The organism is Leptolyngbya subtilissima AS-A7, from assembly GCF_039962255.1.
GTDB lineage: Bacteria > Cyanobacteriota > Cyanobacteriia > Phormidesmidales > Phormidesmidaceae > Nodosilinea.
In genome coordinates this window covers 57,672-115,342 of record NZ_JAMPKY010000010.1, presented here as the reverse complement: position 1 = coordinate 115,342, position 57,671 = coordinate 57,672, and the positions used below count along the sequence as shown (strand labels likewise).

The 57,671-nt window shown below is 55.5% G+C and carries 48 protein-coding genes, 2 pseudogenes and 1 riboswitch (2 of these 51 cut by a window edge); of the genes and pseudogenes, 27 read left to right on the top strand and 23 right to left on the bottom strand.

Translation table 11 applies throughout. The features are described from left to right. The 3 genes from NC979_RS20435 to NC979_RS20425 form a co-directional block, all read right to left on the bottom strand. Positions 1-4,288, bottom strand: partial view of an EAL domain-containing protein gene (locus NC979_RS20435; RefSeq protein WP_206755265.1) — the 5' portion only. The gene continues 1,616 nt to the left of window position 1, outside the view; the window shows 4,288 of its 5,904 coding nt (coding positions 1-4,288); the start codon lies at positions 4,286-4,288; the stop codon falls past the left edge of the window. 408 nt (positions 4,289-4,696) lie between these two features. Then, complete coding sequence (locus NC979_RS20430) at positions 4,697-8,590, bottom strand: GAF domain-containing protein (protein WP_190521147.1); 3,894 nt, start codon at positions 8,588-8,590, stop codon at positions 4,697-4,699. A 65-nt stretch (positions 8,591-8,655) separates the two neighbouring features. After that, positions 8,656-11,784 (bottom strand): ATP-binding protein, encoded by a 3,129-nt coding sequence (locus NC979_RS20425; RefSeq protein ID WP_190521141.1) that lies wholly within the window; start codon positions 11,782-11,784, stop codon positions 8,656-8,658. A gap of 169 nt (positions 11,785-11,953) precedes the next feature. On the opposite strand from NC979_RS20425, the gene NC979_RS20420 reads away from it, so the two are divergent. From NC979_RS20420 to NC979_RS20405, 4 genes are all read left to right on the top strand, one after another. After that, a complete protein-coding gene (locus NC979_RS20420) occupies positions 11,954-12,880 on the top strand; it encodes a transglutaminase domain-containing protein (RefSeq protein ID WP_242024096.1) in 927 nt (308 codons plus the stop codon). A gap of 282 nt (positions 12,881-13,162) precedes the next feature. Next, the gene (locus NC979_RS20415; RefSeq protein WP_190521140.1) at positions 13,163-13,834 is read left to right on the top strand and encodes a glutathione S-transferase; all 672 of its coding nucleotides are present in this window, start codon (positions 13,163-13,165) and stop codon (positions 13,832-13,834) included. Between the two features lie 42 nt (positions 13,835-13,876). Then, a complete protein-coding gene (locus tag NC979_RS20410) occupies positions 13,877-14,602 on the top strand; it encodes a hypothetical protein (protein ID WP_199308921.1) in 726 nt (241 codons plus the stop codon). 150 nt (positions 14,603-14,752) lie between these two features. Continuing rightward, on the top strand, positions 14,753-15,289 hold the full coding sequence (locus NC979_RS20405; protein WP_190521139.1) for a GAF domain-containing protein: 537 nt from the start codon (positions 14,753-14,755) through the stop codon (positions 15,287-15,289). Positions 15,290-15,365: 76 nt separating this feature from the next. On the opposite strand, the gene NC979_RS20400 is transcribed toward NC979_RS20405, so the two are convergent. Both NC979_RS20400 and NC979_RS20395 read right to left on the bottom strand, forming a co-directional pair. Beyond that, positions 15,366-16,544: a glycosyltransferase family 4 protein gene (locus tag NC979_RS20400; RefSeq protein WP_190521138.1), complete on the bottom strand. Its 1,179-nt coding sequence runs from the start codon at positions 16,542-16,544 to the stop codon at positions 15,366-15,368. Between the two features lie 459 nt (positions 16,545-17,003). Then, positions 17,004-17,903 (bottom strand): cation diffusion facilitator family transporter, encoded by a 900-nt coding sequence (locus NC979_RS20395; protein ID WP_190521137.1) that lies wholly within the window; start codon positions 17,901-17,903, stop codon positions 17,004-17,006. Positions 17,904-18,292: 389 nt separating this feature from the next. Here NC979_RS20395 and NC979_RS20390 point away from each other — a divergent pair, with 389 nt between their 5' ends. Beyond that, the gene (locus NC979_RS20390) at positions 18,293-18,952 is read left to right on the top strand and encodes a hypothetical protein (RefSeq protein ID WP_190521136.1); all 660 of its coding nucleotides are present in this window, start codon (positions 18,293-18,295) and stop codon (positions 18,950-18,952) included. Then, complete coding sequence (locus tag NC979_RS20385) at positions 18,949-20,868, top strand: GUN4 domain-containing protein (protein WP_190521135.1); 1,920 nt, start codon at positions 18,949-18,951, stop codon at positions 20,866-20,868. Before NC979_RS20390 ends, NC979_RS20385 begins: the two co-directional genes overlap by 4 nt. A gap of 160 nt (positions 20,869-21,028) precedes the next feature. On the opposite strand, the gene NC979_RS20380 is transcribed toward NC979_RS20385, so the two are convergent. The 3 genes from NC979_RS20380 to NC979_RS20370 all read right to left on the bottom strand — a co-directional run bounded on the left by NC979_RS20380 (position 21,029) and on the right by NC979_RS20370 (position 23,859). Further along, positions 21,029-21,742, bottom strand: coding sequence for a fatty acid desaturase (locus NC979_RS20380; protein WP_190521134.1), 714 nt, complete (start codon positions 21,740-21,742; stop codon positions 21,029-21,031). 62 nt (positions 21,743-21,804) lie between these two features. Further along, positions 21,805-22,530, bottom strand: coding sequence for a sterol desaturase family protein (locus NC979_RS20375; protein ID WP_199308920.1), 726 nt, complete (start codon positions 22,528-22,530; stop codon positions 21,805-21,807). 1,047 nt (positions 22,531-23,577) lie between these two features. Then, positions 23,578-23,859, bottom strand: a complete 282-nt coding sequence (locus NC979_RS20370; RefSeq protein ID WP_190521131.1) for a hypothetical protein — start codon at positions 23,857-23,859, stop codon at positions 23,578-23,580. A gap of 173 nt (positions 23,860-24,032) precedes the next feature. Here NC979_RS20370 and NC979_RS20365 point away from each other — a divergent pair, with 173 nt between their 5' ends. The 3 genes from NC979_RS20365 to NC979_RS20355 all read left to right on the top strand — a co-directional run bounded on the left by NC979_RS20365 (position 24,033) and on the right by NC979_RS20355 (position 27,390). Next, positions 24,033-25,031, top strand: coding sequence for an alpha/beta fold hydrolase (locus NC979_RS20365; protein ID WP_190521129.1), 999 nt, complete (start codon positions 24,033-24,035; stop codon positions 25,029-25,031). A 221-nt stretch (positions 25,032-25,252) separates the two neighbouring features. Further along, on the top strand, positions 25,253-26,377 hold the full coding sequence (locus NC979_RS20360; protein WP_190521127.1) for a WG repeat-containing protein: 1,125 nt from the start codon (positions 25,253-25,255) through the stop codon (positions 26,375-26,377). 215 nt (positions 26,378-26,592) lie between these two features. After that, entirely contained in the window at positions 26,593-27,390 is a 798-nt protein-coding gene (locus tag NC979_RS20355) for an MOSC domain-containing protein (protein WP_190521124.1), read from the top strand. A gap of 125 nt (positions 27,391-27,515) precedes the next feature. Here the strand turns inward: NC979_RS20355 and NC979_RS20350 are convergent, their stop codons facing one another. Next, positions 27,516-28,925, bottom strand: coding sequence for a WG repeat-containing protein (locus NC979_RS20350; RefSeq protein WP_242024095.1), 1,410 nt, complete (start codon positions 28,923-28,925; stop codon positions 27,516-27,518). A gap of 18 nt (positions 28,926-28,943) precedes the next feature. Beyond that, positions 28,944-29,144 (bottom strand): annotated as a pseudogene (locus NC979_RS25420) (S-layer homology domain-containing protein); the annotation flags it as partial. 198 nt (positions 29,145-29,342) lie between these two features. Here NC979_RS25420 and NC979_RS20345 point away from each other — a divergent pair. The 6 genes from NC979_RS20345 (at position 29,343) to NC979_RS20320 (ending at position 33,633) form a co-directional block, all read left to right on the top strand. Then, a complete protein-coding gene (locus tag NC979_RS20345; protein ID WP_190521120.1) occupies positions 29,343-29,726 on the top strand; it encodes a nuclear transport factor 2 family protein in 384 nt (127 codons plus the stop codon). 97 nt (positions 29,727-29,823) lie between these two features. Beyond that, entirely contained in the window at positions 29,824-30,282 is a 459-nt protein-coding gene (locus NC979_RS20340) for a TspO/MBR family protein (RefSeq protein ID WP_190521423.1), read from the top strand. Between the two features lie 420 nt (positions 30,283-30,702). Next, positions 30,703-30,894, top strand: coding sequence for a hypothetical protein (locus NC979_RS20335; protein WP_190521119.1), 192 nt, complete (start codon positions 30,703-30,705; stop codon positions 30,892-30,894). Between the two features lie 276 nt (positions 30,895-31,170). Beyond that, on the top strand, positions 31,171-32,070 hold the full coding sequence (locus NC979_RS20330; protein ID WP_190521117.1) for a YihY/virulence factor BrkB family protein: 900 nt from the start codon (positions 31,171-31,173) through the stop codon (positions 32,068-32,070). A gap of 208 nt (positions 32,071-32,278) precedes the next feature. Then, positions 32,279-32,704: a DUF6335 family protein gene (locus NC979_RS20325; RefSeq protein ID WP_348253805.1), complete on the top strand. Its 426-nt coding sequence runs from the start codon at positions 32,279-32,281 to the stop codon at positions 32,702-32,704. Positions 32,705-32,715: 11 nt separating this feature from the next. Further along, the gene (locus NC979_RS20320) at positions 32,716-33,633 is read left to right on the top strand and encodes a CHAD domain-containing protein (protein ID WP_190521113.1); all 918 of its coding nucleotides are present in this window, start codon (positions 32,716-32,718) and stop codon (positions 33,631-33,633) included. A 159-nt stretch (positions 33,634-33,792) separates the two neighbouring features. Here NC979_RS20320 and NC979_RS20315 read toward each other — a convergent pair whose 3' ends face one another. Continuing rightward, positions 33,793-34,884: a DUF3616 domain-containing protein gene (locus NC979_RS20315; protein WP_190521112.1), complete on the bottom strand. Its 1,092-nt coding sequence runs from the start codon at positions 34,882-34,884 to the stop codon at positions 33,793-33,795. 348 nt (positions 34,885-35,232) lie between these two features. Between NC979_RS20315 and NC979_RS20310 the strand changes: the two genes are divergently transcribed. Then, entirely contained in the window at positions 35,233-35,841 is a 609-nt protein-coding gene (locus NC979_RS20310; protein ID WP_190521109.1) for a DedA family protein, read from the top strand. Positions 35,842-36,124: 283 nt separating this feature from the next. On the opposite strand, the gene NC979_RS20305 is transcribed toward NC979_RS20310, so the two are convergent. The 3 genes from NC979_RS20305 to NC979_RS20295 all read right to left on the bottom strand — a co-directional run bounded on the left by NC979_RS20305 (position 36,125) and on the right by NC979_RS20295 (position 38,686). Continuing rightward, entirely contained in the window at positions 36,125-37,195 is a 1,071-nt protein-coding gene (locus tag NC979_RS20305; RefSeq protein ID WP_190521108.1) for a M14 family metallopeptidase, read from the bottom strand. Positions 37,196-37,245: 50 nt separating this feature from the next. Next, entirely contained in the window at positions 37,246-37,683 is a 438-nt protein-coding gene (locus tag NC979_RS20300; protein WP_347403956.1) for a Na+/H+ antiporter NhaC family protein, read from the bottom strand. A gap of 199 nt (positions 37,684-37,882) precedes the next feature. Then, complete coding sequence (locus NC979_RS20295; protein ID WP_190521104.1) at positions 37,883-38,686, bottom strand: cyanophycinase; 804 nt, start codon at positions 38,684-38,686, stop codon at positions 37,883-37,885. A 225-nt stretch (positions 38,687-38,911) separates the two neighbouring features. Here NC979_RS20295 and NC979_RS20290 point away from each other — a divergent pair, with 225 nt between their 5' ends. Next, positions 38,912-39,283, top strand: coding sequence for a Lin0512 family protein (locus NC979_RS20290; RefSeq protein ID WP_190521102.1), 372 nt, complete (start codon positions 38,912-38,914; stop codon positions 39,281-39,283). A 61-nt stretch (positions 39,284-39,344) separates the two neighbouring features. Here NC979_RS20290 and NC979_RS20285 read toward each other — a convergent pair whose 3' ends face one another. Further along, the gene (locus NC979_RS20285; RefSeq protein ID WP_190521100.1) at positions 39,345-40,406 is read right to left on the bottom strand and encodes a potassium channel family protein; all 1,062 of its coding nucleotides are present in this window, start codon (positions 40,404-40,406) and stop codon (positions 39,345-39,347) included. Positions 40,407-40,673: 267 nt separating this feature from the next. Between NC979_RS20285 and NC979_RS20280 the strand changes: the two genes are divergently transcribed. Further along, positions 40,674-42,758, top strand: a complete 2,085-nt coding sequence (locus NC979_RS20280; RefSeq protein ID WP_190521098.1) for a M3 family metallopeptidase — start codon at positions 40,674-40,676, stop codon at positions 42,756-42,758. 70 nt (positions 42,759-42,828) lie between these two features. On the opposite strand, the gene NC979_RS20275 is transcribed toward NC979_RS20280, so the two are convergent. Next, on the bottom strand, positions 42,829-44,502 hold the full coding sequence (locus NC979_RS20275; protein ID WP_242024094.1) for a SulP family inorganic anion transporter: 1,674 nt from the start codon (positions 44,500-44,502) through the stop codon (positions 42,829-42,831). A gap of 446 nt (positions 44,503-44,948) precedes the next feature. Here NC979_RS20275 and NC979_RS20270 point away from each other — a divergent pair, with 446 nt between their 5' ends. After that, on the top strand, positions 44,949-45,944 hold the full coding sequence (locus NC979_RS20270) for a DUF2382 domain-containing protein (protein WP_190521095.1): 996 nt from the start codon (positions 44,949-44,951) through the stop codon (positions 45,942-45,944). 118 nt (positions 45,945-46,062) lie between these two features. Continuing rightward, complete coding sequence (locus NC979_RS20265) at positions 46,063-46,830, top strand: YsnF/AvaK domain-containing protein (protein WP_190521093.1); 768 nt, start codon at positions 46,063-46,065, stop codon at positions 46,828-46,830. 36 nt (positions 46,831-46,866) lie between these two features. Here the strand turns inward: NC979_RS20265 and pth are convergent, their stop codons facing one another. The 3 genes from pth to psbH form a co-directional block, all read right to left on the bottom strand. Continuing rightward, on the bottom strand, positions 46,867-47,484 hold the full coding sequence (gene pth / locus NC979_RS20260; RefSeq protein ID WP_190521091.1) for an aminoacyl-tRNA hydrolase: 618 nt from the start codon (positions 47,482-47,484) through the stop codon (positions 46,867-46,869). Between the two features lie 17 nt (positions 47,485-47,501). Beyond that, positions 47,502-47,852, bottom strand: a complete 351-nt coding sequence (locus NC979_RS20255; protein ID WP_190521089.1) for a TatA/E family twin arginine-targeting protein translocase — start codon at positions 47,850-47,852, stop codon at positions 47,502-47,504. Between the two features lie 193 nt (positions 47,853-48,045). After that, positions 48,046-48,249, bottom strand: a complete 204-nt coding sequence (gene psbH, locus NC979_RS20250) for a photosystem II reaction center phosphoprotein PsbH (RefSeq protein WP_073607619.1) — start codon at positions 48,247-48,249, stop codon at positions 48,046-48,048. Positions 48,250-48,323: 74 nt separating this feature from the next. Between psbH and psbN the strand changes: the two genes are divergently transcribed. The 4 genes from psbN to NC979_RS20230 all read left to right on the top strand — a co-directional run bounded on the left by psbN (position 48,324) and on the right by NC979_RS20230 (position 50,330). Then, positions 48,324-48,455 (top strand): photosystem II reaction center protein PsbN, encoded by a 132-nt coding sequence (gene psbN, locus NC979_RS20245; RefSeq protein WP_073607618.1) that lies wholly within the window; start codon positions 48,324-48,326, stop codon positions 48,453-48,455. 185 nt (positions 48,456-48,640) lie between these two features. After that, positions 48,641-48,919, top strand: a complete 279-nt coding sequence (gene rpsP / locus NC979_RS20240; RefSeq protein WP_190521087.1) for a 30S ribosomal protein S16 — start codon at positions 48,641-48,643, stop codon at positions 48,917-48,919. 32 nt (positions 48,920-48,951) lie between these two features. Beyond that, on the top strand, positions 48,952-49,299 hold the full coding sequence (locus NC979_RS20235; protein WP_190521084.1) for a KH domain-containing protein: 348 nt from the start codon (positions 48,952-48,954) through the stop codon (positions 49,297-49,299). Between the two features lie 50 nt (positions 49,300-49,349). Next, the gene (locus NC979_RS20230) at positions 49,350-50,330 is read left to right on the top strand and encodes a PhoH family protein (RefSeq protein ID WP_190521082.1); all 981 of its coding nucleotides are present in this window, start codon (positions 49,350-49,352) and stop codon (positions 50,328-50,330) included. A gap of 195 nt (positions 50,331-50,525) precedes the next feature. Here NC979_RS20230 and NC979_RS20225 read toward each other — a convergent pair whose 3' ends face one another. Then, the gene (locus NC979_RS20225; protein ID WP_190521080.1) at positions 50,526-51,392 is read right to left on the bottom strand and encodes a 6-carboxytetrahydropterin synthase; all 867 of its coding nucleotides are present in this window, start codon (positions 51,390-51,392) and stop codon (positions 50,526-50,528) included. Between the two features lie 268 nt (positions 51,393-51,660). Continuing rightward, positions 51,661-51,742, top strand: a riboswitch (Glutamine riboswitch). A gap of 45 nt (positions 51,743-51,787) precedes the next feature. On the opposite strand from NC979_RS20225, the pseudogene NC979_RS20220 reads away from it, so the two are divergent. Continuing rightward, a pseudogene (locus tag NC979_RS20220) lies at positions 51,788-51,946 on the top strand (DUF4278 domain-containing protein); the annotation flags it as partial. Positions 51,947-51,994: 48 nt separating this feature from the next. Continuing rightward, positions 51,995-52,204 (top strand): arginine synthesis PII-interacting regulator PirA, encoded by a 210-nt coding sequence (gene pirA / locus NC979_RS20215; RefSeq protein WP_347403958.1) that lies wholly within the window; start codon positions 51,995-51,997, stop codon positions 52,202-52,204. A gap of 213 nt (positions 52,205-52,417) precedes the next feature. On the opposite strand, the gene ybaK is transcribed toward pirA, so the two are convergent. Together ybaK and NC979_RS20205 are read right to left on the bottom strand one after the other, a co-directional pair. Next, positions 52,418-52,900: a Cys-tRNA(Pro) deacylase gene (gene ybaK, locus NC979_RS20210; protein ID WP_190521076.1), complete on the bottom strand. Its 483-nt coding sequence runs from the start codon at positions 52,898-52,900 to the stop codon at positions 52,418-52,420. A 124-nt stretch (positions 52,901-53,024) separates the two neighbouring features. Then, positions 53,025-55,196, bottom strand: coding sequence for a glutamine synthetase III family protein (locus NC979_RS20205; RefSeq protein ID WP_190521074.1), 2,172 nt, complete (start codon positions 55,194-55,196; stop codon positions 53,025-53,027). 865 nt (positions 55,197-56,061) lie between these two features. Here NC979_RS20205 and asnS point away from each other — a divergent pair. After that, on the top strand, positions 56,062-57,447 hold the full coding sequence (gene asnS, locus NC979_RS20200; protein WP_190521072.1) for an asparagine--tRNA ligase: 1,386 nt from the start codon (positions 56,062-56,064) through the stop codon (positions 57,445-57,447). A gap of 57 nt (positions 57,448-57,504) precedes the next feature. On the opposite strand, the gene NC979_RS20195 is transcribed toward asnS, so the two are convergent. Next, positions 57,505-57,671: the final stretch of a recombinase family protein gene (locus tag NC979_RS20195; RefSeq protein ID WP_190521069.1), read on the bottom strand. It continues 1,147 nt past the right edge of the window; only the last 167 of its 1,314 coding nucleotides appear in the window; the start codon falls outside the window, past its right edge; it ends in the stop codon at positions 57,505-57,507.

The following is a 57,671-nucleotide window of genomic DNA, read 5'->3' as shown; positions in this document are numbered from 1 at the left end:
CGACGCGCATATCGTCAATCACTAGAGGGGCGGCAGTGCGATCGACAAAGTGAATCAGGCTCACCGGCAGGTGGCGGCTGATTTGCAGCGGCACCAGATCCACCCGGCAGGTTTCGCCGCTGAGGCAGTGGGCCACCACCACGAGTTGGTCGGCCTGGCGCAAAACTAAGGCCCCGCGTTCGGCCCCGGCATTTTCTAGCACCAGCTGCATCAGGGTGACGATCAGCTGATCGGGGCGCAGCTCTTGGGAAATGGCCAGGGACGCCTGGACGACAGCGGCCAAATCGAGGGCGGCGGTGTCGCTAGTGCAGCTGCTGATCTCATCGCTGGTGCTGAGCACCCCTGGCGCTGCTAGCGTCGACATGGCCAACACCTCGGGGTAGAGAGCTTCGAGCTGTCGGGTTTTGGCCTTTGCCCCCCAGTGAGCATAGGCGTGGTAGGCGGCATGGAGGTAGGGCTGGGCCAATTTGTCTCGCCCCCAGGCGAGATAGAACCGAGCCGCTAGTTCGTTCGCCAGCCCCTCATCTTGAATGAAGCCGTGGGTTTTGGCGGAGGCGATCGCCCCATCGTAAGCTTCCATCGCCTCTAGATATCGTCCTTCGACCCGGGCAATTTCGGCTTCAACCAGCTGCCAGCGGTGGCGGTGGTTGCTGGGCGCAGAGTCGGCCCACTGGGCCAGCTTTTCCTGCTGCTGCTGAATGCGCTGCCACCAGGCGGGCTGGTCAGCGGGCTGATCCCAGAGCGCCAGCTGAATCAGAGCATCGTAGAAGGCGTAGAGAGCAAAGGAAAACTGGGCTCGCCCCCCATCTAAATAGGTGGCCACCTGATCGGATTGCTGGGCCGCCTGCTCAATCTGCCCAAACAGGTAGTAGAGCACCGTCTGGTTGAAGTGGTAATGGAAAAGGGAGGTGCGATCGCTGTGCTCCAGGTGAAACCGCACCGACGTTTCCGCCTCATACACCGACCCGCTCAAGCACCAGGGACTTTCCCCTTCCCCCAGCAGGTTAAGCACCGTCTGCTGCACGATTTCTAAACACTTCAGCGACACCTGCTTGAGCTGACGCAGGGTCTGGCGGTAGGCAGCCATCTCCGCCGCCAAATCCTCCAGGGGCTGCCCGGCAAAATAGGCATAGTGGCCATAGGCCTGGGCGTTGAGCACCACACATTCCAAATCGCCCGTCGCTAGCCCGCTTTGGTAGGCCTGCACAAAGGCGGGCAGGCTCTGCCGCAGAGGGTCGCGCCAGTGGCAGATGAAGTTGTGTACCAGATACCCGGCCCGGCTCTCGCTGGTGGTGGCCCCCAGCTGCTCTAGCAGCCGCAGCGCCAGCTGGCCAAACCCATAGCCCAGATCGATTTCGCCCATGGTACACAGCGCCATGCCATAGCCCGCGTAGGCAAAAATTGAGATCGGGCTGTTGCCATAGCGGATGGAAAACTCGACCTGCTTGGCCATCAGCAGGGGCATCAGGGCCGGTAGCGCCCGATAGGTGGGAGCAGTGAGCTTGGTCATAATCTGCATGGCCGCCAGCCGCTGCCCTGCCGCCATCTTGGGCAGGGCCAGCAGGCTAAGGGGGTCTTGCCCAGCCCAGAGCTGGCGCGTATCGGCTAGGGCCTGCTGCACCTCAGCCGGAGTGGGCTGTTCTGCAAAGTCAACCCCCAAGATGCGCAGCACCTGCAGCCCGGTGCGCACCGCAGCCAGGTAATTACCCTGGGCGCGATCGGCCAGCAGCCGCATCTCATAAACGGGCAGCTGATCGAGCAGGTTATAGGCGTGGCGGACGGTGAGGCCAGCCCAATACTCCACCTGCTCAAAGTCGGTGCAGAGGTAGGCGACTTCGGTAATCTCTTGGTGCAGGGCCAGGGTCAAGTCATACTGCTGCCCCCAGGTGTTAGCCGGCAGTAGGGCGATGCCCTGACGCAGATAGTCCAGCGCTGCCGAGTAGGCTGTGGCCGTTTTAGCCCTGCGGCCCGCCTGCAAATTGAGCTGAGCTAGCTGTTCCCGTTCGGCGGCGGCGATCAGCAGCGCCTGCCCCTCGTTGAGGTGGTTGACGATGGTAAACAGCTGCTCCTCGCGCTGGGCCGGGGACGATTTGTGCCACAGCAGCTGGCCGATGGTGAGGTGGGTCTGGGAGCGCTGGTCGGTTGGAATCAGCGAATAGGCAGCCTGCTGAATGCGATCGTGCAGAAACCGGTAGCTTAGCTCTGGTCTGTCTAAGGGCAGCAGGGCCGGCTCTAGGCTACCTTCTGGCTCTAGCAGGGTGTAGATCTCGCTTTGGGGCAGCACTAGCCCCAGTTCTAAAGCGCTCCAGAGGGCGATCGCCACGTCGGTTTCGGGCAGCTCCGACACCAGCGCCAGCGTACCCAAATTAAACGGGTTGCCAATGCAGGCTGCCAGCTTCAGCATTTCCTGGGTAGAAGGCCCCAGCTTTTGCAGCTGCTGGGCCATAAACGCCACCACATCCTCGCTTATGGCCGCGCGGCGGGCCTGCCCCAGATCGCACTGCCAGGCCCCCTGCACCGGGTCAAAAACAATGGTGCCCTCCTGGTGCAGGACCTGCAAAAATTGGGTGGCAAAAAACGGGTTACCGCCGGTCTTTTGGTAGACCAAATCGGCCAGGGGCTGGGCCAAAAGCACTGGGCAGACCAGGGTGTCAGCCACCAGCTGATTGACGCTGGCGGCCGATAACGGCTCCAGGGTAATGGTATTGATGGTGGTCCCGCTCTGGCGCAGGGTGTCTAGGGTTAGCATCAGTGGGTGGGCCGGGCTCACCTCGTTGTCGCGGTAAGCCCCAATCAGCAGCAGGTGAGGGCACTGGAGGTCGCCGAGCAGCAGGTTCATCAGCTGGAGCGAGGCCAGATCGGCCCACTGCAAATCGTCTAAAAACATCACCAGGGGATGCTGGGGCGCGGCGAACACCTGAACAAAGTTTTGAAATAGCTGGTTAAAGCGATGCTGTGCCGACTGGCCGGAGAGCTCTACCACGGGCGGCTGGGGTCCGATGATTTGCTCTAGCCCAGGAATGACGTCAATCAGCAGCTGGCCGTTGGCACCTAGGGCGGCCAAAATGCCGGTGCGCCAAGCCTGAAGCTGGGCCTCAGGTTCGCTGAGCAACTGCTGCATCAGCCCTTGCAGGGCGGTCAAGAAGCCCGCAAAGGGGGTGTTGCGCTTAAACTGATCGAACTTGCCCTGAATGAAGTAGCCCTGCTGGCGGGCGATCGGCCGCTGCACTTCATTGACCACCGCCGTTTTGCCCACCCCCGAGTAGCCCGCGACCAGCACCAGCTCGCTGCCGGTCGCTTCAGCCGTACTGACACGCTCAAAGGTGGCCAGCACCGCCGCCACTGCTTCCTCCCGGCCGTAGAGCTTCTCAGAAATTAGAAAACGACGGCTGCGATCGCGCTGCCCGAGCACAAAAGCGACAATGTGCCCCGTCTGCTCTAGCTGGTGGCGGCACCGTGTGAGGTCGTGGTGTAGGCCCGCTGCACTCTGATAACGATCCTCCGGATTTTTTGCCATCAGCCGGCTAACTATGGCCGCCACCACCGCCGGTACGCTCGGGTTCACGCTAGCGATCGGCGGCGGTGCCTTAGCGATGTGGCAATACACCAGGCCTATCAGAGTATCGGCGGTAAAGGGCACGCGTCCGGTCAGCAGTTCGTAGAGGGTGATGCCGAGGGAGTAGTAGTCGGTGCGGTAGTCGACGCCGCGATTGATGCGCCCAGTCTGCTCAGGCGAAATGTAGGCCAGGGTGCCCTCTAACATGCTGTGGCGCTGCCCCAAAATCGCCTCGCGCGGCAGGCGCGAAGCGAGACTAAAGTCGGTCAGCTTCACCTGGCGGGTTTCGGGATGGATCAGCAGATTGCTGGGTTTGATGTCTTTGTGAATGATGCCCTGGTCGTTCAGATGCTTCAGGATATCGGTGAGCTGCTGGGCAATTTCGAGACACTCCAGCAGCTCCAGTTTGCCCTTGCCCTCGTCCCGGCGTTGCCCCATCCACTGCTTGAGGGAAATGCCGCCGAAATCTTCTAAAATCAGCGCGTAGCTCTGGCGGTAGGGCAGCAGCTCGTAGGGCCGCACAACGTTGGGTGTATGCAGGCTGCGGGCGATCGCAAACTGATGCCGAAACTGCATCAGCTCATCCGGCGTTGGCCGCTCGCTGCGCAAGACCTTGATCACTACCATTTGGCCATCGGCCAGACAGCGCCCACGGTAGACTAGACTCTTAACCCCGACGTATAGCTGATCTAAGAGTCGGTATCCAGGCAGCTCAATCATCGGATGAGTCAAATTGAATGCTCTTCCTAGTCTTCCCGGACTTATCTACCGTGAGGCGGTACCGGGCAGGGCGGAGCTTAACCCGCCTCCTGATCTAAGCTCACAACCAAGGCTATCGCTCTTGAGTCACACCAGCTAGATAAAACCTGTAATGTTGACTACTCGTTGGAAACTCTGCTCGTCATCAGGCCATCGACAACGAAAAATGGTCTTTTCAGATAACCTCCGGCGAAGGTCATTAGAAATAAAAGAGCGCGATCGCAAGTGATATCAAGTCCTATCTGTGTACCCCGTAGAAACATTGCACTGCAATGCCCCCACGGGGTATCGGTCATAAACCGGGGTTTCTAGAGTCGGTGTGAAACCTGGGTGAGACAGCCCCAAATGCGATGATTTGAACCTATTCCTAGGCACAGTTCGTCAATCGATCAGGCTCGCGATCGCCGCCACCAGTTCAGCGGGCTCAACCGGCTTACTAAAGTGGCGCTGAAATCCGACCGCTAGGGCTTTTTGCTGATTGATTTCCCCAGCATAAGCCGTCAGAGCGATCGCCTTGGGAAGGGAGTAGGCCGCGACCCGCCCCGGCTCGGCAAACTGAGCGGCCATGTGCTGTAGCAGCATATAGCCATCCATGCCGGGCATGCCAATGTCGCTGATCACTACGTCAAAGGGCGATTGGTTGAGGGCTTGCAGCGCTTCTACCGCAGAGCCTGCGGCCGTCACCCTCGCCCCGGCCTGCTCCAAAATAAACGCCAACATCTCGCGAGAATCGGCTTCATCGTCCACAGCCAACACTCGAAAACCCGCGAGGGGCATAGCGCTACTCCCCAGAGCCTCAGGCCGAGGGGTATCCGCTGGCCCAAGACCCGCTGCTGACAGCAGCGGCAGTTTGACCCTAAAGGTAGAGCCCTGCCCGTCGCCAGCGCTCTCGGCTTGCACAGTGCCGCCGTGCAGCTCAACTAGCTGACGCACGATCGCCAGCCCCAACCCTAGCCCACCAAACTGGCGGGTCGTTGTGCTGTCGGCCTGACGAAAGCGATCGAAAATGTAGGGCAGCACCTCGTCGGTCAGGCCCTTGCCGGTGTCAGTGACCGTAATTTGCGCGTAGCCCTGAAGCGGTTGAGACTGGGGGGTTGAGATTTGCATCGGGTCGGCAACTTCAGAACTCGTACTCGCCTCCCCCTGCTCCAAAGACACCGCAACTCGGCCACCGTGGTCGGTAAACTTCACCGCGTTGGAGAGCAAGTTCCACACCACCTGCTGGAGACGACCAGCATCCCCTGAGACATATCCCACCGGAGCACAGTTGACCTGAATGGCGATCGCCTTGGCTTCAGCCGCTAGCCGCACCGTTTCTAGAGCGGCTTCAATAACGGATTGAAGATTTATCGGCGCGGCCTCAAGGCTGAGTTTGCCCTGCAAAATTTTTGACATGTCGAGCAGGTCGTCAATTAGCTGGGTTTGTAGCCTGGCGTTGCGCTCAATGGTTTGAAGGCCACGGGTTTGGGTAGCCGGATCGTGCTGCTGTTTTTGCAGAATTTGTGACCAGCCCAAGATCGGGTTCAGGGGCGACCGGAGCTCATGGGAGAGCACCGCCAAAAACTCGTCTTTGATCTGGTTTGCCTGTTCGGCCTCGGCGCGGGCCTGGCGCTCGGCCTCATAGAGCTGCGATCGCGAAATGGCCTGGGCGCACTGACGGCTCAGGGTCAGCATAAACTCGCGATCGTCCTGGCTGAGCTGCTTAAACTGCTTAAACGACAGCGACAGTCCCCCCACCGCCTTGCCTTCCACCATGAGAGGCAGCGAGATCCAGGCCTCGAAGGGCTGTTTTTTGTAAGCATCGGCCAGATGGGGGTAGCGGGCCAACCGTTCCGCCATTGGCTCTGACCAGGCAGGCTGGCCACTTTTGACCGCCTCTGAAAGCGGCAAGGGCGCATCAATGGAAAATCGCGGCTGAATCTCCTTTGGATCAACGCTATAGCCAGTAGACTGCACAATTTCAAGGGTGGTGCCATCCGAGCTGAGCAGGGCCATGAGGGCGGCATCGGCCTCCAGGGCCGCCACGCTCTGCTCGACAATCACCGCCGCCACTTGAACGGGCGTGAGCGACTCAGAGAGCGCCGCGGTCACCGTCTGTAACCGAGCGGTGCGATCGGCGGCGGTTTCGGCGGCCTGCTGGGCCTGCTGGGCCGCTTGATACAGGCGGGCGTTGTCGATGGCGATCGCGGCGCGACGGCCCAGGTCTTCGGCCAGGGCCAGGTCGGAGGGGTCGTAGTGCCGCTCCGACTCGGCAAACACAAAGGAAATGCTGCCCAAAACCCGTCCCCGCGCCTGGAGAGGAGCGACAACAAAGGACCTTAGGCCCGCACCGCGCAGAATTTCCAGATACTCAGGGTTGGTGACAGTTGCCACCATTTGCTCGTCGGTGATGGTGACGACTATTTCGCTTTGCCCGGTCTTCATCACCTGGGAGATGCCGTAGCCATCGTCTAGGTGCCGGGGAAAGCGTTCGGCCATCTCCCAGCCCAGCTGCACCTTTTGAGGATCGCAGTGAGCAACGGCAACACGGCTAATGCTGCCGTCCTCATTCAACAAATCGACTGCGCACCAGTCGGCAAAGTAGGGCACGGCTAGCTGGGCAACAATTTGCAGCGTCTGTTCATAGTCTAAAGACGCCGCTAGGGCCGCACTCACCTCCACCAGAAAGGTCGATCGCCGCTGCTCAGTCTCCGCTTCTAGGCGGGCCGCCTGGGCCCTGACGAGCTGGGCGCGGTCTTCGACCAGGCGCAGGCGCATGGCCTCGGCCTGTTTGCGCTCGGTGATGTCGTGCATGACCACCACGGCCCCCTGCCGCTTGCCCTGGCCATCGACGATTGCCTGCCCATTAACTAGCAGCGTGCGGGCGGGGCCAGTTTTAGGCGCAATCACCATCTCAGCGTTGCTGACGGTTTCGCCCTGCAACGCTCGAAACAGGGGAATTTCTGCGGTGGGCAGGGGCGTTTGGCCGTCGGGGCGGTAGAGGTCATAGCTCTCGGCCCACTGCTCCGGTGGCAGGGGCTGCTCGGGCATCCCGTGGAATTCGCGGGCCGCCTGATTAAACAGGGTCAAAACGCCCTCGGCATTACAGGCCACGATGCCGGCCTGCACACTGTCAAGCAGCACCCGCAGCACGTCCTGCTCCTTTTGGAGGGCGGTTTCCGCCTGCTGCCGGTCGGCAATTTCGAGGTGGAGCAGCTGGTTGGTCTGGGTGAGTTCAACGGTTTGCTGGTCTACCAACTGGGTCAGCGCTCGCTGTCGGGCAGCTTCGGTTTGCTGGCGCTCTAGCTCGGTAGCCACCCGCAGGGCAAAAATGGTCAGCAGCGTCTCGGTGAGCTGGAGGTTGACCAGGGGCTTGCTATCCATGATGCCCAGCAGGCCGATCGCCGTTCCGCTGGAGTCAAAGAAAGGCATGGCGGCGTAGCTCTCTATCCCCAGGGGCGCTAGGAGCGGGGCCTGGGGAAACTTGACCTGCACGCCGTTGGCATAGCAGCAGAGTTTGCGGCTTTCCAACACCTGCTGGCACGGGGTGTCTTGCAGCCGGTACTCAAAGTTGTCGATGATTTGCCCTCGAGCACAGGCGGCGATCGTTTGAATCGTATTTTGGCTGTTGCCATGGAGCAGGCCAATGTAGGTGTAGTCAACGGCCAAGGTTTGGGTGAAATGCTGGACCAGAGCCGCAAAAAAAGCGTCGCCGACCGACCTCGACACTCCCCGGGTCACCTCTAGGAGCGCGGTGTCGATTTGGGCGATTTTACGCGCGGCCAGGCGCAGTTCTAGTTCATCAATGACCAGGGCCGCCAGGTTAGATAAGACGGTCTGCTGCTCATCGGTTAAAGGCGCGTGGGGCTGGGTATCGAGCAAACACAGGGTGCCCAAGACGAAGCCGTCCTCGGTGATCAGGGGCGCACCGGCATAAAAGCGCAGGCCAGGTTCGCTCTGCACAAAGGGATTGCAGGCCAGGCGCTCGTCCTGGCGGGTGTCGGCGATGACCAGCACCTCGTTTGACAACAGGGCCAGACTGCAAATCGTGTCGTTTCGCTGCACCTCTTGGATATCGAACCCGTGGGCCGATTTGAACCAACCTCTTGACTCATCGATCAGAGAGATTAGGGCGATGGGCATGCCAAATAGGCGGGCCGCGAGGTTAGTAATGCGATCAAAGGTGGCTTCGGGCGGGGTATCGAGGATGTTGTACCGCCGTAGGGCCTCCAGCCGAGCGGCCTCATGGGCTGATCGTCGCGCAGTTGACGCCGGGTCGGAGAGAGGTTCAGCCATGAATCGATTTAGCAGGAGTAGCTCGCGGTTGATGAGACCAGGCAACCTTAATCCTACCCAGTTTCCTAGGCAGGGGAGGCATGGCCGATGCCCAGAGTGGCGATCGCCTTCATCAAATCCTTGGGCTCCACCGGTTTGGCCAGGTGCAGCTGAAACCCGGCAGCTAGGGCCTGCTGCTGGTCGAGTTCGCCGGCGTAGGCGGTCAGGGCGATCGCCGCAATGGTGCCCCCCTGCTCGGGCGGCAGGGTTCTGATCTGCCGCATCAGCTGGTAGCCGTCGGTGTTGGGCATGCCAATGTCGCTCAGCAACAGGTCGGGCTTGAGCTGAGTTAACGCGGTCAGGGCCGCTGCCGCCGAGGCCACCGCTACCACCTCGGCTCCGGCCTGTTCAAGCAAAAACGAAAATACGTCGCGGGTATCCATTTCATCGTCGACCAGCAGCACTTTGAGCCCCTTGAGCGGGGTAGGGTCGGCACCCTCTGGGGCAGCGGGCAGGCCGACCTCAGCCTCGAGCCAGGTTTCTAGCAGCGGCAACCTGACGACAAAGGTGGCGCCCAGCCCAAGGCCGGGGCTGGTGGCAGCGATGGTACCCCCGTGCATTTCTACAATGTGGCGGGCGATCGCGAGCCCCAGACCCAGCCCCCCAAACTGCCGGGTGGTGGCGCCGTCAGCCTGCCTAAAGGTTTCAAACACGTGGGGCAAAAACTCCGCAGCGATCCCCTGGCCGCTGTCGGTGACTTGAATTTGAGCCGCCTGAGCCGGCGGCGTTGGGGAACTGCCGGGCGATGGGAGGGCGCTCCAAGGCCAGGGGCTGTTGTCCATCACCCGCTCCAGAGTCACTTCAACCCGACCGCCGGAGGGCGAAAATTTAACCGCGTTGGAGAGCAGATTCCAAACCACCTGCTGCAACCGGTTCGCATCGCCAGACACCCGGCCCACGGCGGCGTCAAAAACCGTTTGAATCTCCACGGCCTTGGTGTTGGCTGCTAGCTGCACCGTTTCGATGGCAGCCTGAATCGTGGTTCTCAAATCAACCGCCCGGTAATCCAGCTGCAGTTTGCCCTGAAGAATCCGCGAGACATCGAGCAGGTCGCCAATCAGCTGGGTTTGCAGCTGGGCATTGCGCTCGATGGTCTCTAGGGCCCGATCGGTCGTGGCGGCATCGTACTGGCGCGATCGCAGCAGTTTAGACCAGCCCAAAATTGGGTTAAGGGGAGTGCGCAGCTCGTGGGAGAGCACGGCTAAAAACTCATCTTTAATGCGGTTGGCCGCCTCCGCCTCGGCCCGAGCGGCCCGCTCAGCGGCCAGGCTGCGAGTCAGCTCCAACTGAGCCTGGCGCTTGGCCGTGATGTCGCGGACGGTGACAATGGCCAAAATGATCCGGCCCTGCTTATCCTGCACCGGGGTGCCGCTGTAGCTGCCAATCCAGGTTTTGCCGGTGTCGCGGCGACGCACCTGAATGCCGTAATCGCTAAAGGTTTCGCCCCGCAAGGCCATCACCATCGGCCACTGCCCTAGGGAAATGGGGCGGCCCTGCAAATCTTCGGCCTCAAATAGGTCGGCAAAGTCGGGTACGGACTGCTGCACCTGGTCAATGCTGTCATAGCCATGCAGGGCCAGCGCCACGGAGTTAAACGTCACGATGTGGCCCTCAGGGTCGGCGATGACCAGGCCCTCGGTCATGCTGTTGATCACGGCCTCGAGCTGGCCCAGGCTGGTCTCTAGGCGATGCAGGAGTTGTTCTCGTTCAAGCTCGGCCTGTTTGCGATCGCTGATATCTAAAAAGGCTGCCACCGACCCTCGCACCTGACCCTGGTGATCGAGCAGCGGTTTGGCGTAGCCAAACAGATTAAACTGGCTGCCATCGTTTCGCACTACATCGATTTCAGTTCCTTTGATCTCGGTGTTGTGAATCGCGGCATAGCGCAGGGGAAATTCGTCGGGGGCGAGTTCTCGGCCTTCTCTCAAGATTTTGTAGGCCGGTGGCGAGGTCTCAACGGGGGGGTAAGACACATTCTCCTGGGGGTCAAGCCCCAAAATTTGGGCAAAGGCCGGGTTCGACTTGACTTGCCTAAACTCGGCGTCTTGGGCGATCAAGACCCCAACGGGAATCACCTCAAAGAGGGTTTGCAGGTCTTGGTTAAGCGCCGCGATCGCCTGCTCGCGCGCCTCAAGGGCCGCGGCCATCTCGTCAAACGCCTGCGCCAGCTGACCCAGCTCCCCAAACTGGTCAGACAGCTCGGTGCGAGTTCCCAGGTTGCCCCCCCGCAGCTGGTGGGCGGTCTTCACTAGAGACTTGACCTTGCGCGTCAGAAAAACGTCGCCCCCAATCCAAGCGGCCGCCAGGGCTAGCGCCGTCACCCCGGCTAGCGCCAGCAGGTTTTGCAGCAGCAGCCGGTTGCTTTCGGCCACGACCAGGCTTTTGGGCACCCCAATGCGAATGTGTACCGCCTGATCGGCGGGGCTATCGCCTAGGGTGGTAAACCCATATAACCGCTCGACGCCATCGAGCCCCCGGGCCACCGCTGTACCCTCTTGCTGAGCCAGCATGATCTGGGTCATGGGCGAATCTGGTAACGATACGCCTACCCAACTGGGGGAAACTGGGTAGCGCACCAGAACAGTGCCGTTGCGATCGGTGACGGTCATGACCGCCTCCTTGGGCAGGTCCACGGCGGTAGCCAGCTGGTTGAGCCAGGCCAGATCGAGCGCGGCGATAACTACGGCCTGCACCTGTCCAGCGTCATCGAGAACGGGATAGCCAAAACTGAGGTCGGCCTGTTTTGTAATGCGCCCAACCTGGTAGTTGCCAATGGCAAAGTCACGGGTGTCGCGGGCGAGCTGAAAGTACTGGCGATCGCCCACGTACAGCGGCGACTCAGCCGGTGTGCTACAGATCGTATAGCCCTGCCGATTGGCGACGGCAAGGCCCGCGTAGGCCCGATATTGCCGGAGCAGATTAGCCAAGAGCTGATTGCAGGCCTCCGCGTCGCCCTCGCGCAGGTCGGGCATTTGGGAAAGCGCGATCAGCAGTTGTCGAGCCCCTTCACTCGTCTGCCGCTGGTGGGCAGCCGCAAATTTAGTTAGCCGCAGCAAATTTTCCTGGGCCTCGACGGCGGCCGTGCGCCGCTGCACCGCTGCCGTGTAGAGAATCAGCCCCAAGGCTGGAACTACGGCCAGGAGAACCAGCAGCACCAGGCGAGCACGGAAACTAGATATTAGGTGGCGGAACCTGGTCTGCATTGCGATAGCGATCGCTCTCCCATTGCCTGAATTGAGGTTGACTGAACTAAGGTAACAGCTGCGCTCCCGTGCATCCCAGCCTAAACTAACACCCGCTAGATTCCACCAGGATACGCAGAGAATGCTCGGTGGCCACTGGGTCAGAACGGAAGAACTTCGCCATACTCTATTAATTAACCCGTCTGACCGCCAGCGATCGCCCGCTCCTAAGCCCTTCGCTGCCGCCAAACTACCCCTTACTGTACTGCTACCGGAAAATCTGATGCGACTAACCGCCGGGTGTGAGCTTTTGTTCGAGACCACTGAGCCTTCGCCGCTGATCCTCATGCTGCGTCCGCGCGGTGGGTCCGCCCAGCAGGTGATCCAAGACAGTCTGGAGCTTGGGCCCAATGTGCCTGTGGTCGACTATGTCGATAGCTACGGCAACCTCTGTCAGCGGCTGCTCACCCCGGTCGGGCAGTTGCACGTGCGCAGCACCTCCACCGTTGAAGTCGCCGACACCATCGATGTGCAGTTTCGGGCTGAGTTTGTGCCCGTGCAAAACCTGCCCGACTATGCGCTTCAGTTTTTGTTGCCCAGCCGCTACTGTCAGTCTGACTTAATGGCCGACTTAGCCAACGACATCGTGGCTAACATCGAGCCCGGCTACGACCAGGTCGAGGCGATTCGCCACTGGATTCACACCAATGTTGAGTACCGCTACGGCACCAGCAATGCCTCGACCTCAGCGATCGAGACCGAAAAAAAACGCGTGGGGGTGTGCCGCGATTTTGTGCATTTGGGCATTGCCCTATGCCGCAGCTTGACGATTCCGGCCCGCATGGTGGTGGGCTATTTGCACCAGCTGGAGCCGATGGATCTGCATGCCTGGTTTGAGGCCTATGTGGGCGATCGCTGGTATACCTTTGATGCCACCCAGCCCACCGCCAAGGGCAATCGCATTGTCATTGCCTACGGACGAGATGCCGCCGATGTCGCTCTGGCCACCCAGTATGGGCCTATAAACCTAACTGAAATGAAGGTCTGGGTGACCCCGTCAGAGCTATGACTATTACAATAGAAAGTATTCCAGCTACGGCGCTATGCGTGGCGGGCATTTCTACTGGGGGCCTACGGGGGTTTAAGCCAGTACCCAAAATGTCTAAAGCGTATTGGGCATCGCCTAATTTCACTAGCTAGCTCTTTATTGGTCAAACACCATGGGCAAGGAAAAGAAAAGCAACAAAGAAGTCAAAAAGCCTAAGTCTGAGTCAAGTGGGGAGAAGAAGCAGAAGAAAGACCCTAAACGCTACGACTAAATGTTCTGGCGTTGTCAGGTTTTTCAACTGCGATGATTACCGTTCACCACTTAAATAACTCGCGCTCCCAGCGGGTGCTCTGGCTGCTTGAGGAACTGGGCCTGCCCTACGAGGTTAAGCGCTACGAGCGCGACCCGGAGACCATGCTGGCTCCCCCCGCCCTGCGGCAGGTGCACCCCCTGGGCAAATCGCCGGTGATTACCGATGGCAATCGCACCCTGGCGGAATCGGGGGCGATCGTCGAATATCTGGTCGATCGCTACGGCGAGGGGCGACTGATTCCGGCCTTGGATAGTCCAGAACGGCTGCGCTACACCTACTGGCTGCACTACGCCGAGGGGTCTGCCATGCCGCCGCTGCTGCTAAAGCTAATTTTCGACAAAATTGAGCAAAGCCCGATGCCCTTCTTTGCCAAGCCAATCGCCCGAGGCATTGTCAGCCGGGTGAAAGACTCATTTATTAATCCTCAAATTACTCAGCACCTCGATTTCATGGAGGCAGAGCTGGGTAAAAGCACCTGGTTTGCCGGGGAAGACTTCACCGCTGCCGATATTCAGATCAGCTTTCCCCTAGAAGCCGCCGCGACGCGAGCGGGGCTAAACGCCAGTCGTCCCAAACTGATGGCGTTTTTAGATCGCATCCACGCTCGTTCCGCCTACCAAAAAGCGCTGGACCGAGGTGGTAAGTATGAGCTTTTGGGTTGAGCGCGCAACTTCGGCTGTAACCGGCGGGCCTTGGCAGACTCTATGGGGCAAAGCAACTCGACAGTTCTACGAGCCGGACGCTTCATAGCCTTGATGCTGGCTGCGCTCAGTCTCAGTTTGTCGATGGCTCACCTGTTAGAGCTGCCGCAAAGAATGCAGTTTGACCAGCAGCTCTGGGTCGAGGTAACGATTGTTGAAAACGTCTATCGGCTATTCGGCTCGGTGGGCGCAGGTTTTGAAATGGGGGCCATTTTAGCGGCGATCGCGCTGGCATTTTGGGTGCGAAGGCGCGGTGCGGTATTTTATTGGACCCTGGGTGGAGCGGTGCTTCTAGGGCTGGCATTTGTGGGCTGGCTGCTCTTTGTTTTGCCCATGAATACCGAGTTTTCTACTTGGTTGACCAAGCCCGTGCCCGCTGATTGGACGCGGTATCGTAACCAGTGGGAATATGCCCACGCTGCGATCGCGCTGATCAAAACCCTTAGCCTAAGTTGTCTTCTCGTCTCTGTACTCTTAGATGCACCGGGTAAACTAGCGGTGAATTCTGGGTTTGAGCGGCCGCAGCACAACAGCTTGCCAGCGACAACCTTACCCTCTGTGCCTGCCAGGGCTAGGTCTACTTGGCTATGGCCAGTGCGATTGGTGGTGGTAATTATTGTCAGCGCAGTCTTCTTTGGTTTGATAACCTACGTTTTCCACAGCGTTTTGGTGGGGACGATTTTATCTATTGCAGGCATTCTGGGACTTGGCTCTTCCATCAATAGATAAGAACTCAGCGGGTAGTGAGATTAAAGAGCGACAAGGGCGATCGCGCCTAGGGGTACAATCCCGCCCGTATTTTTTCGCAATCAGAGCATTCCGTAATCTAGTTAAAATACAAGCATCCCTTTCTCTCTAGCGGTTACACCGACTCCATTTGTGCAACAGCCCTCTAAACAGCCCCACCCGAACTCAGCCTGGCGAGCCGATCCTGGCTTACAGCGGATCATTACCCACCTTTCGACGACCCTGGAGCGGGATAGTCAGATCGTGGATACTACGCGCGATCTACAGGAAAAACTTGGCGCTGACAGAGTGCTGTTGTATTACTTCTACCGCCCCTGGAAAGGGCGGGTGACCTTTGAAGCCCTCAGTGATCCGCAGTTTTCGATCTTTGGTTCCACTGGGCCAGATGAATGTTTCACCAACGAATATGCGGCCCTGTACTTGGCTGGGCGGATACGCGCAATCGCCGATATTGAGACAGAGCCCATTGCTGAATGTCACCGCAATTTTTTGCGCGAGCTGCGAGTGCAGGCCAATTTAGTCGTGCCGGTACTGGTGAATGACGATCTCTGGGGACTACTTGTGGCTCACCACTGCCAATCTCCCCATGTTTGGACCGATGGAGATATTGCAGCCATGCTGTACGGCGCAGAAACCTTGGCCATTGCTCCCGCCATTCGAGGCCAATAGCGGGTGAAGGTTGGGTTTAGGACAACCCTAAAGCGCCAGCTTCGAGTTTCTAGATCGTCCTGATAGAAAAACCGGGTCACGGTTGTGGCTTAGGAATTGGCCGACGGTGCTCAGCAGTTTTTATCAGATTGGCTACGGGCTGCACTGGCAGCGGCCCCGGTTGCCGAGCGACGGTGCGGTCTGGGGCAGGACGATCGCGATCGCCCTTTGAGGTCGGCCCTTCACCATCGCTGACCAGCTGGCGATAGATCGCCTCATAGCCGTCAACCATGCGCTCAACGCTAAAATTGACCGCGACATGCTCTCGGCAGGCGCGGCGACTGAGGCGATGCACCTGGGTCACAGCCTCAACGCAGTCGTCAGTGCTGTGGCAAAGAAAGCCCGTCTTGCCGTCAACCACCACCTCCGGGGCCGACCCCATAGCGGCGGCAATGACTGGGGTACCGCTAGCCATCGACTCCGTCATCACCAGGCCAAAGGGTTCGGGCCTAGTGATGGGAAACAGGGTGGCGGTAGCGTGGCCAATCAGAGCTTTTTTTTGGGGCTGGCTGACCTTCCCTAAAAACTCGATTTGTTCTCCGTCAATCAGGGGAGCCACACGATGCTCGAAAAACCCTTGGTTTTCAAAATCAATTTTTCCCGCCATTTTGAGCCGCCAGCCGCTGCGCTTGGCAATCTCGATCGCTACGTGGGGGCCTTTCTCCTCCAACATGCGACCTAGAAAGGCTAGATAGGGCGGCTCTTGGGGTAGAGGATGAAAGTCAAATTGGTCGATGGCGATCGCGTTGTGGATCGCAGCTACATAGTTCAGCCCGATTTCGGGCCGCTGCTGCGACCTAGACACCGTGACTAGGTTTTGCCGCCGATATTGGTTAAAGATGTTCTCAAAGGTGGGGGTGAGCAATCCGTGCAGGGTGTGAACTACTGGCGTCGGGCTGAGGTGGGCATAGGGCAGCGCCACCGCATCCACATGGGAATGAATGATGTCAAAATCTCTAGCGGATTGAAAGACGTTTTCTAGCTGTCGCTGCTCGTAACGGGCATACTCTAGCGGCAGTAAGCCCAGGGGGCGCAGGGCGCGATAACAGCCCGGCACTAACCGAGCCTGGGTCTGAGAATCGCCTGAGGCAAATAGCGTCACCTGGTGTCCACGGCGCACTAGCTCTTCGGTAAGCAAACTCGCCACCATCTCAGGGCCACCGTCGTCTAGAGGCGATGCTCTATTCCACAGGGGTGTAACCTGGGCAATTCTCATATCAGCCCCTCCGATTTTGGTATGACGCTAAGCGCATCTGCACTAAGTCAGAAGTTTGAGTCAAAAAGTTGTGAAAATGTGTGGTCCTAATCGCATTACTCGACCCAGAAATTTTGGTGCCAAATGATTGTCAAACCTAGGAAAAATGCGTTTTAACGTACCGTCATCCTAAAGCTCTGATCTAGCAGTAGCCTATACCATTGTGACGATTGGCCTATTCAAATATCTCTGCCCAAAGGTTTGTCTAAGCTACCCCTTTGGTACAGGAGAAATTGATTTATTCTTGATGGGAATTTAGCAGCAACAGCAGAAAGATTTAGACCAAAAAATAAGGCTAAAACACAATCGTTTTTAGGGTAAGGAGCTCACCCTAAAAATGAACCCAAACTGTGCTAGGTATTGATGAGTCTGTTGGGCAATACCATCAAATTTACGCTTCGGAAAACCGTAGGCCTTGGTCTAGCGCTCCAGAGCCTGATCAGCCCAGGAAGCCGGATCCTCTAAGGGTTCTAAATGGGTGAAAACAAAGGTGCCGGGTAGCGATCGCGCGATCGCCGCCTCAATATCTTCACAGAGGTCGTGCCCTTGCTTAACCGTCCAGGCCCCCGGCACCAGCACATGCAGCGAAACAAACCGCCGAGCACCTGCCACCCGAGTTCTGAGGGCATGAAACTGAATACCCTGGGCCTCAAATGGCTGCAACGCCTGGGTGACAATCTGACGTTCTGCCTTGGGCAACCCCGTATCTAGAAGGCCTAACCCGGTTTCGCGCATCAGCTTGAGCCCGGCCCACACAATGTTTGCCGCCACTCCCAGGGCAATAATCGGATCGAGAATCAGCCAGCCCGTCAGGGGAATTAGAATCACCCCCGCCCCCACCCCCACCGAGGTCCAGACGTCGGTCAGCAGATGATGCGCATCTGCCCGCAGGGTAATGGAACGCAACCGCCGACTGGCCCGCAGCATAATAATGGCCAAAGCCCCATTGATGACGGTCGCCACCAGCGAGAGAACGAGGCCAAGGCCAACCTGCTCTATAGGTTGTGGGTCAAACAGGCGACCCCAGGCGGCAAAGGCAATGCTGCCAGCAGCTATCAAAATTAGGACACTTTCGGCACCGCTCGAGAAATATTCTGCCTTGTAATGGCCAAAAGCATGGTCTTCGTCAGCCGGTTTAGCAGCAAAGGTCACGGCCCAGGTGGCAACGATCGCGGCCACCAGATTCACCACCGACTCAGCCGCATCCGACAGAAGCCCGACCGAACCAGTCAGCAAATAGGCCGTTGTTTTAAGCAGGATAGTTAAAACAGCGGCTCCGATGGAGAGCAGGGTGTAAAACCGAGCTGAGCGATCGCCCATGGTCAGTCCAAAAGGCAGTAGAGAGGCTAACCCTTTCGCTAGTCTACGGCCAGTTGTCCCTCGGTAAACGGCTCCGGTTGTTTTTGCTGGGCTAGGGCGATCGCTCCGAGTTGAGGAGTTAAGCCCATGGCTACCTCACCCTCGCGTTTCAGTTCCGGTAACCGCCCCAACAACCCCTTAGCCCCTGGAGAAAATAGGAGCTGAACCTAAGAAATTTCTGGCTTGCCATGCGAAATCATTCCGCTGGCAGCTGAAGGATCTAGAGCGATGCTGCGGCTCTAAGAAGCATGCGATCGCCCTACCAATGTTCACCTTACTGCCTACTCTGCCCCCAGCGTTGACCCTGCCACCACCCGATGGGGCGCAACGTCTTTCTCACTCTATGACCTATGAAAATCCCGACGCGCTTTCCGACTTTAGTCGGCATCAGTTTACTTACTACGGTTCTACTGGCCTGTTCCGCAAGCCCCCCGTCAACCCCACCAACGCCGCCCGAAACGCCGGCTTCTCAAACCGACCCGGCCACTTCATCCAGTTGGGCCGACCTTTTGGGACCAGTTTCTGCTCCCCCAGACTGGCAGGTTGAGCCCTGCGTCAACGCTGTGCTGCTGTGCGTTGAGGCCGACGGTGAACTGATTGGCACGGTAGAACGCTTTAGCCATCCGATCAGTGAGGTGCCCATGCAGGGCGGCTTACCGCTGCCTGAAGGGTCAGAACTTGATTTTCTTCAGGCCTGGGTGAGCGACCACTACCGCACCATCGAAGAAGACCGGCAGATCGCTGACCCCGCCCTCAAGTTTGTTGGAGAAACGCCGGTAGCCATCTCCGTGGGCACCCGGCCCGGCCTCCGCTACAGCTACACCATCGAGCATCCCAACGGGGCGTTGTTTGATCGCGGCCTTGGCTATGTGACCACCGACGGCACCATGCTCTATGTGTTTGCCACCGGGGTAATTAGCGGCGACCCCAGCGGCTCGTTCTCTGACGAAGGGTTATTTGAAACGTTTTTACCCCACCTCAACACCATCATCCAGGGACTAAGACTATGATGCGAGGCAATATGAAGCGACTAAAACGGCTGGCCCATCTGGCCCTGGGTCTGGTGCTGGCAACGACATTGAGCTGGCCGGTGAATCCTATTCAAGCTCAGGTCGACCCAACCGCACAGCAAACCAACTGGGCCCAGGCCCAAGCGGTGGATGTGGAGACACTGCGATCGCACCTGGCCGCCCAAGACTGGCCCGCCGCCGATGCCGAAACCCGCCGTATTTTAGACTCCTGGATTCATCCGGGGGGCGATATCTTGAGCCGACCGCTGGCGACCAACATTCCTCCAGAGGTGCTGCAAACCCTCGACCGGCTCTGGGTTGAGGCCAGCAACGGTCGGTTTGGCTTTAGCGTGCAGCAGAAAATTTGGGCTGAGGTGAGAGCCGCAAACCCAGTAGATTCGGCAGTGGCGGCCAAGGCCTTTGGCGATCGCGTCGGCTGGACGCGCCCACCCGGCATGGAAGACCCCACTTTCATTGCTGGAGAATGGCTGACCGAGCTAGAAATTAACCCATCCCTGGATGCACCTGTGGGCCACCTGCCTTGGGCCGGGGTGAGCTGGGAGCAGATCAGCAAAATTTTGTCGGTCGAAAGCTGTGGCAGCTGCACCATCGACGCCATGTACCTCCAGGGCGAACGGTTCAACCAGCATCTGCCGGTGTTGTTTAACTGGGTCGATACAGCGCTAGATCTGCCCGTGCCGGCGATCGGCTCTTGGCAGCAGCCCCAATTAGCAAGCAGCATCGATCTAAAATCCCTCTACCCCGATTCCCCCTGCCCGATTTACACCGCGTCTTCAGCCATTAGCTCCAACGGGGCGGTGATTGCCATCGGCAGCTACAGCTACGAGCGATCGTGCGCCCGGGGAGAAAGTGCCCTGGCCCTGTGGAACGCCGAGCGCGGCAACCGCATCATTACGCTGCACCGGGGGCCCGCCCTAGAGGCTTCCGCCCAGGGAAATCCACCGCAGGAGCCTGCGGGCCAAAGAACTCGCATCGTTGGGGATGTGGCCAATGCCGTGGCGTTTACCCCCGACAGCCAGTTTATCGCGGCGGGCATGTCCTACGGTGTGGTTCGGCTCTGGTCTGCGACGACCGGCGAGCCGGTTCGTACATTTCAGGGGCATCGGTACGCGGTGCGGGCGATCGCCATCAGCCCTGACGGCAAAACTTTGGCCAGCGCCAGCGCTGACCAGACCCTAAAACTGTGGAACCTGCAAACCGGGCAGCTGTTGCGGACGATATCGATGAATGCCGTTGATGGTATGGTGCACACCCTGCGGTTTAGCCCCAACGGTCAGCGGTTGGCCACAGCGACTGACCAAAACACCCTCCAGCTTTGGGATACCACCACTGGGCAACAGGTGCGTACCCTGGTGAACCGGGCCACAAACCGATACCCCCTGCTGCCTCTGGCCTTTAGTCCTGATGGGCAAGTTCTGGCCACGGGCGATCGCGACAACAGCGTCAAGCTCTGGAACGCCACCACCGGTGCGCGCCAAATTACCCTCACCGGGCACACCGAGCCAGTACGACACCTGGCCTTTAGCCCAGACTCCCAGCGTTTGGCCACCAGCGACGGCAAAACGGCTCGCCTGTGGAACCGGCAAACCTATGAGACGGTTCACACCCTCATGCTTAACCAAAGCGTGGGGCACCCCATTCAGCCTGTCAACCTGGGCGAAGTGGCCTTTAGCCCCGACGGACAGACCTTGGCCACCAGCACTCTGCTGTTGCCCCTGGTGCAGAGCGAGCCCATTCCTGGCCAGGGCATTACCCTGTGGTCGGTGGCGACTGGGCGATCGCTCGCGCAACTCCACGACGTGGGCCAGTTTCAGTTCAGCCCCAATGGTCAGTTTTTGATGGCCCAGGGTCAGCGGGTACAGCTCTGGCATCCCTACCGTGGCCTGGTGCAGTAGACCACGGTAGCCGTTGCGATCGAGGGTTAATCCGAAATCCAATTTGGTAAACCCTGGTTCATAGCCAGGAACCCCGTAGGGGCGTAGCATGCTACGCCCCTACAAATTGTGGGTATTCATTCGGGATTTGATGTAAGACCTCGATCGCAATGGTTGTAGGCTAGTGCGTTACTCCAGTTTCAAGATTGAACTGGCGGGCTGAGGGCAGGTGGTACCAGGGCAGATGGGGATATTCGTGGTGCTCCCAGTGGTAGCCGAAGTAGTAACAAGTCAACAGCGACAGCACGAGCGGATAGTTGCTGCTAGTCGCATAGTGGGAATTGGCTTGCCCCGCTCGGTGCGGCAAGTAGGTGCCAAACAAAAACAGCTGCATCGAGCTTAGGACGATGGGCAAAAGCCAAAACAAGCCCAGGTTGCTGACAGAAGTTTGAAATCCAATAATCAACGTTAGACCGATGGCAATTAGCTTTACCAGCATGACTATCTTTTCTCGGCCGTTAAGATAGCCCGACATAAATTTCCAATACCAGCGGGCAAAGCTGCGGTGAATGCCGTCGTGAAAATCGGGATCTTGAGCTTGACCAGGATACCGATGATGCCGCCAGTGGTTGATAGTCAGTTTTTGGTAGGACAAGGGGGCATATAGGCTGACGGCCAGTCGCCCAATGCCGTGGTTTAAGCGGCGATCGCCCTGCACCACAACCCCGTGAATGGCGTCGTGAGCCACAATAAATAGCCCAGTTTGAATATAAGTACGCCCCAGTATGGCTGCAACAATCCACAGCAAGTTGAGCTGGGATATATCTACCAGCAAAAGCCCTGCTAAACTGCTCAGCCAGAGCGCCACAATTACTAATGCGACAAAAATACCCATGACAAGAAATGGCCTATAAAAATAGGCTATAGAGTTCAGTAATTAACACTTAGAGCTGTGGGCTAGACGCTGTCGCTGCGACCGAATCGAAAGTCGCTTAGGTTTTGCGTATAGTTCGGATCTTGGGTGCCCAGCAGCCGATCCCAAAACGTGAAATAAAGCCCATAGTGCACAGCATATTTGAGGTGGTGAATAGAGTGATGGGCGGGGCCAATCACCCACTCTCCTAGCCAGTGGTGAGGGAACAGAGCCGGTAGGCGATCTGGCCCCAAATGGTTAAGCACAGCCCACACCGTCATCGTTGTGAGCACGGCAAGCACCGTGATGAAATGCAGCGGCAACACAAAGACAATGCCAACTAAAAAGAGCGCTTGAACAACGGCCTCTAAGGGATCAAAGGCAAACGAGGTCCAGGGGGTGGGGTAGCGCGATCGGTGGTGTCCCCGGTGGAGCCAGGGAAACAGCTTGGGGTGGTGAAACAGTCGGTGGGTGAAATAGAAATAGGTGTCCTGCAAAACCAAAACCGCACCATAGCTAACCCCCAAATACCACAGTCCATATTGTCTTGGGTCGGTGTAGAGGCGAGTGGCTCCGTCTTCGTAGGAAGAGAGAATGAAGCCAGCGGCCAACGCAAACACCAGGGCCGACAGCGCCGAAAGATTGATATCGTGACGAATCGCTGGCCAGGATGGCACCCGATGCCGCAGCCGAGGGTTGATAAACGATCGACTGATGGGCGAGTAAAAGACCCAGTAGGTGATGCCTGCCACTAGAAAATAGCGGAACATAATGATTCCTAAAAAGGCGATGCTGTAAAACTCAAAGGATTGTTCTCTCAAGTCGATTTAGTTCCTTTTTAGGCCCTTGATGGTGCAGTGGTATCCGCCCGAGGTGCGTATTAACGCTTTAGAGATCGCTGGGGCTGCTCGATGTAGACCGAGCTTAGCAGCACGTCAGCTACTGAGTGTGGCGATCGCTCGCCACACCTAAGGAGTGATTGCCGCTATCGCCAGGTCAGTCAAGACATGCTGTACATCCCTAGGTGGCGCTAGGACGGCAGCGTGCTACCTCGGTTTTTCCGGTGATAGGAACCTATGCCTCAAGCAAGTTGGTCAACCTACCCCATTGGCATCACCCTATCCTGCCAAAGACAAATTACCACCCGTCGTTTGGGCGGTTTTTAAGTTTTTATAAGAAAGATCGTCAATGAGTCTTCATGCTGCATATCCTCCAATTTACTGATGTAGCTAGCAGTTGCGTTGGCGATGCAAGCCTTTGACCCTCGCGGTGCAGCAGCCACAGACAATAGGAAGCTCGGAGATTGACTTATAGCTAAAACTTGGTTGTTGATGTTGCCTGCCACCATGGCTACCTCGCATCACGGTCTTGCACGAAGACATAGCCATGGAACCATCTAATCTGATTTTTAGTGCAAGTAGTTCGCCAGCAGGCGAGGGCTATATTGACAGGTCAATTTGAGATATTGCGGCCTGCAATCGGCAGTTTGTTCTCTGAAGACATTACACTGCTGTGCCACTTTGCTTTGCAGCGAGGTCAGTCAGCCCTACAGCTGTGCCACTTCGCTATACAGCGACGTGAATAAGCCATACAGCTGTGCCAGTTTGCTACACAGCTGTGCCACTTTGCTTTGCAGCGAGGTTAGTAAGCTATACAGCTGTGCCACTTCGTTATACAGCGGCCTCAATACGCTATACAGCGGCCTTAGTTCGTTAAACGGGCTGCTCAATGTGCCAAGTTGCGGGGGCAGTGTGCTTGTTTTTGGCGATCGCAGCTCCCGACGGCAAAATTTATGCCGTCGGGACTGGCAGGATATGCTATTCGATCAGCACAGTTTTGGTGGCGATCGCCATCCAGATCCCGGTGCCGCTGGATGCTGAGCCAAGAATGTCACTGGTGGGTGGCACGGGGATGGGGTCGCTCCAGTCGTTGGGGTCGGTGTAGCCGTGGGCATGGAGGATTTTGATGGTGCGGTCTATGCCGGCGAGGCTGCCGTAGAGCATGTGCCGTACTCGCTCGGGGCGAGGATGGGGATGCGCGGGCTGGGCAGGCGGAAAATTTGACGCGCCAGAGGCGTCGGGATCGAGGTATTCAAACATGGGTTCTGTCTCCAGTTGTGGTTTAGGAAGACAGAACACGAAAACCTTAGCCACCCGCTGAAGTGCAAATTGGGGTGGCTAAGGTACGATCCCCTTAGCCTTGCAATCTGCCCGAGAGATTTGCGGGGTTAGCTGTTCGTAGGTGTACCACCATCTGCTTAGGAATCAACTAAATGCTATGGCTTGTTGTACCCCTTGGGGTAGTGATCGGAGTAGTTGGGTTTGGAGCAATTTATCAAGCACTTGCCACAAGTCGCGATCGCCGGAAATTTCCACCACCTGGAAAAGTAGTTCAAGTCAACGGTAAAAAGTGGCACTATCAAATGATGGGCGAAGGTCTCCCAACAGTCATTGTGGATAGTGGAGCCGGGGGTACTCACCTAGATTGGCAATCAGTACAGCCTGAAGTTGCTAAATTTACGAGAATCTTGACCTACGATCGCGCAGGCTATGGCTGGAGCGATGTCAGTTCAGAACCGCGTACCGCTGAGCAAGCTGTTGACGAGCTGCGACAACTTTTAAGAAAGGTTGAAATTGAACCACCTTATATTTTAGTGGGAATGTCTTTAAGTGGTTTATTCACCCGCTTATTTGCCTATCACTATCCTGAAGAAGTGGCTGGGATGGTTTTAGTAGATGTTGCTCATGAGCGAATGTATGAGGACACACCCGTCGAATGGGTGGAATTAAACAAGCGGCTCGAAGGACTGTTGACCTACGTAGTGCCAATTATGGGACGTACTGGTCTGCTTCGTTTGCTGGTCACTTTTGATTCTTTGCCCATGGCAGCTGGTTTATTCCAAAAGTTTCCACCTTCAATTCGCTCTCTAGCTAAAGCACTCTATTCTCAAACGCAGTTTGGGAAAACCTTTGCTCAGGAATCGGCGGCGGTATCAGTCAGCATGCATCAAGTCGAACAGGTTCGCCAGACAAAGTTGTTTCCTGATATTCCTCTCGTTGTTTTGTCGGCTGGAAAACCAGATTTTGACATAACTAAAGAGGTAGTTGAGAAGCTGCAAACATTACATGCAGATTTAGCCAACCAGTCACCCCAAGGCGTTCACATTGTTGCCCATGAAAGCGGGCACGCAATCCACCTCGATAAACCACAATTCGTTATTGATGCAATTCGTCAAGTTGTTGAAAAAGTGCGTTGCAATGGTGTCCCATGACAATACCTATGCACACCAACCGTTTAAAGATCGCTTATAGGCGCTCGAGGTCACCTGCGGCGGGTGATGGACATCGTTAGCTGGTTTCACCTCGATGCATCAGTATCTGACACTCACCTTACAAGGGGGCAATGAGTCCGTAAGCACTCAGAAGGCTACCGCCAATCTCCCCTAAACCCCTTTGAATTTTGGATTCTAGATTCTGGAGTGGATGGTGTGGCATGGCTGTGAAACATGAGCGGCGGTGGATTAGGCGGTTGAGGTTGAGCCTGTGGTGCATAGTTCTGTTGGGGTGCGTGATGTTGGGGACTGGGGGATGCGATCGCTATCCCGTTCGCTCCAGAGACATCACGCCACAGACGGGGCAACTACTAATCGGTCGCTGGTTTGATGACGTCAATAGCTTTCACGAAGGGTTAGCCCTAGTCGCGCCGGTATTCAATCAGGGCTATGGCTACATTAATCGCGAAGGGAAACTGGTAATCCCTGCTGAATTTGAGTTAGCTCAAGACTTTTCAGAAGGCTTGGCAGCGGTCATGAAAAATGGGCTGTATGGGTTTATCAATCCGTCCGGTGAGATGGTGATTAAACCCCAGTTCCAGCGAACGCCGTTGCCAGGGCCACAAACCATAAAGTTCGTCGCCGACTACCAGTTTCAGCAGGGTATGGCCTCAGTGTACCAAAACGATCGCTGGGGCTACATCAACCGAGATGGGCGGTGGGTGATTCCACCTCAGTTCGATGCAGCAGATGGTTTTGTAGATGACCGGGCGGCGGTGCGGGTAGGCGATCGCTGGGGCATCATCGATCGCGCCGGGCAATGGATCGTCTCCCCCAAATTTACAGACTTATACCCATTTCATGAAGGCCTAGCCGCAGCGCAGGACGGTGAGTATTGGGGCTTTCTCGACCTAACTGGAAATTGGGTGATTCCGCCTAAATACCAATCAGCAAGCGCATTCTCCGAAGGGTTAGCGGCTGTTGCCACCCATGAAGGCGGAGGCTACATCGACACCACAGGAGCCTGGCGTATTGCTCCTCGCCCCGCTCGCACAATGGCCTTTTCCGACGGCATTGCAGTTGTAGAATCCGAAAAATCTGGCTACATCGATAAAACTGGGAAATGGATCATCAAACCGCGATTCGATGGTGCGTCAGAGTTTCGGCTGGGGCTAGCAGCGGTACGAGTAGATGAGAATGAGCAGGGGTTTGGAGGTCATTGGGGATTCATCGATCGCCAAGGCCGCTGGGCAATTCGTCCTGTATATGATGATGCCTATTCCTTTTCCGACGGGTTTGCCCGCGTCTGTTTTGGGGGCGATCGCTGCGACTTTATCTACCGCTAAGGAGAAACCCGTCTACCCCAACACCCAAGGCTGTTTCCTTATTGAAAAAGAATATTGCCTGTATGAGCTTTGGCCCCAAACCCCCAACCTTGGGGGCTTTAAATCTCCTCAGAATTGGGGGCGGGGGGGCGAAACTGCGACATAGTTCTCCTTCTCGAGCCTATAACCTGAACCAATTAGCAGTAGCTCGCTAAAATGAGATTTTCAGTTTTGATATGACAACTATCGGAACCGTCGAAAGCCTGTGGTGCTACCCAGTTAAAAGCATGCGCGGCGTAGAAATGCCCGAAATCTTTATGGGGTTTTCTGGTATTTATGGCGATCGCTGCTACGCCGTCAAAAGTTCCGCTGCTCGCAAAGGCTTTCCTTATTTGAACGCGAATGTGCAGCAACAAATGTTGCAATATCAGCCGCAATATCGCTACCCAGAACGAGCCTCAAAACCGCCAAACTTAATTGAAGCCGCGAGTATAGCACCTGGTGTGACACCTGCTAACAGTGACCCAGAAGACATGCTTTTAGATGTTGTCACTCCGGCAGGCAAAATTATTTCTGTCGAGGACCCAGAACTGATTCAACTACTGGGTGAAGGACTCGACGCGAAGACCCAACTAAAACTTGTGCGTTCAGACCGGGCTTTAACCGATTGTCGCCCGATTTCGTTAATCAGCTTATCCACGATTCGACAAATTGAATCAGAATGCTCAATCCCAGTTGATAAGCGGCGTTTTCGAGCAAACGTCTACTTCAATTTTTCGTCAGACGTGGTTGGATTTCCTGAAGATAACCTTGTCGGTCGCCGTCTACGGATTGGTTCGACCGCGACGGTCATGGTGCTTGAGCGTGACCCACGTTGTAGGATGATTTCGCTCGATCCAGATACAGGTGAACACAACCCAGAAGTTTCACAGAAAGTTGTCCAAGCAAACGGCAGTTTTGCTGGAATTTACTGTGCGGTTTTAGTTGAGGGAGTACTGAAAAAAGGCGATTTTATTGAATTGGAAGCAGATTGATCTCAGTTGTCGGCTGCGTTTTCTGCTGGCAGCATTTAACCTACTCAAAGCTAAGGCAGTACTGTAAGTTGAGTGGCACATTAGTAAAAGTAGGGGGGGCAGTGCCCACCCCACAGGTACTTTGCTTATGGATTGGCAGTGCGCGGCATTTGAATGTAGCCCCACTTGCCACCTCGAAGCTGGCTGGAATAAGAGCAGCCGTCACTTTGAGTACAGCCCGTCTGCACTCGTGTCCAGGTGCCACCCACATTGACCCGAGCCATGCCATTCGAGACCCGATCAGCATCTACAAACTGAGTTGCGATCGCATATCGCCCCGTGCGGTCAATAAATCCAGCCTGTTCGCCCCGACGCACCATGGCAATGCCCCCCGAAAAGGGCGTCGTCACCGGGCCTTGATACTCTGAATGGGCAAAGAATTGAGGCTGAATTGCAGTTTCACCGGCGCGGTTAATGTAGCCCCAGGTTCGTCCGTCACCATTGAGGCCAAGAACGGCAGCCAATCCCTCAGAAAAAGGCTCGGCATCGTAATACCGAGGCTCGATCACAAAAGCCCCGGTGCGATCGATATAGCCCCACAACGCACCAGCCGTAGGAGAAGGGCGCACTTTCACAGCAGCCAACCCATCTGAAAATGCTCTGACTTGCTCAAACTGAGGCTGAATCACGATCGCCCCGGTTTTGTCCATAAAGCCAGATTGACCATTCACTGAGATCGCCGCTAGCCCTTCCGTAAAAGAGGTCGCGTAATAGGGCTGAGGCTGAATTGCGATCGCCCCCGTTTTGTCAATGAATCCAGTTAGCCCACTCGCAGTGCGAATGGCGGCCATGCCATCAGAGAAGTCGTCAGGGCGAGTCGTAAATTGCAGGGGAATGACGTAGGCTCCCGTGCGATCGATAAAGCCCCACTGAGTTCCTACCCGCACAGCCGCTAACCCGTCTGAAAACGTCCCCCCCTCATCGAACTGCGGCGCAATTACAGTTGCCCCCTGTTGATTCATATAGCCAACTTTCCCATTGACTAAGAAGGACACTAGCCCCTCTGAAAAGCGATCAAACCCTCCCATTTCAGGAGGAATCGTAAACACCGTGCGATCGCCTGCCACATACTGCACAGGCACCGTCCGAGCGAGGTTGAGGGACTGACAGATCAAAGCCGCCACCTCGCCCCGAGTGATAGCTCGATTGGGCTGTAGTTGTCGCGGGTTTGGATAGTTCACCACCAAACGCCCCACAGTTCCGGCTGCGATCGCATTTTTAGCGTAGGGTGGCACCTGCTGAGCATCATCAAAATATCGCGGCAAGACAGTCTCCGCTACTTCCGGGCTGCTCATGTGGGTGGCATTGGCCAAAATTGCGATCGCCTGCACTCGGGGAATAGCTTCTGTCGGTCGAAACGTACCATCCGGATAGCCCGAGAAAAACGCGCGCGCGTAGGCGTCTTGAATAGCCCGATAGCCCCAGAAACTAGAGGGCACATCTCGAAACGTCGGAGCACTGCGAGTCGGCTCAACATAGCCAAACGAATTGAGCATGAGAACAGCAAATTCAGTGCGCGTAAGGGTTGCCTGGGGGCGAAAGCTACCCTCGGGATAACCACTCACCCGACGTTGCGCCGCTAATTGGTCAATACAGGTGGCTGCCCAATGAGACTGGGTATCTGAAAAAGCAAGGGCGCTAGAAGCAGCTAGAGCCCAGGTAACAGTTGCGGTTGCTGAAAGGGTAATGGAGCGAAGCAGTTTGAGAGCAGTCATTAAATAGTTAGGTCAATGAAATGGAATACAGCTTTAAGAATTATCCGCAGACAATAGATAATCAACGCCGAATTGTTTCATCTGTTAAAACTATTTCAACCTCTGTAGCTGTGGTCAGGCTCAAAATGAGAGGAGACGTTCCGAAAACACTCTGTTTCATCAACCTGCTTCTAACTGTCCCATCTCCACCTATCTCCTATGCCAGATCAAGCTGCACCAGAAATCGAGCTGCTACGCGCAGCGTATGCGGCCTTCAACGCGCGCGACATTGATGCCGCCCTCGCCCTCATGACTTCCGACGTAGTGTGGCCCAAGGCGTTCAAAGGCGGTTTTGCCCGTGGGCCTGAGGAAGTTCGCGCTTACTGGACAGAGCAGTGGAGCGAAATCAATCCACACGTCGAGCCGGTTGCCTTTCACCCTGAGGATGCCGGGCAGCTCTTGGTCGAGGTGCATCAAGTTGTGCGCGACTTGGTCGGAGCTGTGATTGCCGACGAACACGTTGGCCACCGTTTCACCATTGAGCGTGGCTTGATTCAAGCTATGGAAGTCTGCCCACTTCCGTCGTCCGAACTTGGTGCTTAATCACCCCCCATAGCCCAATTCTTTAAGTTGTGCCATGGGTAAGATGTCGCGGCAGCTTTGGTCTGGTTTAGTTTAGTCAGACCCTATGAGGTGGATGATGTTTCCAGCCTGGTTAGTAATTGCGGTGGTGGGAGCGGCGATCGCGTCTGCGTCCAGCCTGATTAGGCCTCGCGGCATTAAGTGGTTTAAGCGGCAGCGTCGCCCCGACTGGCTAAAGTTTGAGTTTGCCATTCCTGTCGTGTGGATGGCGGTATTTATCTGCGGTGGCTGGTCGGCCTACATTGTCTGGAAACAAACCCAGAGCTGGTGGTTTATGGCTGGGTACATCGTGCTGGAGCTGCTGATTGTGAGCTATAACCCGGTCATGTGCAACTTGCAGAATTTGCGAGTGGGCACGGCGATCGGGGGAGCGGGATTTGTGTTTGGGTTAGTGCTGGCCTTGTTAGTCGCGCAGGTAGACGGCAAAGCCTTTCTCTTGTTGCTCCCCTTCCTGCTATGGAGCCCGGTAGGAACGCTGATTACCTGGCAGATGACAAAGCTGAATCCGGGCCAATAAATTTGGTGGTCTGTCCAACTTAAATGTGTAAGTTGGAGTCCGTTTTACTGCCCCTAACTCATAAGAACCCTAGTCTTTAGGGTTGATGATGTACTAGGAAAGTTGGCGATCGCCTATAGCAATTTGTTGTTTTTGGTTGTGTTAAATAGTAGTGCGATCGCCGCTAAGAACCTCAGCATTCCATCTCGTATCTGAATCTGAAAAGCTCAGTAGAATCTGTCAATTATTTAGAGCTTGCCTTCAAATTTATTTGAACTCAAACTAAAACAACTTGAGCACCAAAAGTTTGTTCTCCATTTTATTTGTCAGCCATCTTAGCTGAAACTTATACATTTAGATTATAGAAGTTATGTCTCAGGACAGAGACCAATCTCCTGCTTAAAACCCTAAACTAGTCTAGTTATTTTATAGAGAAATATCATGAAAGCAAGCTGGATGGTTTTACCGTTGGTGCTTGGACTTTCTTCCTTAACCGTTGCCTGTGATGCTGGCGGAAATACAGAAGGCGAAGAGCAGCTAGAAACAGAGCCGAACGGGACTGAGTCTCTCGAAGGTGAGGAAGAAGAAACTGAAGAGGGCGAAGGTGGCGAAGGCGGCGAAGGCAACGACTAAAGGCTTCTACCCTCTTAGTTATCACACAGGTTGGGTGCGCGTTGGCAGAACTAAGTAAGACTTAGTTTGGGTTAGATTGCCATTCGTTTATTCAACCTGCTGCCCAAAAATTTATGAGTTAATTGAGAGCAACTTCATCGCTCTCTTTGTATAGAAGAATGAGCAGTACAACAATCTAGTTCTACTGCTTAAATGACCGAAATTAAATGTCAGAAGGTGAGCTAACTAATCTGACATTTTTGTATCATAACGCAATTAGAAATTAGAGTGCTGACAATGAGTCCAAAACAGGTTTGGCGACTACTCAAGGAGGCTTTTCAGGAGTGGAACCAAGACCAAGCTTCGCAGTTGGCCGCTGCGTTGGCCTACTACACTCTATTTTCTCTAGCGCCTCTGCTGATTTTAGCGATCGCGATCGCCAGTCTATTTTTTGATAATGGTGCTGTGCGTGACCAGCTCATGGGTCAGGTCGAATCTCTGATGGGTGGAGCCAGCGCTGACTTTGTGCGCACCGTGCTCGACAACGCTAATCGCCCTGGGGAAAGCTCTGGCTGGCTAGCCTCAGCCATAAGCGTTGTGCTCCTGATAGTAGGCGCTACGGGGGTACTGTCTCAACTACAACTGTCGCTTAACACAATTTGGAATTTGGAAGCTCGACCTGGCATTGGCCTGATCGACCAGCTTCGTAAACGCTTGTTGTCGCTAGGGATGGTGATCGTCATTGGCTTCCTGCTACTAGTGTCGCTGATTGCTAGTTCGGCGATCTCTGGGTTTTCAGGCTACCTCAACACGCTCATGCCGGGTTTAGACAGCCTGGTTCAGCTCTTCAATTTCCTGCTTGCCTTTGGCCTGACCACTCTGCTCTTTGCCATGATGTTCAAGTATTTGCCCGACGCAATTATCGCTTGGCATGATGTTTGGTTTGGGGCTGCTGCTACTGCTATTTTATTTTCGGTAGGGAAATATCTAATTGGTCTCTACTTAGGCAACAGCAGTTTTGGCTCATCCTATGGGGCGGCAGGCTCCGTAATAATTTTGCTGGTTTGGGTGTTTTATTCAGCCCAAATTTTGTTCTACGGGGCAGAACTTACCCAGGTCTACAGCCGCCGCTTTGGCTCACAAATTAGGCCTAATAAATATGCCGTTCAGCAAAAGCCACTGCCCGAAGAGTCCTGACTCCTGTTGAAGATACTCAAGGCCCTAAAATCCATCCATAGGATGATCAATTGCCGCTGACAAGATTGTTACGCTGGATCAATTCCTCAAGGTTAATAGCAGTAGTAGCACCAGATGGTTGACTACAAGCGTTTTTGCTTTGATGTCAACCATCTGCTGCAGTCCAAACGGTATGATGCGGCCTTAAATTATGGCTAACGATAATTCAATGAACTCACAACAATCTGATCTCGCTGAAAAGCTTCCCCATGAAATAGATGCAGCGCCACCACCGTCTAACGAACCCGTAATTCACCTACCGCCTAGTCAGGCCGAGGTTGAAGAGGCTCGCGTTGGGCAAAGCGATGACAGCGAGCACCTTGGAGCTGAGGTGACAGCTGAGAGCGCTCTGGAAACGAATAGCCCTCTGACCGGAGGCGACCCCGATGCAGTTGCAGAGCGAGCTGAAACGGTCGGTGAAGAGGCCGTGGGTGGCACCACGCCAACCCCCGAGCAAAATGATGTTGATGCTCTCGCTGACGCCGTAGGCATTAGCACTAAGCCCGAGCACCCCGTTGGAGTCCTCAACGAAATGAATCGTCGGGATGACCAGCGATTTGAACTCGATCTGGATTCCAAGGGTCCTGAGTATTAATTGTCACAGCTATGGCCTATCGATTTTTCACCGACAGCACCGTTGAGGCCAATGTTCAGCGCATTCTTAACGAGCAACTTGAGAAAGCAATTCAAGAACTGAGCGAGGGCATTCAAAAAACCCCTGAGCAGGCGATTCACAGTACGCGCAAGCGGTTAAAAAAGGGGCGAGCGGTGCTGCGGCTGGTGCGAAAGTCGATAGGCGAAAAGACTTATCAACGAGAGAACGATCAGCTGAGGAGTATTGGACAAGCTCTTGCTCCGGCTCGAGATGGTGCTGTCTATCAAAAAACTTTGAATGACCTGATCGAAATTTATGGAATATCGCTTGAGAATAAGGGACTTTCTGAGCTGCAAAACAGTTTGACAGATCTCTATAAATCTGAGCTCAAGGCACTAATTGATCGCGATGATGCGATCGCGCCTATTCTGGCCGATTTAGAAGCGAGTAAAGCTCGGCTAAGCAAGCTCACCCTTCATGAAACGGGGTGGAAAGCCGTCTCCAAAAGCCTAGAACAAGTTTATCGTCAGGGACGCGATCGCTTTCACGCTGCCTACAAAGACGGTAACGACGAAACGTTTCACGACTGGCGCAAGCGAGTCAAAGATCTGTGGTACAGCTCCTGTCTGCTAAAGCAGATTTGGCCCCCTGTTATGGAAGTCTTAGGCTCAGAAGCTCATTACCTCTCTGAGTTGCTGGGCGACGGCCACGACAGTGCTGTTCTGCAACACTTTTTGCGACATCACCCCTCAGAAGTGGCACTTAGCAACACTTCTTTGCAGGTGCTCATGCCCCTACTGATTCATCGGCAAGATAAGCTGCATCAACAGGCCAAGGGTTTAGGCAAAAAATTCTATAGCGAGGAGCCCAAAACGTTTATCAAGCGTATTCACAGCTATTGGCGGTCTGAGTTTTCAGGTTCAAATTAGTCTGACATTGATAGTTTTAACTTCGCTTAGCCATCACCCATTGGATTACTTAAGTTCGAGTGCAATAAGAGCAACTTAGATAGAGCACAATGATGTTTGCCCTGCCAATAAATTAGGGGCGGTGAAACAGAGTTTGCGATCGCCCACCACACTATTTATCTAGGCGTCGCTAGTCTGCTTGGGTAGGCGAAAGATGTCAGAAAATATTGACTTAGGGTCAGGGCGACGCTCGTCGTCTGGTGAATCGTAGACCACCATTAGTGCATCGTCGTAACCTAGGCAAGGCACCAATGTAAGGCCCTCGGCATGGTCAGTACCAATAACAAAAGGTATATCAAACAGAACCTTGAGTCGACCAGATTCTTGGCTCCACAGTGTATCGTTGGTATGCTCAAGAACGTTTTCAAGGCGAAACACCTGCATGGCACCCTCCACCTCCATAGTCGGGCCGGCCAGCAGCAGCATATCCCCTTCGTACAGGCATAGTTCGCGAACGCCTTGGCCATTGAGGTCAAGAAAGTGCTTGCGATAGAGACAACCTCCCCCTAAATCTTTAAGCGTGAGCGTACCGGGCTCGGCATCTTCTACTTCAATTTCAAGAATAATTGCCCACCCGCGCAAAACAGGGCCGCGCAAACCCAAAAAGATTTTGTTACCGCTAACGGCAATGCCTTCGACATCAAAGCCGTTGTCTTTTGAAGGCAACTGCATCTTTAAAAACAGCCCTAGATGTTCGTCTTCGGCGAGGGCTTCTAGCAGCAAATTGTGGCCGTTCACCTGCTTTAAGCTGGCTGCGGTAAGGGTATCGCCCTTGTTATCAGAAAGGGCATAGGTGTGTACAATTTCGCCATTGAGAATCGGTAGCCGAGCCAGCAGCGATCGGTTAGGATCATGCTCGATTTCGGAAAGTCGTTGAATGTCTTTGTGCTGCTTTTTACCCTTAGCTTGGGGGCGCTTAAAGCTGTGGGAGCCCACTACCCAAAGATAGCCATCGCAGTAGTCGAGGCCTTCAATATCGATTTCAGACTCGTCATCAGAGAGCTGAATAAAGTCTTGGAGGTGAAAGGTTTTGTGGTTGCCATAGACCCCATCGCCCATAGGGTTCAGCCGCTCTAGAGTGGTAAATTCATCGGAACCGAGCCAGAGATTACCATCTGGGGTGCGGGTCACAGCGGATAGCTCAGCTAGTAGACCTTCAGAGTCAGTTTGAAATTTAAGCAGAGCGCGACTGAGCAAGAATCCATTGGGCATGGTGACCTCAAACGCCTTTTAAGATCACTACTCTATATAATTCGGCCGATGGTGCCCTCTTTCAAAAGAGAGGAATGGTTCTGCGTAGGGCTAACATTCTATACAGGGATAGAGGACTAAAAATTTAGCTCTCCCGTAGGTTTGGGGAACATAATTTTTTAGGAGAGGATTTGAGTTGGCGGTAGGTCACTTAGTGGAGGCATCTAAGCTGCACGCCTAGCAGCACGATGTCCTGCAACAACTGCCTCAAGGGCGCAGTGTGTTATCGTGCGCTCAGCTTCTTCCCCATTCTCGTCGGGTTCTAGATCTCAAGCCTGCCCCCTAACCGCTTTAAACTTTACCCTCCCCATGTTCAACTGGATCACGACCTGGATTGAGTCTCTTGGCTATGTCGGCATCTTTGGCCTGATGGTACTGGAGCATCTGTTTCCGCCCATTCCATCAGAGTTGGTAATGCCGCTGGCAGGGTTTGTCAGCCGCGACAGCTCTGACATGAACCTAGTCGGAGTGATTTTGGCGGGGTCCCTCGGCTCGCTAATTGGGGCGTCAGCTTGGTATGTGTTGGGTCGGCTAATTAGCCATGAGCAAATGATGGGCTGGGTGAGACGCTACGGCCGCTGGCTAACACTCAAGCCTAAAGACATTGAAAAGGCGATGGATTTTTTTCAAAAGAGTGGCGGCGGCTGGATAGTGGGGGTCGGCCGCATGGTACCTGGGGTGCGCACCTATGTGTCGGTACCAGCGGGGCTAAGTCAAATGCCGCTGCTGCCCTACCTGGGCTACTCTGCCCTGGGCACCCTGCTGTGGACAGGGGCACTGGCAGCGGCGGGCTACATTTTGGGCGCCCAGTTTGAGCGGGTGCAGGTGTTGCTTGGCCCAGTTAGCAAGATTGTGCTGATTAGCTGTGCGATCGCTTTTGTTGTCTGGGTCGCCGATCGCCGCCGTCGCCAGGTTTAGTCTTCTATTGAGACTTTTGACGAAAAATCCTGTTGAATTATTGCCGTAGTCAAGTTAGTTGAGACATTTTGGCAAGCGGAACCCTCCAGTAGGGGCATTGCACTGCAATGCCCCTATGTCTAACCTGTCCTGACCCAGACGATCGCTCCACCGCAGGAGGAATTATTATTCACACCAAATCCGCATCTCATCACCCCAATTTCCAAAAGACCAAACCGTAAGGGCGCATCGCATTCGTCCGGCTAAATCGGGAGTTAACTAAGCCGAATTTGGTATCAGCAGCCTAGGGTTCGACCTCACTGCGGTTGTAGAGAATCTGCACCACACGCGAACCGGGTTCGCATAGGGCGTCGCGGGCGACTACAGCAATTTCGCCAACTACGCTGGCCCGGTACTCGGCCACCACATCTCCAAAGGCATTGCGCTGAATCGCTACTGGTTGGTCAGAGATGACGCGATCGCGCAGATCTACTAGCAGCTCTAAAAAGCCGCCCGTGGTGGCGCGAATTGTCTCTAGAGCATCACCATAGACCGTGCCCACCTCGGCGGCGGTGCGCCCCAGGGGACCATCGACCAGCCCGTAGTGCTTGAGCACGTTGCAGGTGCCCTCTACCGCCCGAGCAATTTTGCTGGCGTCGAACCGTCTAGGGCCACCAATTTCCACCGTCAGAGCTGGAATGCCCGCCGCCACTAAGGCGGTTTCTAAGGTGCCGACTAGCCCCGGATCGTTCTGAATCTGCTCGGCTGGAAACAGTTCTGCCATTTGTCGCACCGTGGGCTGCCGCAGGTCGGCAAACAGAAACAGGGTGAAGTCGCTGCCGGTTGTCACCGTGTGGTAGTCGATCACCATATCGACGTTGGTGATCAAAAGGCGATTCCACAGCAGCCCGGCGTGGCGGGTGGCAGCGTTGACACCGGTTTCATCGCCGGGCCAAACCCGGTTCATATCCACCTGGGAGCCACCGCCCTGGGCCGTTAGCCAGTGCGATCGCGTATACTCCACCGCCGGGCGCGACACCCCCAGCACCGCCACCACGCTGCCTGCCATCGCTGTGGGGTCGAGCTGGGCCATCACCCGCTGCGCCGCATCGATGCCGCTCACCTCATCTCCATGGATGCCCGCCACTAGGCCAACGCAGGGACCGGGGCGATCGCCCTTGGCCACCAGCACCGGCACATACCAGTGCTGGCCCGTCGCCATCTGCACTCCCTCAAAGAAAAACCGATGGCTGTGCCCTGGAGCCAGGTCGCCCACGCCCAGGTGGCTGATCACCGGCACCCCTTGGAGAATGTCGCCGGTATAGATGGTCTTAGCAACGTCAGAGACGGAACCTGGGTTAATGAGAGTCGTCATAGTGGCTTAGCGGAGTTTATGGACACCAGCGGTTGCGTAACTGCCCTAGCCTAAAGCGCCTCAGCGGTAGAGCCAAAGGCGGTGAGCAGCTTATCAATTTTGAAGCCCGTAATGCCATAGAGCAGCGACAGAATGGGGCTGGCGATGTTAAAAACCGCAAAGGGAAAACACAGAAATGTAGAGACTTCCAGCGTTACCGCCATGAACGCACTGCAAGAATTCCACGTCAGGGCTGAGGTAACAGTACCCGCATCGGCGGTCAGACACGACAGATTTTGGGGCTGCGACCCCCGTTGAAACTCGATCCGAGACACGTGGAGGGGCAGCACCAGGGCAGTGTACTGGTCACCCGCAAATAGCTTGCCCTGGGAGCGCGCCCGCAGCAGCACTGGGTTAATCAGCTTGGTCAGCATGCCAAACTTTTCCATGATGGCGCCAAAAGTCATGGCCCCAATCATAGTCCACAGGGTGTAGAGCATGCTGTCTATGCCGTCACAAGAAATCAGGCGATCGCCATCGGCAGTGCCAAAGTTCCACTAAGCCTGCGCTGGGCCATCAATAGCTGCCAGCCCAAAGAGAGTAACCGCTCCGCCCCTCAGTACGACCAGGGGAATAATGGCATCCACGAAGGAGGGGGCGTAGGGCGCGCGAACCGTCAGAGGGCTAGGCCACAGATGGTTTGAATAACTACACGATCGGGGTGTGGGTCTTGAGGTTGTAGCGGTAGCCATGGGGCAGAATGTGCAACTTGACATCGCATAGGGCAATGGGTTCATCCTTGAGCAACCCTTCCAGGTTGTTGTGGGTGGCGGTGGTTTCATCGACCACGGTGATGGTGCCTGCCCCCACGACTTGAAACTCATCGCCAGTGACGATGATAGCCGTGTTCTCATCGATGCCCAAGCCGAGGACAGCGGGTTGGAGCACCAGGGCCGCCAGCAGCCGACCTAGTCTTCCCCGCTGAGCAAAGTGCTGGTCGACCACAATACCGGGCAAGAACCCCATGCCTGGGCCCATTTCTACCGCACCGACGCTGGGGTTTGAGACCGAATCACCCTCTATAATCATCTCGTCGGGCATCATGGCGGCCCCGGCGCTGGTGCCGCCAATCACGGCCCCTTCCTGACGGCGTTGCTGAATTGCGTCGTTGAGGGGGGTGCCTTTGATATATTCAACGATGCGAGACTGATCACCGCCGGTAAAGAAGATGCCGGTAGCCCCTTTGATTTTTTCTAAATTGTCCTCGCGTTCAGAATCTTCTCGGCGGTCGGTGTGTACCACATCGACTCGCTTGGCCCCCAGCCGCTCAAACACGCGAGTGTAATCATCGCCCACTTCGTCGGGCAGGCTGGTGGCAGCCGTCATCACGGCAATCTCGGCGTCAACCCCACCAGCGGCCCGGACAAATTCTCGCAGGACAACGCAGTCGCCTTCTTTATCTTCCGCGCCGCCAATAATAACCAACGCGCCTAGCTGTTGTTCGGTACCCATGGTGATTCTCCTTAAGGTGTCTGTTGTTACAGAATCCCAGCATCCCAGATCGATGGGCTGGTCGTGCTATATCCACCGGCTGAGACCTGCGGTCAAATGCTGACAAAAGCAACGTTTGACGGCTAAGAAAGGAGAGCTTGAGCGATCGCGCCCTCTCTAGCCACCTCCCCAAATAGGCACTAGCCCCTAAAATCAAGGGTGTTAAATCACCTCTGAGGATGCGTTGTGGCCCACAAGCGACTGATTATTGAAATGGGTATGGGCGTCGATCAGCACGGCCAAGACCCCACCGTGGCGGCAGCGCGGGCGGTGCGCAATGCGATCGCCCACAACGCCCTCCCCGGCGTCTGGGAAGTCGCTGGCCTCAGCCACCCCAACGAAATGCTGGTTGAAGTACAGGTTGCCGTCCCCTTTCCCGATCAGGTGCGGCAAGATGAGGTGCTAGCGGTGCTGCCCTTTGGCCAAAAGACCTTGGTACTCAAGGAAGGCGGTATGGTAGTAGCCGGGCGCGCCATCCCTGAACTCGACGATAAGAACGACGATATGTATGTTGCGATCGCCGCAGTAACGGTATCGATCCCTGAAAGTGAGGGGTAAGGAGTAAAGAATCACCATCCACCCCCACCCCTTACCCATCCACCCCTCACCCATCCACTCCCTACCGCAGCCTCGCCCCTCGATACCGCATCTCCTTCTTGATCGCGTTCTGCTGGGCAAAGTTAGGCATATCCCCCTGGTGACCCATCAAAATAATCGAGTCGCCCAGGGCCAGATAGGTAGCCCGGCTGGGGTGAATAATCACTTCACCGTCGGCCCGACGCAAGGCCACGGTAATAAACGTGCCCTGGCCCTTGACCTCAATGTCGCCGATAGTGCCACCAATTAGCGGCGAGGTGGCATCAATCATCAGCTCATTCAGCTGAATATCTAGCTCCGCCAAAAACTCATTCAGCCCGTGCTGACCATCGGTCTGCGACAAAAAGTCCACCGCTGATGGGTGGCTAATTAGATGGGCCATCCGCAGGGCGCTAATGCTGGCGGGCAGCACCACGTGGTTGGCCCCCGCCAGCCGCAGCTTTTTCTCAGTGGAGGGCATTTCCCCCCGAGCCAAAATCATCAGCTCTGGGTTCATGTCCCGTGCTGTAAGGGTAATGAATACGTTGGCGGCGTCGTTGGGCAGCACCGTCGCCAGCGACTTGGCCCGGAGAATGCCTGCTGCCTCCAAGGCGGCTTCGTCGGTGGCATTGCCCTGATAGATTAAATAGCCCTGCTCCTTGGCTAAGGCCACTCGTTCCAAGTCGTTGTCGATAATGATGAATGGCTGGCGATCGCGCTTTAGCTTGCGGGCCACCAGCTGGCCAATGCGGCCAAAGCCACAGATAATCACGTGGTCTTCCAGGCTGGCAATCTCGTTAGTCATGCGTTTTACATTCAAGGCTCGATGAATTTCCCCTTCGGTGATCATCTGCACGAAGCCCGACACAATGTAGGCCACCGACAGCGCTCCCGCGATAATCACAAAAATCGTAAATACCTTGAGCGGCGGTGAGGTCAGGGGCTGCACTTCCCCATAGCCCACCCCAAAGATGGTGATCACTACCATATAGATAGCGTCGAGGAAGTTCCAGCCCGCCACCATGTAGCCAATTACTGCCCCCACCACCGTCAGCGAGAAGAAGATAATCCCCGTAACAATCCGCCGAAACGAGCTATTTAGCATCAACACCTCAGACAGGGCTCAGGCCTCGACAGAAATCGGCTCAGTCCTCAAATAAAGGCTATGGTAATTGACAGCCTGCCCCTCAAAGAGTGCGGCACATAGCAAATTGAGATACACTATAAAGCAAACTCATAATGACTTCGACTAAGCCCACTACTTACTAAAATGTTTGCCGTCTCAACGACGGCTTATGGGCTTTGGGGCGGATCGCCCGGCCTGGTCAGTTTTATCGTTTTTGTCCCTCCTACCTCCATTGATTCTGCGACTATGACAGCTACCGTCTTACAAAACCCCCTCCTGATTGGTGCCGGTCTACCTCCCTTCGACAGCATCGACACAGCCCACATTGTGCCGGGCATCACCGCTCTGCTCGACGACCTCGCCGCCGCCCTAGAAACCCTAGAGGCCCAGGTTACCCCCACCTGGGACGGCCTGGTGGAACCCCTCACCCGCATCGAAGAGCGCCTGGGCTGGAGCTGGGGCATTGTCGGCCACCTGATGGGGGTAAAAAATAGCCCTGAGCTGCGCGCGGCCTACGAGGCGGTGCAGCCGCCCCTGGTGCAGTTCGCCACCCGCCTGGGCCAGAGCAAGCCGATCTATGAAGCCTTCAAACAGCTCCGCGCCAGCGACCAGTGGGCCAGCTTCGACCCGGCCCAGCAGCGCATCGTTGAGTCCTCGATCCGTGAAGCCGAGCTGTCGGGGGTGGGCCTAGAGGGCGCTGAAAAAGATCGCTTCAACGAAATTCAGCAGAGCTTGGCCGAACTCACCAACAAGTTCTCCAACAACGTGCTCGACGCCACCAAGGCCTTTAGCCTCACCCTCACCACCCCTGAAGATATCGACGGGCTACCCCCGAGCCTGCTGGCCCAGGCTGCCCAAGCCGCCCGCGATGCCGGCGACGAAAGCGCCACCGCCGCCGCGGGCCCCTGGCGAATCACGCTGGATTACCCCAGCTTCGGTCCGTTCATGCAGCACAGCCGCCGCCGCGACCTGCGCGAACAGCTCTACCGTGCCTTTGTCACTCGCGCCTCCGAGGGCGATCTCGACAACAGCCCCAACATTGAGAAAATTCTTGAGCTGCGCCACGAAATGGCGAACCTGTTGGGCTACGCCACCTACGCTGACCTCAGCCTGGCCCGCAAAATGGCTCCGTCTGTCGAGGCGATCGAAAAGCTGATGGGCGAGCTGCGGGTGGCCAGCTACGACACTGCCGTAAAGGAGCTGGAGGAACTCAAAGCCTTTGCTCAGTCTAAGGGGGCAGCCGAGGCCGACAGTCTCACCCACTGGGACACCGCCTTTTGGGCTGAGCGCATTCGCGAAGAAAAGTACGGCCTCAACGACGAAGAGCTGCGCCCCTACTTCCCGCTGCCCCAGGTGCTCGACGGCCTGTTTGCCCTGGCCCACCGCATCTTTGATGTCACCATTGCCCCCGCCGACGGCGAAGCTCCAGTGTGGCACCCCGACGTACGCTACTTCCAGGTATTAAATAGCGGCGGCGATCCGATCGCCCACTTCTACCTCGATCCCTACAGCCGCCCCGCCGAAAAACGCGGCGGCGCCTGGATGGATGACTGCATCAACCGGGGCAAGATCAACGACCAAGTGCGGCTGCCTGTGGCCTACCTGGTATGCAACCAGGCTCCCCCAGTAGACGGCAAGCCCAGTCTGATGACCTTCCGCGATGTGGAGACCCTGTTCCACGAGTTCGGCCATGGCCTCCAGCACATGCTGACCAAGGTTGATTTCACCGGAGCCGCAGGCATTAACAATGTGGAATGGGACGCCGTCGAGCTGCCCAGCCAGTTTATGGAGAACTGGTGCTACCACCGCGACACCCTGCTCACCCTGGCCCGCCACGTCGATACCGGTGCGCCCCTGCCCGAAGACTTGTATCAAAAGATTGTTGCCGCTCGCACCTTTATGACCGGCAGCGCCATTCTGCGCCAGGTGCGGTTTGGCTGGACTGACATTGAGCTGCACCACCGCTACCGACCCGGCAGCGGCGAAACGGTGACCACCGTCAGCCAGCGCATCGCTGAGCAGTCCTCTATTCTCAAGCCCCTGCCCGAAGATGCTTTTCTCTGTGCCTTCACCCATATCTTTGCGGGGGGCTACGCAGCGGGCTACTACAGCTACTTCTGGGCTGAGGTGCTGAGCGCCGACGCCTTTGCCGCCTTTGAAGAAGCGGGATTGAACGACGAGGGGGCGATCGCCGCCACCGGTCGCCGCTTCCGCGACACTGTGCTTGCCCTGGGCGGCAGTCGCCATCCGATGGAGGTGTTCAAAGCCTTCCGGGGGCGCGAACCTAGCACTCAGGCGCTGCTCCGCCATCGCGGTCTAGTAGCCGCTTAGGGACTACCGTTCAATTCGATCAATAGACTAGAACCCAGGGTTGGCAAAAACCCTGGGTTCCTTTTTAGGTTTAAGAATGTTCACTAGGGCGATCGCGCTGGTGAAACCCTTCGATCGCACTCGGCAGCGTAAAGAAGATGTGCTCGGTGCCGATCAAATCTAGCAGCCCACAGCGCTTTAGCTGAACGTAAAGATCCTGTTTAACCCGCGCCAAGGCCAAGGTAATGCCCTGCTGCTTTAGGGTTTCGTGCAGTTCTACCAGCATGTCGGCGGCGGTAACGTCGATCCCGACCATGGCCTCGGTATTGATCACAAACCACTCCACTGGCGCGACTTCAGCTTCGATCACCGCCAGGGCGCGACGCTGTAAATTTCCAGCGTTGGCAAAAAACAGCGGTGCATCATAGCGGTAAATCACCAGCCCCGGGATGGTGGTTGCCCCCGGCCAGTCCGTCACATCATGCAGTCCAGCGATGTTAGGCACCTTACCCATAACCGCGTCGTGGGGGCGGGCAATGCGGGCAAAGAGTTCGATCACAGAGAGGCCGACGGCGATCGCCACCCCCACCAGCAAATCCGTTGCCAACACCCCTACCGTAGTTGCCAGCGCCAAGGCAAAATCGCCCTGGCGAAATGCCCTAAGCCTCAGAAACTCGGGAATATCCACTAGTTTAGTGGCGGCAAAAATCACCAGGGCCCCCAGTGCCGCCGTCGGGAACATCGCCAATAGCGGTCGCAGAAACAGCAGCACTCCCAGCACGACCCCAAAGGCTGCTAGCGAATACACCTGGCTCTTGCTGCCCATAGAGTCGCCAATGGCCGCACGGCTAGCGCTGCTGCTCACCGGAAAGCCCTGCATCAGCCCGCCGCCCAGATTGGCCACTCCCAGGGCAAACAGCTCCTGATTGGCGTCGATGCTTTGGTGGTTGCGGGCCGCCAACGCCCGTGCGGTCAGCACATTGTCTGAGTAACCGACGATCGCAATTCCCACCGCTGCCGTCAAAATTTGTTGCGCCTCCTGACGAGAGGTCAACGGCACCACAAAACGAGGTAGCCCCGCCGGAATTTCGCCTACGACTTTGACCCCCTGCTGCTCCAGCCCGAGCAACACCACCATGCCGGTCGCCAGCAACACCGCCAGCAGCGGCCCAGGTAGCTGTGAAAAACGAGCCTGCACCGCAAACAAAAACACCAGAACAAAGCCCCCTACCGCCAGCGTTGGCCCGTGAGCCTGACCCAGGTGACTCCAAAATTCCGCCAGCTGCCCCACCACCGATTCGGCCTCAATCGGTATACCGCTCACTCGGCCCAGCTGTCCGGCGATCATAATGACAGCAACTCCAGTCATGTAGCCGATTAAAATCGGCTTTGACAGCAAATCAGCTAAAAAGCCCAGACGGGCTACATACCCTACTAAGCACAGCACTCCCACTGCGCAGGCCAGCAGAGACGCCAAAACGGTATAGTCCGTGCCAGAGATTGCCGCCAGAGGGGCGATCGCTACTGCCGTCATTACTGCCGTGCTCGACTCTGGCCCTACCGAGAGCTGAGGTGACGTGCCCACCAGGGTGTACAGCAGCAGCGCCGGCAAAATTGCCCATAACCCCTGCACTGGCCCAACTCCCGCCAGTTCCCCATAGGCCATGCACTGGGGAATGAGGTAGGCAGCCACGGTGATACCCGCCAAACTGTCCTGGCGCAGCCAGTCCGTAGGGTAATGGCGCAGGCGCGCTAGCCCGGGCAATAGGGTAGAGAAACGAGAATACTTGGATTTTGCAGTCAACTTAGTTTTTGGAAGTTAAGGAAAGGACTAAGTAGCTTACCGCTTGATCCAGCCCAAAACAAAAGCCCTTAACCAAAATGCAGGATCTGACACGGCAGACGATTCCAAAGCTGCAAGAATCTTGGCTGCTGTTGCTCTCGCAGCTGCCAAAAGCTCGGCTCCTAAATGAAGTGAGTTAGCCGTTAGTCCACCCACGAAGCTAACCCAATGCAACTCTAATTACAACAATACCCGGTTCCACCACAAAAGCTACAACACTAAATAGAGACGTAGCGTTACAAAACGAGTCAAACTAGGAACAAAAAATGTATGCCTATTGAGAACGCAACCGTCCTTCCATTGACCGATAAGGCCAATCAACCTGGGGTCTACCATGACAACAAGTTAAGTCTCAGGAGGACTCAAATATGGCTTTGTATCATCTCAAAGATTACTACCCTAATTATCAAGACACTCTCGCCGACGGACAAATGGGAAGTATTGATTCCTACTCCGTTTATGCCCAGGGCGAAGACAAAGTTGGCACCGCCAAAGATCTGCTCGTAGACGAATCCGGTCGTTTCCGCTACCTAGTAGTTGACACCGGCCCGTGGATCTTTGGGAAAAACGTTTTGGTCCCGGTTGGTGTAGCCCGGTTTGACTACGATAAGAGCCGCGTCTATGTGAACGGCCTGTCTAAAACTCAAGTTGAGAATCTACCCGAATACAAAGACGACACCGTCGTAGACGAACGCTACGAAGAGCAGGTTAGAGGTCAGTATCGACCCTTGGCTCAAGGCCGCTCTAGCCGACAGTTTCTAGGTAGCACCTATGCTGCACCTAATGACGCCTCCAACATGAATCCCTTGGATTCTGACCGGATGAATCCCCTAGAAGTAGATCAGCAGCGCACTCAAACCACTGTTGGTAATACTCAAGGAGTCAACAAGATCCGCGAGACCATGGCTAGTCAGGATGTTGCCCAGCCAGCCCCTACTACCTACGATCGCGAACCTAGCATCTATGGTCTAAGCGAAGAAGACAACCACGGTCCTCTACGGCTGTATGAAGAGCGCCTAGTAGCTCACCGCAGCCGCGCTAAAGTGGGCGAAGTAGTCGTGGGCAAGCGCATCGAAACTCAAACCGCTGAAGTCTCTGAGCCGATCGAGAAAGAGCGCGTTGTGATCGAAAGACGCGATGTTGTTGACCAGCCCGCCGTAGGCACCGACCACGTCTTTGAGAACCAAGAAGTGGCTCGCATGGAAGTCTACGAAGAGCAAGTTAACGTCGAGAAAGAAGCTTTCGTCCGCGAAGAAGTGGATGTCCGCAAAGAAACCGACCGTGAACTAATTCGCTCACGGGAAGAGATCCGACGTGAAGAGCTGGATGTCAACACTGACGGCAACCCCAAAATTGATCGCTAGGGTTTGCACCAGGAGATAGACGTTAGTATCTCCGTCTGTTCTAAGAGGGCGTAGCCGCGGCTGCGTCCTCTTAATATCTATGGCAAATATTAGTTATTAGCTTACTTGCGTCTTAAAAATGTCTCAACAACATCTAATTAACAATGACGTCTTCGATCGCTCAGGATATCTAATCGGCAATGTGGTTAGAGTTGAGCCTTCGGCCACAGATTTTTCTCTTATCGTGCAGCTCATAGGCCGTAATGGCGGAAATAACCAGGCCACCATTCCCAGCGCCTCTATTACAGATATAGACTCTGAGAATAAGACTATTTATGTCGACCGAGATCAGAGTGAATTTTCTCCCAACGCCGGTCAGAAAATTCAGCTGGTTGAAGAGCGTTTAGTCGTTAATCGTAAGCGTGTCAAGGTAGGTGAGGTCAGCGTCCGTAGGGTAGTCGAAACCGAGATAGTAGAAGTTCCCGTTCGGCGAGAAAAGCTTGTTATTGAGCATATAGGTAGCGGCAATCCCCCCGTCGAGATGAGCTTGGGAGAGACTCAGCTTCAAGGCCATGAGATTGCTGTTCAGCCCGACAGCAATCGAGATATCACTGCTAGTGGTACCTTTGAAACTATTCAAGGCGCGATGTCTTTTCTTAGTACCGCCGAACAGAGACCAGAGCTTCACTGCGAAAAAATCAGAGTGGCCATTCTTCTCGACGGCGAAAATGGTCTTAAAGGGACCATCTATGAGTTTGAAACTCCCCAGGCTGCAATTCAAAAGCTCGCGCGGTTAGAAAAGGTTCTTTTAAACCAACTTAGCCACGTTCGCCTAGAGCTGTTTTTAAGCGATCCCACTATGGTGCAAACCTATCAGAACTTAATTTCTGAATGTACTTCCGTTTAAAACTTCGTCAAAAAAACTAACCAAGGAATGAGCGGCTTAACTGCTGCTCAAGTCCACACTGTTGTAGAGACTCATAGCTTTTTCGACCCCGTCGGTGAGGGCTTTTTCAATCGCGCGCAGAGTCGTGTCAACCACTCCATCTAGGGTGCTGCGTTCGGTTTTAGAAAAGTTGCCCAGCACATGGGAAACAACAGCTTGACCCCCAACTCGTTGACTGGCCCCAATGCCAATTCGCAGGCGCGGGAAATCTTGGGTACCGAGGTGAGCAATGGCCGACTTCATACCGTTATGCCCCCCGGCCGAGCCCGACAGCCGCAGTCGCAGCCGCCCTACAGGCAAATCCATATCGTCGTAGACCACTAACACTTGGCTCGGATCTAGCTTTAGCCAGTCGAGTACCGCCCGCATCGACTGACCTGAGCGGTTCATGTAGGTTAGCGGTTTGAGCAAATACACCTTCTGACGAGTTGGCCCAAATCCGGCTCCATACTCGCCCTGAAACCGCCGCTCCTCTTTAAGAGAAACAGCCCAGGCCTTGGAAAGGCGATCGACTACCTCAAAGCCAATATTGTGGCGGGTGCCTGCGTACTTATCTCCCGGGTTGCCCAGCCCCACAATCAGGCAGGGGAGAGCAGGCGATGCTACGTCAGCCATAAGTCAACGGCCCCTACTTAAGCAGGAGAATCGGTTTCAGCTGGCTCAGCTGCGGGGCTGCTGCCATTGGTGTCACTCGATTCCAGCGGAGCAATCTCGGGTTCAACCTCAGCGGTAACCTCAGGGGGTGTTAGCACCTTGGGCGATTCGGGTTCTAGGGTCGCCTTCATTGGTGCAGTCACCACCTTCTCAATTTGTTGGGCTTCCTTCTTGAACTCCTCCTCAAACTCCCGAGAAGCCTCTTGAAAGCCCTTGATGGCTTTTCCCATGCTGCGACCAATTTCGGGCAGCTTTTTGGGGCCAAAGACCAATAGCGCCAGCACCATAATTAGCGCCATCTCTGGCAAACCCACACCAAACACGTTCATAGGTCAACTCCCGAGTAACGACGGCTGTGCAAACGACCTGCTGCTGTGCACCAACTATGCGTGCATCAAACGGCAAAAGAGGCTGGGTAGTCAAGGGTCTACACCAGCCTCAGATTAATAAATTTTGGATGCCGTATCCAAACTGCGTTGGCAAATCTGAGGGCAAACCGTGGTGGCTTGATCCCCAAACTCCCTAGAGCCCTACGCTGCGCCAGTCCACATCAAAGCTTTCCAGCACGATAGAAGAATTATAAAGCTGCAAAATAATCAGCAGAAACACGAAGAACAGACCGATAAAAACCGCCATCACAGGGGTAGTGCCCCAGCCGGGAGCAACCTTACCGTACTCAGAGTTGAGGGGCTTTAACACGTCTCCTAACCTAGTCCGTTGTGCCATGGATCCTTCCACAATCAACACTTTATAGTTCGTAATATTATAGGATGGGGTGGTTTCCTATTCTCATAAACCCCATGGAACCTGCAACAGTTCTTATCATTTCCGTGGCTGCCGTAGTGGTAGCCGTAACTGGTTACTCAGTGTACATGTCCTTTGGCCCCCCGTCCAAGCAGTTGGCTGACCCCTTTGACGACCACGAAGACTAGGGTTTCCCAGGGCGATGCCGCTAGTTTTGGGCATCGCCCCCATGACCTCAAGTTTTTGGGTCAAAACCATTGATTGCGCAGGCTTCTGGTGGTAGGATTAGAAACCTGTGGATTTATTTTGGCTGTCCTGCCGCAATCCGTACAGGTCAAAACTTTCAACCTCAACGAATGTTGCTCTAAACCCTATGATTAAGCTTCGACTCAAGCGTTTCGGCAAAAAGCGGGAAGTCAGCTACCGCATCGTAGCCATCAATAGCGATGCCCGTCGCGACGGCCGCCCTCTGGAAGAAGTTGGCTTCTACAACCCCCGCACCGACGAAACTCGGCTCGACGTTGACGCCATTACGCGTCGCTTAGAGCAGGGTGCGCAGCCTACCCAGACCGTGCGGCACATTCTCGAAAAAGCCAACCTGATCGAAAAGCGTAAGACCAACTTCAAGACCGAAGTTAAGGCTGAAGCCTAGCTCACCCATTGCTTTTAGCCCCTGCCCCCACCATGGATAGCCCTGATTTCCCAGGACTGGTTCGGTTTTTGGTAGAGCCTTTCTTAGACTCGCCCGATTCTTTGCGTATCGATTGCGAAGAGAACGCTGCGCAGTCTAAGGTTTGGATCCGAATTGCCTTTAAGGGTGATGAGCGGGGCAAGGTGTTTGGCCGGGGCGGGCGCAACATTCAAGCCATTCGCACCATTGTGCGGGCTACGGCAGCGTTGTCTGGTTGGTCGGCCTATGTAGATGTCTACGGAGCCTCAGAGCAGGAAGCTGGGACTGACCATAGGTCTTACAGTGGCCCTGCTCAGCGATCGTCGGGCAAGCCTAAGCCCCAGCTTCGTCCGAAAGTGTAGGGTTTAGGCATACGCACTCCAGGCCTGAATTATTCTGGCAATCTTTATAGATGGATTCTCCCCTGCGGATTGAACTGCCTACATCAGAGGGCGCTGTGGCCCTGGCAGGCTACCGAGACGAAAATATTAAACTCCTGGCCAGCCAAACTGGAGCATCTCTAGTACTGCGCGGCCAGGAGTTATTTATTTCGGGCACTGACAACGGTGCGGCCCTGGCTCAGCGGTTGGTTATGGCTCTAGAGCCTTTGTGGAGCCAAGGGCAGCCAGTAACTACCGCCGACATTATGACGGCTCGACAAGCCCTTGATACCGATCGCATCGACGAGCTTCAGGCCATTCACCAGGATGTGGTGGCTCGTACTCGGCGGGGAGAAGTGGTGCGGGCCAAAACCTTTCGCCAAAAGCAGTATGTCAAAGCCCTGCGTAGTCAAGACATGGTGTTTTGCATTGGCCCAGCTGGCACCGGCAAGACTTTTCTGGCAACCCTGGTAGGTATTCAGGCACTGCTCAACAACGAATTTGAGCGCCTGATTTTGACTCGCCCGGCGGTCGAAGCGGGGGAACGGCTGGGCTTTTTGCCGGGAGATTTGCAGCAAAAGGTAAACCCCTACCTGCGACCTCTCTACGATGCTCTCCACGAGTTGGTAGACCCAGAGAAAGTCGCCAACCTGATGGAGCGCGGCATTATCGAGGTGGCTCCCCTGGCCTATATGCGGGGACGCACCCTCAACAACGCCTTTGTGATTATGGATGAAGCCCAGAACACTACCCCGGCTCAGATGAAGATGGTGCTGACCCGCCTGGGCTTTAAGTCACGCATGGTGGTGACGGGCGATGTCACTCAAACCGACTTGCCGGCAGACCAGACCTCGGGTTTGGCCGTGGCCCAGCAGATTCTTAAAGGGGTAAACGGGATTGCCTTTTGCCAGCTCAACCAGGCAGACGTGGTGCGCCACCCACTGGTGCAGCGGATTGTGGCCGCCTACGAAACCTACGAGAGCCGGGTGACCAAGCGAGAGAGCCGGCCTTGACAGCCTTGTGCCTGGCAGAAGAACGAAGATAGCAAAGCGAGGAATGCCTGACGAGCTCTGAGTTTGGGCTTTTTAGGCTTTTCTAGCTATGTTTGTCGGCGATCGCACCAGCCATACTAAAACTCTCCCTTGCCCACGGTTCTAGGCAAGGGAGAGTCTTTAATAGAAAAATACTGGCTCAAGTGACCCAGTTTATTAGACGGTAGCGAATTCTGGCGCAGCCGTAACCGCAGTATCGTCCATCGGCACTGAGGCGTAGACTTCGGCGGAGTTGTTGGGGCTTTCGATCAGCTTGACCTTGTGGAGGCTAGCACCCAAGTCAGCGATGGGGCCTTGCAGCAGATCGCGAATATGGACGGCGATGTTCTCTGCCGTGGGCACTACTTCAGCAAAGTAGGGGATGTCTTTATTGAGGAAAGTATGGTCGAAGGGTTCCACCACGTGCTCGTCAATAGCTGCCTGAAGCGCTGCTAAATCGACCAGCATGCCCGTACGAGGGTCGATTTGCCCTTTAACAGTGACTTCTAAGTGGTAATTATGACCGTGGCCGTGAGGGCGGGCGCACTTGCCGTAAATTTCGCAGTTTTCTTCGTAGCTGAGCCGAGGCGAGGCCAAGCGGTGGGCGGCACTAAAGTGGGTGCTGACGGTGAGAAAGGCTTCCATGGCATTACCTGAGTAGTCGGACCAGAGTTCGGGGTGTTCAAACAGCTGAATGTTGACGATGGGCAGGTGGGGCGCGAGGCGATCCCAGATCACCTTAGCCAGGTATTCGGTGGTGGGCAGGGTGTGCTGAAATTCTGGCCAGACATCGTTGAGGTAGGCAAAGTCAAGCTGGGAAGTGACTTCCTTTTTGATCACATGCTTGACGTCAGACAGGTTAAGCACCATGCCGTACTCGTCTAGGTCGCCTTCCATGGCCACATAGAGCACGTAGTTGTGACCATGGCCAGGAAAGTTGATGCAGGGGCCAAACCGCTGGGCGTTTTCGGCGTCGCTCAGCTCGCCTAGCCAGTAGCGGTGGCTAGCAGAAAACTGCGCCCGGCGATTGATTATGCATTTCATAGAACTGGAAACCCATGCAGGAGGCGATAGTTACGTTAAGCAACCGTTACATACTTAGCATAGTGTAAATTGCTTGCTGTTGCGAAATCGGCGTAAGCAACGATCGCTGCAAAGAAACAGTAAAGATTTGCCGGAACCCCATCGCCCGCCTAGCCCCTCGAACCCTTAGCTGGCAAGCTATTCCCTGAGATAGATCTTCCTTTAAATTAAATGACATGGCTTGTTGACATCGGAAGGATTTAGTAAAATTGAATACAGAAAGTACGTTGACGTTCATCTGAGGCAACCTGGAGACTACTCCACTACGCCCTAGACGGAAGTAAGGAGATTGGCTCCCGAAGGAACGCACCCTGCTTAGGCAGTTTGTTAAATCCTTTGTCAACAAGAGGCGTGACATGAAACTTTGCTATCGCGGCGTAGATTACGATTACAACCCGCCTTCTCTAGAAGTGCGTGAAAGTGAGCTAACCGGATCCTACCGGGGACGTCCAATGAGATTTTCCTACGTTAAGCATTTACCGATAACCCAACCTATCGGTAATTACACTTATCGTGGAGTTAGCTATAGCACCAATTGCCACGGGCAAATTGAGTCTTCCACGGTGGCTTCCGATCGTCAGCCTGTGTTTCAGGCGGAGCGGACTGCGGCAGGCAAAGGGCTACCCGCCCGGCGTCACCTGCTGCAAGAAGCGGCTGAAGCTCATCGCACTAGCATTCAGCAGTCGACTCAGCATCGTATTGAAGTGGCCCGTGCCCAGGGTAACGATCAACTGCTGAAGCAGCTTGAGGCTGAGCTACACCAAGTGGTTTAAGCTTTGCGTCAGCAACTCCGTTTTTTGCTGTAGCTGGAGCAGTGAGGGACACTCCCAAGGGGGTGTCCTTTTCTTTGCAATTTTTAGAGCGATCGCCCAAAGTTTCTCGTCTGCTTTGGTATAAGAGCGATCGCCCCCATGGACTGCTACAAAGTGGCCCACATAGGGAAGTGAGCCAGGGATTGACTAGCTAAAGGCCTATCCAAAACTGGGCTAGGGCGTCGTTTTTTTGACCAAAGCCCCCAATGTTCCCTCAGTTGCAGTCAGGTAGTCGTTGGGAGCCAACCACAGCATTAGGCCTCGTTTGCCCGCTGATACGGCCACCATTTCAAAGGTGAGGATCGATTCATCCACGTAGGCTGGATAGGCTTTTTTGGTGCCTAAAGCGGTGACGCCGCCGCGAATGTAGCCGGTTAGAGGCTGTACGTCTTTAAGGGGCACAGTGTCGGTTTTGCGATCGCCCGCCAGCACCGCCAGCGCTTTTAGATCAAGTTGGGCGCTACCGGGGATGACGGCGAGGCAGACGCCCGTGCGATCGCCCTTAGCTACCAGAGTCTTAAACACCTGCTCCGGCGGCAATCCCAGTTTTTCAGCGGTGCTCTCAGCGGCCAGGTCGTTGGGATCTACCTCATATTCCAGCAGTTGGTAGGGCAGCTTGAGGCGATCGAGTATACGGGCGGCGTTGGTCTTGCTCACGGAACGACGGTAGAACTTTGAAAGGTCAAATTAAAAGGGCTCAAGGTAAAGGTATCAGGTTCGGGGGGTGTACCCCAAACCGTAAACCCGACACCTTAAACCCTTGCCCTTGGCTTCTTTGACCCTACTTAATAAACAGCATCTCCTGGTAGGTAGGCAGGGGCCAGAGGTCATCAGCCACTTCGCCCTCCAAGGCATCGGCGTGCTCGCGCACCTGAACCATCAGGGGGAGAATGGTTTGGGCGCAGAACTGCATGTGCTCTTCCACCGACATGAAGTGCTTGGTCAGCATGTCGCTTAGCTCGTTTACCGAGGTCATCATCGACTTGGTCAACTCAGCCACCTTGGCCACGCTGTCTTTGCCAAACTCAATGCCGATCCCATTGAGGCTGTCGATGGTCTTGGCGAGTTCGCCCATATAGCGCACGGCGGCGGGGTAGATAATAGTTTTGGCGATGCTGATCACCAGCTTGGCTTCGACCTCAATGTGCTGGATGTACTGCTCAGAGTAGGCCTCAAAGCGACTGCCCAGCTCCACCGGGGTGAGCACATTCTCTTTAGCAAACAGGTCTTCGATGTACTGTTCGCGCAGCACGGGCAGGGCATCGGCGGTAGTGCGCAGGTTGAGCAGCCCGCGCTCGTTGACGGCCATTTCGTGCCACTCAGTAGAGTAGCCGTTGCCGTTAAACACCACGGCCCCGTGGTCACGAATCACGTCGCGCAGAATGTCATGAATAGCGACGTTGAGTTCGACGCCGCTGCCCAGTTTGGCCTCAAGCTGGTCGGCCATCCAATCTAATGAATCGGCCAGAATGGTGTTCATCGCCACCAGCGGCCCGGAGACCGACTGGCCCGAACCTACGGCACGAAACTCAAAGCGGTTGCCGGTAAAGGCAAAGGGCGAAGTGCGGTTGCGATCGCCCGCATCCTTAGGAAACACCGGCAGGGTGGCCACACCCAGATCCATGTCGCCTTTTGCCTGGGAGCCAGTGACCTCGCCCGAGGCAATTTGGTCAAACACATCCTGAAGCTGGCTGCCCAGGTAGATGGAGATGATCGCCGGTGGTGCTTCGTTGGCCCCCAGACGATGGTCGTTGCTAGCGCTGGCAATCACCGCCCGCATCAGCGGCCCATACTTATGCACGCCGCGAATTACCGCCCCGCAGAACACCAGAAACTGCGCGTTAGAGTGGGGCGTGTCGCCCGGATCCAGTAGGTTACCCTGGGTGGCGTTGCCCACCGACCAGTTGACGTGCTTACCCGACCCGTTAATGCCCGCGAAAGGCTTTTCATGCAGCAAGCAGACGAAACCGTGCTTTTTGGCAGTGTTGCGCAGCACCGTCATGATCAGCTGCTGGTGGTCGCTGGCTACGTTGGCGGCTTCAAAGAAAGGAGCGATCTCAAACTGGCCAGGGGCCACCTCATTGTGGCGGGTTTTAGCCGGAATGCCCAAGCGGTAGAGCTTTTCCTCCACATCCTGCATGAATACCTGCACCCGCTCGGGGATAGCCCCGAAGTAGTGATCGTCGAACTGCTGGCCCTTGGCCGGGGCCTTGCCAAACAGGGTGCGACCAGCCAACAGCACGTCGGGTCGGATGTTGGCAAAGCTAGCATCTACCAGGAAATACTCTTGCTCAGCACCGCAGCTGGAGTTAACTGGGGCAACTTCGCTGTGACCCAGCAACTTGAGCACCCGGGTAGCAGCCTTGCTCATGGCGGCGTTGGAGCGCAGCAGCGGGGTTTTTTTATCTAACGCTTCTCCCGTCCAGGAGACAAACACCGTGGGAATGCAAAGGGTAACGCCGTTCTCGGTCTCCATGACAAAGGCAGGGCTGGTGACATCCCAAGCGGTGTAGCCCCGGGCCTCAAAGGTGGAGCGAATGCCGCCGTTAGGGAAGGAGGAACCGTCGGGCTCACCCTGCACCAGCACCTTGCCAGAAAATTCTGAAATCACCGATCCGTCACTCTGCACGGAGATAAAGCCATCGTGCTTTTCGGCGGTGGCGTTGGTCAGGGGGTAGAACATGTGGGAGTAGTACAGCGCCCCCTTGGAGGTAGCCCAATCTTTCATGGCCACAGCCACGACATCCGCCACCGACACATCCAGCGGAGCCCCGGTGGTAATAGTCTTTTGCACCGACTTAAACACCGATTTGGGCAAGCACTCCTGCATCTTGCTAAGGCTAAAAACGTCCTTGGCCCATAGATCCTCGAGCCGCCCGGGAGCGCTCACTGCTACCTTGGGACGGCAGGCAATACTGGCAATAGCCTGGGCCCGCAATTCGTTTCCGCTCATAGAAGTCTCCTAGTTGGATGAGAAATTAAGCAAAGCTATCACTGGTGCGGGGTAACTCTGAGGCTACGAATATCAGAAAAACCCGCCCTGGAAATCGTGATCGACAAAATTAGCTTCTGGGGCGATGGTCAAAGACCGACCCTAAAGGGTCATCGCGATCGCCTCCGTTAGAAAAGTCTGAGAGGCTTGACGGCTAAGCATCCTTGGGGAAAACCACATTGCCGAGACAGAAACTGGCAACCCCGTAACGGGAAATTTCTGTTTACAATGCTGATCGCCTAGCAGATAGCAGACAAAACAAACCTCTCAGACAAGCATGAAGTACCCAAAAGGCTAAGGGTGGATGGCTCATAGGCCTAGACAATGTTTTTGAGCCCTATCTAACGACGCCACCCAAACAGACCTTGAGGAATAAAAAAACCTTTATGTTTAGATAAAAACCAAACTCAAAAACCGCACTTCTCCAACTAGCTGACATTGCCCTGAAAACTATCAGAACAACAATTTCAGTCTTTGTGTTTTGCCAGCGATCGCTTTAAAGACCCGTAGAAATTTGCATTATGGATAGTAGAGGCAAAACCTAGGGGGTTTTTGTAGCAACGAATACATTTGCCAGTTAATTCAGGTCCCTACAGATTGATTCTCAACTGCAACTTTGCTGAGGCTAGGCTCCAAGGTGGGGCCTAGGTCCATCCAACCTAGAGATGGATTAGGAGTATTAGCGCGGCAACGCTGGGGGCGTTGTGGGTTGCCCCAATGAATCGAGGCTACTCAAAGAGGATTCGGTCTCAGGCCCCCGTTCAGCACCGCTCTGGGTCAGAATAGTTAACATTCTGTGTAAACCCATTACAGACCGAGCACGACTATGCCGCGCATCCGAGACATTCTGCACAAAGGCGAACCGGGTCAGAGCACCACCATCCAAGGCTGGGTGCGCACTAAGCGTGAGGCCAAGGGCGTCACCTTTGTGGATGTCAACGATGGCTCATCGATGGCGGGTTTGCAGGTAGTGCTCAATGCCGACCTAGCGGGCTACGACACCGTCGTCAAAGACCTCACCACTGGGTCGTCAGTCGAAATTGGCGGCACCCTGGTAGAGTCACCGGGCAAAGGCCAGCGCGTGGAGTTGCAGGGCGATTCAATCACCGTGTTTGGTACAGCAGACGGAGAAACCTACCCACTTCAGAAAAAGCGGCATTCCTTTGAGTATTTGCGAACGCTGGGGCATCTCAGGTCACGTACTAATACCCTCAGCGCAGTCTTTCGGGTTCGCAACGCCTGCGCCCAAGCAATCCATCAGTTCTTCAATGAGCGCAGCTTTTTGTGGATTCACACCCCCATCATTACCGCCAGCGACTGTGAGGGCGCGGGCGAAATGTTTGCCGTCACAGGGTTGAATCTAGCCAACCCACCCAAGGATAAAACCGGCGCAGTAGACTACAGCCAGGATTTCTTTGGCAAGCCCGCCTACCTCACCGTCAGCGGCCAGCTTGAGGCCGAGATTATGGCGATGGCCTTTACCGATGTCTACACCTTTGGCCCCACCTTTCGGGCTGAGAATTCCAACACCTCTCGCCACCTGGCCGAGTTTTGGATGGTGGAACCGGAGATGGCCTTCTGCGACCTGACCGGCAATATGGATTTGGCTGAAGAATTCCTCAAGTACATCTTCCACTCGGTGCTAGAGCAATGCCCGGAGGACATGACCTTCTTCAACGATCGCATCGACAACTCAGTGCTGGCCACCGCCGACAACATTATCAACAACACCTTCGAGCGCATCACCTATACCGATGCGGTAAAGCTGTTAGAGAAGACAGGCCGGAAATTTGAATTTCCGGTTGAGTGGGGGATTGACCTGCAATCGGAACACGAGCGCTACTTGGCGGAAGAATTGTTCAAAAAGCCGGTGATCGTCACTGACTACCCCACTGGCATTAAAGCCTTCTACATGCGCCTCAACGACGGCGGTGAAACTGTAGCGGCGATGGACGTGCTGGCTCCGAAGGTGGGTGAGATTATCGGTGGCTCTCAGCGGGAAGAACGGTTAGATGTGTTAGAGCGTCGCATTGTCGACGCCGGGCTAGACCCAGCAACTTACTGGTGGTACCTCGATCTGCGCCGCTTTGGCACCGTGCCCCACGCCGGGTTTGGTCTCGGCTTCGAGCGCCTGGTGCAGTTTATGACCGGCATGGGCAACATCCGCGATGTCATCCCCTTCCCCCGTACCCCGGACAGCATCGAGTTTTAGTGCCTTAAAAGCTCTGACAAAACTGGCTGAGTTAGAGGATTTTCAAGGCAATTACCTCTAAAACACCAGTACCAACTCTATCCACCAGTCTTTACCCTGTCGCACGATCTGGATGTTGCGGATGAATTCGCGGAAGAAGAAGCGCCGCTCGGCTTCAGAGAGATCGAGCCAAAACTGGGGAATTGACACTGACTGGGACAGCTCTTGCAAGTTGACGGGGGGTA

Coding starts and splice junctions, on each gene's coding strand:
- NC979_RS20430 (WP_190521147.1), bottom strand. CDS start 8,590: ATGGCTGAACCTCTCTCCGACCCGGCGTCAACTGCGCGACGATCAGCC.
- NC979_RS20420 (WP_242024096.1), top strand. CDS start 11,954: ATGCTCGGTGGCCACTGGGTCAGAACGGAAGAACTTCGCCATACTCTA.
- NC979_RS20415 (WP_190521140.1), top strand. CDS start 13,163: ATGATTACCGTTCACCACTTAAATAACTCGCGCTCCCAGCGGGTGCTC.
- NC979_RS20410 (WP_199308921.1), top strand. CDS start 13,877: ATGGGGCAAAGCAACTCGACAGTTCTACGAGCCGGACGCTTCATAGCC.
- NC979_RS20400 (WP_190521138.1), bottom strand. CDS start 16,544: ATGAGAATTGCCCAGGTTACACCCCTGTGGAATAGAGCATCGCCTCTA.
- NC979_RS20395 (WP_190521137.1), bottom strand. CDS start 17,903: ATGGGCGATCGCTCAGCTCGGTTTTACACCCTGCTCTCCATCGGAGCC.
- NC979_RS20390 (WP_190521136.1), top strand. CDS start 18,293: ATGAAAATCCCGACGCGCTTTCCGACTTTAGTCGGCATCAGTTTACTT.
- NC979_RS20385 (WP_190521135.1), top strand. CDS start 18,949: ATGATGCGAGGCAATATGAAGCGACTAAAACGGCTGGCCCATCTGGCC.
- NC979_RS20380 (WP_190521134.1), bottom strand. CDS start 21,742: ATGGGTATTTTTGTCGCATTAGTAATTGTGGCGCTCTGGCTGAGCAGT.
- NC979_RS20375 (WP_199308920.1), bottom strand. CDS start 22,530: ATGTTCCGCTATTTTCTAGTGGCAGGCATCACCTACTGGGTCTTTTAC.
- NC979_RS20370 (WP_190521131.1), bottom strand. CDS start 23,859: ATGTTTGAATACCTCGATCCCGACGCCTCTGGCGCGTCAAATTTTCCG.
- NC979_RS20365 (WP_190521129.1), top strand. CDS start 24,033: ATGCTATGGCTTGTTGTACCCCTTGGGGTAGTGATCGGAGTAGTTGGG.
- NC979_RS20360 (WP_190521127.1), top strand. CDS start 25,253: ATGGCTGTGAAACATGAGCGGCGGTGGATTAGGCGGTTGAGGTTGAGC.
- NC979_RS20355 (WP_190521124.1), top strand. CDS start 26,593: ATGACAACTATCGGAACCGTCGAAAGCCTGTGGTGCTACCCAGTTAAA.
- NC979_RS20350 (WP_242024095.1), bottom strand. CDS start 28,925: ATGCTCAATTCGTTTGGCTATGTTGAGCCGACTCGCAGTGCTCCGACG.
- NC979_RS20345 (WP_190521120.1), top strand. CDS start 29,343: ATGCCAGATCAAGCTGCACCAGAAATCGAGCTGCTACGCGCAGCGTAT.
- NC979_RS20340 (WP_190521423.1), top strand. CDS start 29,824: ATGTTTCCAGCCTGGTTAGTAATTGCGGTGGTGGGAGCGGCGATCGCG.
- NC979_RS20335 (WP_190521119.1), top strand. CDS start 30,703: ATGAAAGCAAGCTGGATGGTTTTACCGTTGGTGCTTGGACTTTCTTCC.
- NC979_RS20330 (WP_190521117.1), top strand. CDS start 31,171: ATGAGTCCAAAACAGGTTTGGCGACTACTCAAGGAGGCTTTTCAGGAG.
- NC979_RS20325 (WP_348253805.1), top strand. CDS start 32,279: ATGAACTCACAACAATCTGATCTCGCTGAAAAGCTTCCCCATGAAATA.
- NC979_RS20320 (WP_190521113.1), top strand. CDS start 32,716: ATGGCCTATCGATTTTTCACCGACAGCACCGTTGAGGCCAATGTTCAG.
- NC979_RS20315 (WP_190521112.1), bottom strand. CDS start 34,884: ATGCCCAATGGATTCTTGCTCAGTCGCGCTCTGCTTAAATTTCAAACT.
- NC979_RS20310 (WP_190521109.1), top strand. CDS start 35,233: ATGTTCAACTGGATCACGACCTGGATTGAGTCTCTTGGCTATGTCGGC.
- NC979_RS20305 (WP_190521108.1), bottom strand. CDS start 37,195: ATGACGACTCTCATTAACCCAGGTTCCGTCTCTGACGTTGCTAAGACC.
- NC979_RS20295 (WP_190521104.1), bottom strand. CDS start 38,686: ATGGGTACCGAACAACAGCTAGGCGCGTTGGTTATTATTGGCGGCGCG.
- NC979_RS20285 (WP_190521100.1), bottom strand. CDS start 40,406: ATGCTAAATAGCTCGTTTCGGCGGATTGTTACGGGGATTATCTTCTTC.
- NC979_RS20280 (WP_190521098.1), top strand. CDS start 40,674: ATGACAGCTACCGTCTTACAAAACCCCCTCCTGATTGGTGCCGGTCTA.
- NC979_RS20270 (WP_190521095.1), top strand. CDS start 44,949: ATGGCTTTGTATCATCTCAAAGATTACTACCCTAATTATCAAGACACT.
- NC979_RS20265 (WP_190521093.1), top strand. CDS start 46,063: ATGTCTCAACAACATCTAATTAACAATGACGTCTTCGATCGCTCAGGA.
- pth (WP_190521091.1), bottom strand. CDS start 47,484: ATGGCTGACGTAGCATCGCCTGCTCTCCCCTGCCTGATTGTGGGGCTG.
- NC979_RS20255 (WP_190521089.1), bottom strand. CDS start 47,852: ATGAACGTGTTTGGTGTGGGTTTGCCAGAGATGGCGCTAATTATGGTG.
- psbH (WP_073607619.1), bottom strand. CDS start 48,249: ATGGCACAACGGACTAGGTTAGGAGACGTGTTAAAGCCCCTCAACTCT.
- psbN (WP_073607618.1), top strand. CDS start 48,324: ATGGAACCTGCAACAGTTCTTATCATTTCCGTGGCTGCCGTAGTGGTA.
- rpsP (WP_190521087.1), top strand. CDS start 48,641: ATGATTAAGCTTCGACTCAAGCGTTTCGGCAAAAAGCGGGAAGTCAGC.
- NC979_RS20235 (WP_190521084.1), top strand. CDS start 48,952: ATGGATAGCCCTGATTTCCCAGGACTGGTTCGGTTTTTGGTAGAGCCT.
- NC979_RS20230 (WP_190521082.1), top strand. CDS start 49,350: ATGGATTCTCCCCTGCGGATTGAACTGCCTACATCAGAGGGCGCTGTG.
- NC979_RS20225 (WP_190521080.1), bottom strand. CDS start 51,392: ATGAAATGCATAATCAATCGCCGGGCGCAGTTTTCTGCTAGCCACCGC.
- NC979_RS20205 (WP_190521074.1), bottom strand. CDS start 55,196: ATGAGCGGAAACGAATTGCGGGCCCAGGCTATTGCCAGTATTGCCTGC.
- asnS (WP_190521072.1), top strand. CDS start 56,062: ATGCCGCGCATCCGAGACATTCTGCACAAAGGCGAACCGGGTCAGAGC.